Source organism: Legionella quinlivanii, from assembly GCF_003265995.1.
In the GTDB taxonomy this organism is placed as follows: domain Bacteria; phylum Pseudomonadota; class Gammaproteobacteria; order Legionellales; family Legionellaceae; genus Legionella_C; species Legionella_C quinlivanii_A.
In genome coordinates this window covers 57672-115342 of record NZ_MVJN01000010.1, presented here as the reverse complement: position 1 = coordinate 115342, position 57671 = coordinate 57672, and the positions used below count along the sequence as shown (strand labels likewise).

Genomic DNA, 57671 nt, shown 5'->3' with positions numbered 1-57671 from the left:
TGGACTTCCATAATCCACCTATCTGAGACCCTTCTGAAAGCTTTTCAAGACCACTCACAATCTTATCCGCTTCTTTTTTCATTGCCTCGGGATTGGCTAGTTGCTCACGCGTATACCCCTTAAACTTACGTCCCTCATCCACTTCCAGACCAAAATACCCGGCTAGCTGCTGCTGTTTATCTGCAACATACGCTGAAGCGGCAAACAGGCTATCAACTCTCTTCTGAATGTTTGATCTGGCCGCCTGAAGCTCCTGTGCGCTCTGACTCTGCACCTGAGCAGGGCTCACTACAGAGCTATAAGACGTTAACACCTTAGCTACTGAAGCATATTGCTCTTTTAGTTCAGGGGTCATGCTGTTTAAGGTATTCCAGGACGCCTTTAACTGCATCAGCACATCTTTTAAAACAGTGAATTTAGTAACCAGTGAATCGTCATTGTTCATTTTTTCAAAAGCCGCCAACGCTTTTTGCAAATCGTATAAATTATTTTCCAGATTTTTTATTTGCTTCACCACTTTGGGATCCGTCGGATCCTCCGCATGGGGCGGCATCTGGATTCGGTCATTGACCTGTGTGGATAAATTATTAATACGCGTAGTTCTGACATACTCACTTAGCTTGCCAATTGATGCAGATAACCCCATCTCCTGAATCGCAGCGAAATTACCCCGTAAATTATTAATTGAAGAAACCTCAGCTGGAGATAATTTATCGACAGCAGGTAATGGCTCTCTTTTTTTGTTGGAAAGATCAGTCAGAAACTGCTTACGAGCATTTAGCTCTCTGAAAAAATCAGGGTGACGTAAGTCAGCATTGATTTCTGCTAACTTTGCTTTATCTCCGGAATTAAGCGCTGCGGTTATTTTTGCATCCAGTTCATTATTAGTATGATAAATAGTAGGCTGTAGTCTTAGATATTCACTTTTTAGATAAGCCAGGTCTTTCTCGGAGACCTCTTCTGAAGAGTCGACAGCTTCTTTGATTACATCAAGCATTGTTGGCAATATTTGCTCGACCCGCTCCAGGGCATCTAATCCCATAACGCCCTGCCCACGTAGTGCTGCCGTTGTCTCGGGTGCCAATAAGGCCTTCTGATCTCTTGCAGCCAAAACCTCCTCATAGGGAACTATTTTTCCTTTGAATTTTTCTGCGAGGCTAAACTCTGCTTCATTAATAACTTCAAGCTTAAGAATTTCAGCATTTTCTTTATCATCATAATATTTCAAAATCTTTTGTCTTAATCCACCAACCAGATTCACTTCTCCGTGCCAGTACCCGCCGATATCATTCATCAAACCACTAATATCCGCTTTTTTGAGTTTCTCAACTCCTTTCCAGAATCCAGCGAACCGTCCTGCGGCGGGCGGTGCTTCTGTAGCATTAAGAGCGGATACAATTTGCTTGTCCAGCTCAATATTAAAGGTTGCAACGGCCGATTGAATCACCTGATAGGACTGCTTTAATCGCTGCTTATCCTCCAGGCTGATATCCGCCAGATTTTTTCCAGCATATTGATTAAGGAGATCAAAGAACTCTTTTGCCTGGGAAGCTTTAAACTCCAGCTCCTGTAGTTCGGTATAGGACGCGACTCTCGATTCATCTAAAGCATGAATACGGCTTTGTGCTATGAATGATTTGGCCGAGCCTACTTTAGCCACCCGGAGCACATCAGCTGCATTAGCATCAGGAAGCTTTTTAACGGCTTCTGATTGTGCTATGCGCGCTTCAATGGCATCACGCAAGATGGTTGCCTGTTCAACGATGGGATCAGAAATAGTACCCGGTTTCAAATAATTTCGACGTTCAAAATCATCAGCCATAGTAATCAGGGCCGTTAATCCTTCATTGCCCCACTTGATATAAGCCTTTATTGTTTCCTCGGAAAGATTATCTTGTTCGGCATCAAGCCGCTCTTTGATTTCTTTAAGACCTTTCAAGGCCTTTCTTGCAGGACGAAGAGCACTCAGCGTATGCTTATCACTGAGTAGCGCATCAATCAATTGGCCTATTGCCTGCTGTTTGTTTGCGGATATCTGCAAAGCCTCAGCACTTTGCTTATTATCGGGATTTATAGCCGTTGCCGCAGAATTGAGCAATCTAGGTAATTGATTCAATAATCCGCTCAGCACATTCCCCTGTAGTGTAGTCTTATCGCCTTTCTGCAGGGCGTTGACACCTTGTCCCAGCAATAGCCCGGCACCGCCTGCCAGATCCAGATGCTCATATTTTTCCTGTAAACCCAAGGCTTGCACCGCAGATGTGAGATTGTTGTATACTGGCTGAATAAGATCCATATTATCCCGCAACAATTCCCTGATCTCGGGTGCTGCTTCATTAAAGCTATCGAGAGCCTTGTACACATTGTATACATCATAAGCAATTTGTATCTGATTGCTTAAAACACTATGAACTATTCCCAATTTACTGGACGAATCAATTTTCTGCCATATTTCGGCCTTGGCCGCGTTCTCAGCATAATACAAACTATTAATCAGCTTTTTTATGGATGCAACCTGTGGAGGATCCTTGTCAAGATCAGTATAGGGAACGCCTTCCTCATTAGGCGTCAGCTTTTCACTGATTGGTGCACTCAAACTGGTTTTCAGCCGCTCGTTTAAGGCGGTTCGAGCATTCCGAATTGTCATAAATAAGGGCAGCGCAGGTGCAGTTTCAACAGCTGCTGTCACTGCAGTTTCTTTGGCAATAGGCTCCGCTGGAAGCTTTACATCTGCAAGAGCCAAAAACGATTTAACCTCTGTATTCCATAGATCTGCAACCTCCATAGAGCGCTGTAATTCCGAAAAAGCAGGTAAAGCCATCTGGTTAACACGGCTCTCTAAAAACGAAGCACGAATTTTATCTTCCGATGTCAGGGCATTTTTGTCTCTAAGGGTGCGCAGCTCATGCAAATCTTTAACCAGACTGTTCCAGGGAATAGCCCTTAGCTCGGGGGCTGCCTCCTGGTCCTGATAGTTTGCTGAATCCAGTATCTCTTTAATTTTATTGGTTAATGCAGGAAAATCAGGCGCAGGACTGCTGATAACTGCTTTGCAGGCAGCAAATAGTTCACTTATTCTTGGGGTTCTGTCAGCATCTGAGGACATGAGAAAAACACTTTAATGGTCTGAATGCTTAAATTATAGTCAAAAATGAAATGCTTATTAGTCTGCGCCCCAATCCTCTTTGAAAATAATGGAGACTTTAGCAAACAATCAGTATACTCATTCTCCTGTAATGTATTTTGGCTTCGCAGAATCAATGAGTTCCACCAGCTGAAGCCAGTATGGGCTTTGGTATGCAAAAATTGGTTGGTTATGCGTTTTTACTGGCGTTTACTTCGTCTGTTCAATCCGGTGTTGAGCAACATTTTAATGAAATCAGGCAAGATCCTAATGCCTTATATGCGTTTCTTAAAGAAATGCCCAAGGGCGGGGAACTGCATTATCATCTGGCCGGTGGCGCCTACCCTGAAACTATGGTTGAACTCGCAGCCAGGCAGGATTATTGTTTGAACCCGCAGTCATTTGGTATCAATAAAATCAGTGAAGCCTGTAACGGAATAAAAAGTAATCAAATACTGAACAATCCTGAATTATACGACAAGCTTATCCGAGCCTGGTCAATGAAGGATTTCATTGCCGGCGAAGAATCCGGACATGATCATTTCTTTGCCACCTTTTTTAAATTCACTAACCTCATCATGGACAATCACATCCCACTTCTTGCAGAAGTCATGCAGCGAGCCAGCGAGCAGCAGGAAGAATATATGGAAATCATGATGATGCCCGACTATGCCAAATCCACAGTCATTTCAGAAAAACCCAATCTGGCACAAGGCTTTGAAAAAGCGAGAAAGCTTCTTCTTGATGATCCAGCCTTTGTTCAGGAAATTTCAAATACAGTAAAAGTCAGCGACCAGTTATTGCCAGATACCAGAAAGTTCCTGGGATGTGACAGCAAACCCGAGCAGTCCGTTTGCCATCTAACGGTAAAATTTCAGTATCATATTCTTCGTGAGCAACCTCTTCAAAGCTTTTTTATGCAGGCGCTGCATGGATTTGCCGCCGCCTCCCAATCAGAAGCAATCGTCGCCATAAATATGGTACAGGCAGAAGACGGCATTATCTCCCTTAGAGATTATAAAAAACAGATGGAAGTGATCAACTTCCTGCACCAGAAATATCCGCAAGTCCACATTGCACTCCATGCCGGTGAATTAAAGGCCGAGGATGTGATGCCAAAGGAGTTGAGATTTCATATACGCGATGCCGTGTTAACAGGACATGCCGAACGAATAGGTCACGGGCTTGATATTGGGTTTGAGGATAACGCCAATGACACGCTGAATTACATGAAAACGCACCAGATCCCGGTAGAAATTAATCTCACCAGTAATGAGAAAATATTTAATATCAAGGGAAAAGAACATCCCATCCATTACTATTTAAAACAAGGGGTGCCCATTGTCTTGTCAACTGATGATGAAGGCATCCTGCGAACTGATCTGACACGTCAATATGTGAAAGCAGTCATTGAGCACGACATCGACTACCAGACACTTAAGCAGATGACCCGAAATGTACTGACTTATGCCTTTTTACCCGGCAAAAGTATCTGGGCTGATCCCGCCAGACAAACCCTGGTTACTGAATGTGCTGATTTGAACAGCGCCACCTGTAGCAGTTTTGTAAATGGAAATGAAAAAGCGAGCTTGCAGCGAAATCTTGAACTCAGAATGGCCGCTTTTGAAAAGCAATTTGAAAATTAATCATCAATCAGGAAGAACTATATGTTAAGGAAAACCGTTTGTGCCGCCAGTCTTATTCTGTGCTCTTCAATCAGCCATGCCGGATTCTACCTCGGCGCCAGTGTTGGACCTGAGGGAGCTGAATTCAGACAAAGATCCCATGTCATTCGCCCGGGTACTTTTGACGTAATCGATAAGAATCATTTTTCAGGCACTGGCGTTTTCGGCTCTATCTTCGGCGGCTACCAGTGGCGTTATCAACGCTATAGCCTGGCTGCCGAAGTGAACGGAAATCTGAGCTCGGTGGAATATGAATTAAACAATAACGAATATATTCATCAAACCTTTTTAAAAACCACCTTTACCGTAAAACGAAGTGCTGGAGTCAGTGTCCTGCCAGGCTATTTTCTCTCCGAAAATACGCTGATATTTGGCCGCGTGGGCTACAGCAACGGGCGGGTTAAAATCAGCGAATCAGATCCCACTATTCTTAGCCAAACCAAAAACCGCGGGGGCATTCGCTATGGATTAGGCTTAAAACATGCTTTATCCACTAATTGGTGGCTGATGCTGGATTACAGCCAAATTAATTATAAGGGCATTAAGAGTGCAGTGTTTGAACCTTTTGGCGGGGTGTTAAAACAAACTAAAATTACACCAAATACCGCTCAAATGGGGCTTGGTATAATTTATGATTTTGATCAGCCTAAGGCATATGTGAAGTAGTACAAAAACCTTGATGCCCATGCCGGGCATCAAGATGCTTTTTTCCTAGTTAAAAGGATCGCGTCTGATAATAGTGGAATCACGCTCTGGGCCTGTTGAAAGCATATCAACCGGTATATTCAATAATTCCTCAATTCGTTTCAGATAAGCCAGTGCGTTAGCCGGCATCTGTGACATTGACGTTAAATCAGCGGTGGATTCAGTCCATCCGGGCAATTCTTCATACACCGGTTCAAGACCTTCAAAATCCTCTGCCGATTGAGGCGGACGAGTCAGTAATTGCCCATTTTTATCACGATAGGCTACAGCAATTCGCAGGGTTTCCAAACCATCCAGGACATCCAGTTTGGTTACACATAAGCCGGTGATACTATTCAGTTCAATCGACCGACGAAGCAATACGGCATCAAACCATCCGCAACGGCGAGGGCGTCCGGTAACTGCCCCAAACTCATGCCCACGCTCTGCCAGGCGCTTTCCTATATCATCCTGGAGTTCAGTAGGGAAAGGTCCGCCACCCACACGTGTCGTGTAGGCTTTGGTGATTCCCAGAACATAGTCAAGATAGCGCGGACCGAACCCTGCGCCATTAATCACACTGCCGACGCAGGTATTGGATGAGGTCACGAAGGGATAGGTTCCATGATCGATGTCCAGATAAACCCCTTGTGCGCCTTCAAACAAGATTGAATCGCCTTGTTCACGATGGGTATGCAAGCTGGTGGTCACATCACAGACCATCTCCTTTAATTCAGCGGCCCATATTTTTGCATCGTGAAGAACAGGCTCTAACTGAACCTCAGGCTGTTGATAATAATTTTTAAGAACAAAATTATGATAATGTAATAGCTCAGTCAGTTTTCGGGCAAAGCGGTTTTCATCAAACAAGTCGCTGACTTTCAAAGCCCGGCGAGCTATTTTATCTTCGTAGGCAGGACCAATTCCACGCCCTGTCGTTCCGATAGCCTTGCTTCCCTTCAGTGTTTCACGGGCTTTATCAAGAGCCACATGATAGGGTAGAATCAAGGGACAGGCCTGGCTGATTTTCAGACGCTCACGAACATTGATTCCCTTGGCTTCCAACTCACGAATTTCCGCAAGCAGGGCTTCTGGCGAAAGAACAACTCCATTGCCGATATAGCAGCTGACATGAGGCCTGAGCATGCCGGATGGGATGAGCCGCAAAACTGTTTTTTCACCGTTAATTTTCAAGGTATGGCCAGCATTGTGACCGCCCTGATAGCGGACAACAGCCTTGACGTTCTGGGTCAGCAAATCGACAATTTTACCCTTACCTTCATCGCCCCATTGCGTACCAACTATTACAACATTCTTGCCCATAATTAAACTCTTACTCTATAAACTGGTGAATAATGGAGAGGAGAATAACTCCCGCTAACATACCGAGAAACCCTGTTATGCGAATTATTTTTCATAACAAAATATCTCAAAGAAAAAAGGGTTAAGCGAACTTAACCCTCTTCAACAAAATAAAAAATTATATCAGTTTTTCTTTGTCGTATCACCACTTTTTACTAAAGAATGTCTAAAGTAGTCAAAAAAAGAACTGCTTTGATCCAATACCAATAAATCCTGTTTACTGGTAAAACTTCCTTCATAGGCTTTCAAACTGCGGTAGAATGCAAAGAATTGAGTATTCTGACCATAGGCCTCCGCGTAAATGGTAGCTGCTTCAGCCTGGCCTTTTGCCCGAATGATCTGCCCTTCACTATGGGCTTTTGCCAGAGCCACGGTCACTTCTGCATCCGCGGCCGCCTGAATAGCTTCTGCTGCAGCCTGTCCATCGGCACGATGTCTGTTAGCAATTTTTTGCATATCAGCACGCATACGTTGATAAATGGCGTTGCTGGTGTTGGCCGGTAGTTCAATTCCCTTGATTCTGACATCGACCACATCAACACCTAAACCCTGCGCCTGCTGTTCCGCTTTTTCACGCAACACATCAACCACGTCATCTCTGCCGCCTGACACCACATCAGAAATAGTGCGTTTGCCGAATTCAGCGCGCAGCCAGGTATTCAACTGCTGCTCCAGCAAAGTTTCTGCTTTAAACTCATTCCCACCGGTAGATTTAAAATACTGAGCCAGATTGCCTATGCGCCATTTGACATAATAATCGACAATCACGTCTTTCTTTTCTTTGGTTACAATCCGCGAGGATTTAATGTCCAGGGTTTGCAGGCGTGTATCGAATAAACGCAGACTTTCAATAAACGGCGTTTTGAAATGCAAACCAGGCTCAAGCACCTTGACTTTATCTGTCTGTTTATCAATAACCAGGCGTCCCAGGCGTAAAAGAATCCCTTGCTGGCCTTGATTTACAGTGAAAACACTGGCTAGTATGACCACCAAAATGAAAAACGCCAATACGACCAGAGTTGTTCTTAAAGCATTCATCTATTAATTCCTCACTTGTCGATAAGTTTGCCTGATTATCGGGCGTGTGGTTGCATGATCGTCATACTCGCCAGCGGCAGAACTTTCCTCCAGATTGGCAGCGACTTCATCCACAGCAGGTTTTGGCAAGGAAGCGGTCACTGCGTTATGAGCCAGCTTATCCAGCGGTAAATAAAGTAAATTCCCGGATTTGCCATCTACAATAATCTTGCTGCTCTTGCTTAATACCTGTTGAATGGTATCAAGGTACATTCTTTCGGAGGTTACAAGCGGGGCCAGATTGTATTGCGGTAATAAGGCCAGAAATTCAGCGACCTCGCCTTTCGCTTTTAATACCACCTGCTTAGCAAAAGCCTGTGCTTCCTCACGAATACGCTGCGCATTACCTTCGGCGATAGGAACTACCCTTGCCTTGTATGCATAAGCCTGCTCCTTAAAGCGCTTTTCGTCTTCCTGCGCCTTAATGGCATCATCGAAGGCATCCTGTACATTCTCAGGGGCTCTGGCTGGCTGTGGCGATACGTTAACGATCACTATTCCTGTTTTATAACGATCAAGAATTTTAATCAGTGAATCCTGTACATGAGTTGCCCATGCTTCACGGCCTTCAGTGATAATTTCATTTAGTGTGGTAGTACCAACGACCTGACGCAACGCGCTGGATGTCGCCTGTTGCAGGCTTTCCTGAGGATCAACCACATTAAAGAGATAGGCTTGCAAATCACCAATGCGGTATTGAACAGCCAGTGAGACTGAAACCAGATTTTCATCCTTGGTCAGCATATGCCCTGAATAGGAATAGTCCGAAACGCGTTCAACATTTCGCACCACCTTTGATTCTATAATACGAGGTATCCAGTGCGGCCCAGGCCCTACGGTTTCTACATATTTGCCAAAACGCTGAATAACTGCCTGCTCGGCGGGATCCACAATAAAAATGCCTGAAAGCGCCCAGAGAATGAAAATAACCAGTAAAGCCAGGAATGCCAGCATACCAGCACTTTTTCCAGGTACGCTTGAACCCGGATCGCCTTCCTCACCAGAATTCCCCCCCAACAAGGTTTTTTTTAATTTATCCTGAAAGCGTTTGAGGGCTTCGTCTAAATCAGGCGGCTGATTTTGACCATTCCATTGATTTTTATCTTTATCTTTGTCTGGTTCTTTCCATCCCATTGAGTTCTCCACCCGGTACGTAAAGCTAGGATTCTAGGGCTTGCCGGAAGTTTAAGCAAGCCTCTGTACCAAACTCTGGAACAGGATTTATTCAATTTTCAAAACTGGTATGCGAAGCTTCACCCGCATACCAGTTCAACCTGTGGGTAAGAACCTAGACCATAAATCGTTCTTGCGCCTTTTCCTCTTCCTGCTGGGCAATCTCGTCGAGAAGTGCTTCCAGCTTGTTATCCAAAGCTAATGCCGATTTGTTGTGAACACTACTTTTATTGCTTTCAATGAGGTTATATATAGTACTTGTACGGGTACCTGCACCTTTATCGGATGTCGCATATAATCTCACTTCATCCCAACTGTTAAACCTGCCTTCCCCCAGATTCCAGAAGCCAGCTGCCCAGGGATTCCCGCCACAGCAAGCTTCATTGCGATTTTTATAAAATAACCGGGTAAAAACCGCCAGTTTAATTTCATCACTACTATAATGTCTTTCTTTTTTCTTGTCTGGAATCTTTCCCTCAGCCTCTTTCTTACGATATTTAAGAGTGGCTTCCAATACCAGATTTTCCATTTTTTTAGTGACTTTACCTGGATTACCCGCTAAATGAGAGAAAAAGCCGGATTCCGGGTAGAAAATTTTATGCCATGTGTTCTTGGCGTGTAATTGCAGGATAATAAATCTTGAACGCTTATAGCTATTTTCGGCATAACTTGCAATCTCACTCGCAAGCTGTTCCCGATATTGGGTGAGCAAATTTCGATGATTTTTGCTTTCCGGAACAGTTGACCCGCGGCATATCAGCATCGCGATGCCTGCAAGCAGGGATTTTATTTTATTCTTATCTTTTTCATTGCTCAGATGCTGACAAAGTACGTTGATTGGGCGATCTTGCGTATTACCTGTGGGATCACAAATTGGAGCGTTCACTTTATCTGCAAGCAATTTTTCTTTATCTGCGCTCGATTTGTCTCTATCTGCATTGGATTGCCCCTTAAGCAATACTTTCAAGGCATCAATTTTTGCGTAACGAATGGCGATAACAAAAGGAGTGATTCGGGTGGCGGGATTGTAATAAATTTCAGGGTTTGCTCCGCTTTCAATCAGCATCCTGACCCCTTCAGCCCAATCGTCCCTTACTGCTTGATGAAGAGCAGAATTCAAAACTTTGCTTTTTTGCGCAACACGGAATGCGGTCGGTTCATCCAGTCTCGGTTTTCTTAGCAATACCGCCCTAAGGCTCTCTGCATCTCTTGTCTGTACTGCCCGTGCAAGCAGAGTAAAACCATTCTCGTCTGTAGAATCGATCAGACGCATCAGCCCCACAGGCGCCTCATCGTCGTGCTCTTCAACAAGAACCCGAAAACGCGCATCTTTGGAACCCCAGATTTGTTCCTCGGCTTTTTCTTTAAGAGGTATAAAGTGGCCTAACAGAGGCGGAATCAGATCAAGCTTCTTCTGACGCAGCGCAAAATGAACTGGTTTGCCGCTAATGAAATTATCATGAGGCAATATGTAGCTTATATGAGGTATTAAATTCAGTTCATTCGCATCATGTTTTAAAATGAGATAGTTAAGGAGAGTGAAATTGCCAACGCCTGTAATTTCATACTTTTGCTGAGCCAAAAATCCCAGTTCTTCTTTTGATATTTCCCCGTCTTCTGATAACTCCAGGTTATCTCTCTGCTCCTCATCGGCATTAATGGATTTCAAATAACTCAAAAATTTCGACAATTCGCCGTCTTTCAGTACAGAATCCAGTACATTGAAATCAATCATTTTCAATAATCCTCTTTGTTATTAGAAGTCGGAGCCATTTAAAAGAGCATATTACACAGGCTGAAGTCCAAGTTCAAAAATTCTTTACTAATTAACAAAAAATTTCTCAAGTCATTACTCACAGGCACGCCGTCATCTCGAACGCAGTGAGAGATCTCGCAAATCTGAGATGGCATGACACAGTTTGATGAACACTCTCGAAATCCCTTTTTCTCTTAACCTCCTGCAATCGATCAGCGAAAGCACTTAATGATCTATTAATAAACAAATGCTATAGTATCTTATTTTTGGAAATCCTATGGCGATAGCACATCCAAATCTGCTTAAACTTGCAATGGAACTGGGCCTTTATAACAACCCCGAAGGCCTTTGTCATGGCTTTACCATCCAGTGGATAGAGGCTTGCCTTAGCAGTGATGCAGAAGAGCAGCGTTTTGAAAAATGCATCGCAGAAATTGCCGCCTCTTCTCCAGAGATCCTTGCCGCGGAAATTAAGAAAGCCAAACTCAAAGGCGATAATGCGGAGTTGCTTTCGGAAAGAGAGCAGGAACTTATTGAGATCTATCAAACCGTACGCCGGATCTGTATTTTCCATAATCCTAGTAACTTTTCAGAATTATTCAATACCGGATTTCCAGTGCTTCAACGGCATTGGGAAACAGTTTCCTCAGCCATCTCTACAGAGGCTATTCAACAGCAAGGTGGACTTAAGGACTTATACTCCGCGTCTTTTGTGTTTAAGCCTGAAGAAATCAAAAGCTATCTTACAGAACTCAATGACTTACTGGAATTCAAGGAGCGGGCTGAGAAACTGAATGCGCCTGTGGCCCTGCTTTTAAATAATGCGCATCATGCCATTGGACTGGTCTATAAGCCCAATCAGGGATGGAATTATCGTGACATTAATCAGGATCTTACGACAGATAAGGCAGTAGTCAAAGATCCGGCGTTACTGGCCGATTTTATTCATACGGCCTATAGAAATAATAGCCCCTATATTGCCTTTAATGCTCGGGTTATCCGAACCGCTTTTGCACAGGCAAACCCGGATCTACAGAAAAAACTGGAGCTATTTAAAAACTCACATGTGATTAACGAAGAAATGGCCCAACGACATGATGAGTATGCAAACCTGGCTTGGATTGCCGCAGTATCTGGCGATAAGACACTTATCAGTAAGTTGTCTGAATATTCAGCCAATCTGGATTTTCAGGGTATGCAGGGGATGACGCCTGCCTGCATGGCTGCCCAAAATGCTTATCCTGAAATCCTGAGTGAATTAATCACTATGGAAGCCGATGTCAATCTGCCTAACAATAGTGGCGAAACACCTGCATATATTGCAGCTAAACAAGGATTGACCGCCATCATCGAGGTCCTTGGACCAAAAGCGGATCTGGGTAAAACAACCAACCAAGACAATGTCTCTCCACTGTTTGCGGCTTCCCAAATGGGCTTTACCGATACTGTTGTATCATTAATCAAGCATGGGGCCAGTCCAAATCAGCGAACTGCCAATGGAGCGACCAGTTTAATAATTGCAGCCCAGAAAGGCCATCAGGAAATCGTACAGCACCTAATCGGACTGGATCATACGGATGTAAATGCTTTGGATAATGGCAAAGCAAGCGCAGTTTACGTAGCAGCACAAAATGGTCATGATCAGATTGTCAGGCTGCTGGGCGAAAAGAAAGCTAATTTAAATCAGGCAAGAGATAATGGTGATACACCGGCAATCATTGCGGTCAAAAATAAACATCCTGCCGTAATCAGAGAACTTGGAGTTCATGGAGCTGATTTAAATCAGGAAAATTCGGAGGGCCTTACGCCCTGCCTGATTGCAGTCGAACAGAGAGACAGCGCAATGATTAGAGAGCTAAGTGCTCAGAAGGCAGATTTAAACGCAACCAATAGCGGTCAGATGTTTCCGATATTTCTGGCAGCGCAAATGGGTTTTTCAGAGATGGTCGACATTCTGGCCGAAGAAAGCGCCAATTTAGACCAGATAGCCTACAATGGCGCCACTCCAGCCATGGTTGCTGCATTTGAAGGTCATACGGAAACAGTTAAAGCCCTGATTGCTCACAAAGCAAATTTTGATTTATCCACTACGGATGGAATAACCCCGCTTTTTATGGCCTGCCAACAGAATTTTCCTGAAATAGTGAAGCTTTTACTGGACATACCTGTAGACTCCACAATTGCCTTTCGTGCAACTCCGGCTCAGCTGAGACAAAGTATTGCAGATAAAGGCGTGAGCGCAATTCAAAAAATGGAAAGCTTAATTACTGCACAATCCCCGGATAGTGAAGGAAAAATAACGTTGCTCCCCAAAGATATTGGAGAGATTTTAGGGCACCAGGCGATTGTGGATCTGTTTTCTCAGTCTGCAAGACTCAAAACAGAGACGTTTTTCAGTGATTCGAACTGCTTTTTTAATCAGCCACTATCCAGAGCAGCATCACTCGAACCAGCTTTAAGCTCCCCTCAGGTTTAAATATTGGTACTACACATCGCTAAAAACAGAGTCTGCTCCTAGCTCCTAGGTTCCTAGCTTGTATACGGCTACGTCCCTCGGCTTGTCCCTGAGGGTTCCCTCATTTTTTATATAGTCAGCGGATGACTTAACATTTGCTCAAATAGCTCTATTATCGTGTCGTTCCCGCGAAGGCGGGAATCTATTTCTCAAGCTAATTCCTAACTTTGTTTGCAAGATGGATTTCCGCCTACGCGGAAACGACACTATTTAAAGTCATTTTGACCTGATAAAGTACGTATTTTTTGTCTGAGGATCCAGAAAAACTCATAGAGAAACACTGGACCCACCGGATAAGCCGCAGGGCGCAGATGGGTATTTTTCCCGTCCCGCCTTTTTATTTTTTAATAAAAATAAGATCCCAAACACCATGGCCTAAACCCTGTCCCCGTTTTTCAAATTTGGTAACCGGTCGGGTTTCAGGTCTTGGCGAATAGCCTCCCTCGCTCATTTTATTGATAAGGGCATTCTCGTTTGAAAGAACCTCCAGCATTTGCTGGGCATACTCTTCCCAATCGGTAGCACAATGAATAAATCCACCCTGCTTAATGGCAGCAGCCAGAGTCTTTATTAGTTCAGGCTGAATTAAACGCCGCTTATGATGGCGTTTTTTAGGCCAGGGATCAGGAAAAAAAATCTGCACTCCCGCGAGACTTTCAGGCGGAATCTGCTTTGTGAAAATCTCGACCGCATCATGGACGACAATACGAACATTCTCTATATTTTTTTCATGAAGATCCGCGATAAGACTTCCTACTCCTGCTCGATGCACTTCAATACCAAGAAAATTCTGTTCTGGATGTGCCTCGGCCATCGCCAGCAAAGAGGCTCCCATCCCAAAGCCAATTTCAACTACGGTTTGTGCATCCCGTTTAAACAACTCTGACCAATTCCAGAAAGTGCCAGTAAAAGGAACCTCATAATGCGCCAGTAAATTATCCAGTGCGAATTGCTGCCTGTTACTGATGCGCCCGGCTCTCAGCACATAGCTTTTAATAGTACGTTTCATAAAACCTGCGATACAATAAAAAAGGGAAGGAGTATAACAAAAAAGCGAGAGTCTCGACCAGCACCAGAAAAAAGGGTATAATCCATTATCTTTGGTCTACAAAGCACTTTTTGATTGCATAATTTGACATTTTTTGCTATAAAAGCGCTCTTGTATTATCCCCGGCTGATTTGTGGCTTAAGCCTTTAATTCAAGCCCAGCTAGATGTAAATCTACAGAACCTTTGGAGCAACAATATGTCAAGAGTATGTCAGGTAACTGGCAAGCGACCAATCACTGGTAACAATGTTTCGCATGCCAATAATAAAACCCGCAGACGTTTCCTGCCTAATATTAAACGACGTCGTTTCTGGTTTGAAGAAGAACAACGTTTTGTTACACTCAGAGTCAGCACTAAAGGTCTTCGTACTATAGACAAACTGGGTATTAAAGCAATTGTTGACAAACTTAGAGCCGAAGGCGAAAAAGTTTAACTGACTGAGGAATTTCAAAATGGCTAAAAAAACCAGGATCACATTAAAATTAGTGTCCACCGCTGGAACAGGGCATTTCTATACTACCAGAAAAAACCCAACTACTACTCCGGAAAAACTGGAGTTCAATAAATTTGATCCCGTTGCTCGTAAGCACGTACCTTACAAAGAAGCAAAAATCAAATAAAGAAAAGCCTCCACTCGAGGCTTTTTTTTCATCTCGTTTAAACTCATTAAATATTATCTGCTTGTTTTTTTACAATTAAACCATTCTAAATAAAAAGTTTTGATTCTTCCCTGATCCCCTACTGGATAATCCAAGTGAATCAGTTAAACTTACTAGTATAAAGCGGGTAAACAAAGAGGATTTGAATGAAACCATCGTTGCAGCTCAGTATTAGTCAGCAGCTGACATTGACCCCACAGTTACAACAGGCAATACGCCTGCTTCAGTTATCCACCCTGGATTTACAACAGGAAATTCAACAGGCGGTTGAATCCAATCCCATGCTTGAGGCAAGCCCCAATGAGGATAAGGAGGATTCTTCCGAAGCGAACCACCAAATCCCCGATGAATTTGCCGACTTCCAATGGTCGCAACTGTACTCCAATAGCGGAAAGCGTAGTTTGTTTGAAGATAATGATCTTAATTACGATAATCTGCATTGCACTACCACTAATCTGCAGGATCACTTACGCTGGCAGCTCGAACTGACGCCGATGAGTGATGTGGATCGCGTAATTGCCACTGCAATTATTGATGCCATTGATAACGATGGTTTTTTAACACAGAGCCTGACGGAGCTCCATACCAGCCTGGATAGCGAAAGCCATCCACTCGAAATGGATGAAATTGAAGCGGTGCGGCATCGCTTGCAGCATTTTGATCCAGTAGGCTGTGCATCAATCAATCTTTCTGAAACCCTTTCGGTACAACTTGAACAACTACCCGGTGATAATAGTGATGTCGAGCTCGCCAAGGAAATTATACGAAACAGTATCGAATTACTGGGCCAGCATAATTACCGGCAGCTAATTAAAAATTATCAGACCAGTGAAGAACAGTTAAATCGTGCCCTGCAGATTATCCAAAAGCTTAATCCCAAACCTGGCACAGTGATTCAGGAAGAAATTACCGAATATATTATTCCGGATGTTATTGTTAAAAAAATAGATGGCCGATGGCAGGTATTACTAAATCAAAGTACTCTGCCCCGTTTATCGATTAATAATCAATACGCTTCATTGATTCAAAGAGCAGATAATAGCCCCGACAATCAATTTCTGAAGAATAATCTTCAGGAAGCCCGCTGGTTTTTAAAAAGCATTCAAAGCAGGCAGGAAACCTTATTAAAAGTAGCAAATTGCATTGTGGATTATCAGATGGATTTCTTCGAACATGGTGATGAAGCGATGAAGCCATTGATCCTTAATGATGTCGCTCAGGCTCTTGATATGCATGAGTCCACTATTTCCAGAGTGACTACGCAAAAATTTATGCATACCCCGCGCGGCGTTTTTGAACTTAAGTATTTTTTTTCAAGCCATGTCGCCACTTCTACGGGGGGTGAGTGCTCATCAACGGCTATCCGTGCAGTAATAAAGAAACTCATCGCCGCAGAAAATAGAAAAAAACCGCTGAGCGACAGTAAAATTGCCGACCTTATTGCACAGCAAGGGATCCAGGTTGCCCGCCGTACCGTAGCAAAATATCGGGAGGCAATGGGGATACCCCCTTCCAATGAAAGAAAAAGTATTTCATAATGTAGTTGTAATCAAAGAAGGAGAAATATTATGGAAATTAATTTTACAGGCCATAATGTTGATGTCACCCCTGCTTTAAGAGACTTTACTAAAGGTAAATTCAATAAGCTTGAGCGTCATTTTGATAAAATAACGGCAATCCATGTAGTTTTCGATATTGAAAAGCTGGTAAAAATTGCTGAGGCTACTATTTTAGTTGCCAAAGCCGAGATTCATGCTCGAGCCGAATCTGAAGATATGTATGCCGCCATTGATGTTTTGGTCGACAAACTCAACCGCCAACTCATCAAACATAAAGAAAAAATTCAAACCCATCGCGAATGATTAACCGATTAAAAATTAAATCGGGCCTTCTGGCCCGATTTTTTTTTTGCATCTTTAAAATTTCAAACCCTTCAGAAAGAGTCAGACACTGTAGGTTGGGCCCTTGGCCCAACATTGAGTTCTAGAGTGGTGCCATTTGTTGGGCCAAGGGCCCAACCTGCAATACAGCTTAATGGCAGTGACCAAGCCCCTCTTCCAAACTTACTCCATATCTCCAGTATATTCACCGAAGCAAGCCATACTGTTCAATTTCGCACGTTTCAATAAAGCAGCCTGTGCTTTCTCAACATTCTCCGCTTTCCCTTTCCATGCCTGCAGACAGTCTTCCTGTAAAGCTCTGCCATAAGAGAAGCTCAATACCCAAGGCTGATAACCTGTGCAGTTAATCGCATTCAAATTGGCAGTGGCCTGCTCCGGACTTTGACCGCCAGAGAGGAAATTGATTGTTGGAACCGCTGCAGGAACCATGTTACGAAATACACTGATAGTGTAATCAGCAACTTCTTCAGGAGTAGAAAATGGATTATGTTTTTTGCCGCTCGTAATCATACTTGGCTTCAGAACAATGTTTTCAAGCTCCACCTGATGAATGAACAGTGAATGGAAGAGTTCGTGCAGAACCATTTCGGTCGCCTGGGCGCAATGCTCGATATCGTGATCCCCATCCATTAATACTTCAGGCTCAACAATAGGTACAATACCAGTTGCCTGACAGATAGAAGCATAACGAGCCAGCATTTCGGCACCAGCCTTAATTGCGGTTAAACTGGGGGTGCAATCGCTAATTGAATACACATTACGCCATTTAGCAAAGCGCGCACCCAATTTCTTGAAATGAGCCAGACGCTCAGCCAGACCATCAAGTCCCTGAGTGACTTTTTCATCATTGGTGTTGGGTAATGTAATCAATCCCTTATCCACTTTAATGCCAGGTACAATACCTTTAGCAGCGAATAATTCAGCAACAGACGTTCCATTCTGATCGCGGTGTTCAAATGTTTCTTCAAATAAAATCACACCATTGATGTACTGCTCCAAACCTTCTGTGTTTGCCAGCAATAAACGGTAGTCACGTCGATTCTCTTCAGTATTTTCCACATTAATGGTTTCAAAACGTTTGCCGATCGTGCCGCTGCTTTCGTCAGCAGCCAGAATACCCTTGCCATCTTGTAAAAGCTGATCCATTGTTGTTACCAACTCATCATAATTCATAGTCACTTCTTCTCCTCATTGTTTCTTATTTCAGGATTTGTTCAGCTTTGCATCAATCGGAGCTGCAATCCGGTTTTTGAGTTACCGTGAAATATACTTTTCGCGTATAACCTGTTGGGTAGCAAATCCTTTGGATTTTAACAGTTCAAAAGACTCGTCGATCATACCCGGATTTCCACATAAATAAACTATATCTTCTTCTGGATTCAGACTTAATTCGGTAAAGGCGTGCTGTACATAGCCGCTGAACTGATGCTCAATTAGAGATTCGCTGGGCTCACGGCTTAACTGCGCTCTGAAAATGACCTGCTGCGGAAACGCCTTGGCTAACTCGAGAAACTCATTTTCATAAAGTACATCGCTGCGGGTTTGTCCTCCAAACAAAATAACCAGTTTGAGATCGGGGTTCATTTCCATACGACGCTTTAATTCAGGCAGCATTGCCCGGTATGGAGTGACTCCGGTACTGGTCGCAACCAGCAAATACCGCTTCGGCGGCTCTTCCTTTAGCGTCAGTCTTCCAAAGGGACCACTAATCTGAATCACGTCCCCTGGCTGCAGATTAAATAAAAATGCGGTTCCTGGGCCATTTTCTACAAAACCTGCCGCAAACTCAATACGATTGTCACGCAATGGAACATTGGCGATACTATAGCTTCGTTTTAATTGTTTGCCATCCCGGTCGAAATGAATACTAATGAATTGACCTGGCAGGTAAGTAAAAGGGGGATTCTCCTGGAGTTCAAATATAAAATGCTTTACTTTTGAGGATAACATGAAAGCATCAGCTAGTTTGGCAGAAATAGTTTTGACTGGCATTATTGGATTACCCGATTAAAAAAAACTTAATATAGTAAAAAAACTGTATTTGCAAGAGATCTCTTTTTAAAAAAGTATATAATTAAACCATGAATAGTGCAGATTTAATTCAAATGATCGGCAATTTAAGTCGATCCCTCTTTCCTGTACAGTCCCTGATTTCCGGATTGGCCTATATATTGGGCATTTTATTTTTCATGACCGCGATTGCCAAACTGCGAAAAATTGGAGATTATCGCGCCAATTCATCCTCACAGGAAAAAATGTTTGGACCCATCGCCTATATAGTTGGCGGAGCCGCTTTGCTTTTTCTTCCCTCAGCAGTTGCATCCTTATCAAACACGGCTTTTGGGGTTGGAAATATTTTGCAATACGCTAATTATAATCCCACAAATATCTATAGCTCAATGGACTTAATCATAAGAACCGCGGGATTGATCTGGTTTGTTCGCGGCGCTGTCCTGCTAACTCATGCCAGTGAGCCGGGAGTGCAGGATGGTCCCAAAGGCCTTGCTTTTCTGGCTGGAGGTGTGTTTGCCATGAATTTTGATAATACCATTGCATTCATGGGCTGGATTGTCAATCAGTTGACCTCCCTGGCACTCACATTCCGCTATGTTTAGCAGGGCAGCCAAAAGCCTGCCTGATGTTAATCCCCTTCCTTACAGATTTTCAAATCATTTTCTTTGGCGAAATCCATAATGGCCTGGTAGACCTGCGGGCTGGTTTCTTTAAGTTTGGGATCAAGTAAAACGCATTTATAGCCTTCTGCATTAACACTGGGCTGTAATAAGGGAGAGTATCGAATTCGACGATTTTTAAAACTGGCTAAGGTACCGCTCATGCGCTCAGCCCAATCGCTGGGACGAAAGGTTTTGCCCTGCTGAGTAACCCCTTCAATTACAATTTTCTTATCATCAGAATCAGACATTTCAAACGCATAAACAAAACAGTATGCCTATTATAGCATCATATTGAAAAAACCACGACTCGCAAAACTACTCTGCCAGAAAAATGTGGAATTCTAAATCAGAGCCATTGTTCTGGCTGATTCAGTCTTTCTCACTCAAGAACATTAACGAACAAACGCTAACCACTGATTATAACAAATTTATAAGAAAAGGATAATCATGGCGAGACACTTGCCAATTATGCTAGGATAATCCAATTTTTATAGCAGGTATTAGCAGTGAACCCCAAAGAGAGTCATTCCGGGATCTATTTACTTCCCAATCTTTTTACAACAGCCAGTTTGTTTGCAGCTTTTTATTCAATTGTCGCCTCATTAAAGAACCAATATGAGACAGCCGTCATTGCTATTTTTATTGGTATGCTCGCTGATGGCCTGGATGGCCGTATTGCTCGTTTGACCAACACGCAAACCGCATTTGGCGCTCAATACGACAGTTTATCGGATATGGTTACTTTTGGAGTAGCCCCTTCATTGCTGGTTTACAGCTGGGGATTGGATAGGCTGGGTAAAATTGGCTGGTTGGTTGCTTTTGTGTACACAGCCGCAGTCGCTTTGCGATTAGCCCGTTTTAACACCCAGGTTGAGGTAGCCGATAAGCGTTATTTTCAAGGCCTGGCCTGCCCGCCCGCGGCGGCAATTGTATCTTCTTTCGTATGGCTTTGTTTTCAAAATGAGTTTAATCATCTTTCTATTGTCATTCTAACTGCTGCTATTACAGTCGTCACTGCAGTACTGATGGTCAGCAATATCCGTTATCATAGTTTTAAAGAAATTGATTTCAAAGGGAAAGTCCCTTTTTTATATCTGCTGATAACCGTCATATTATTTGTGGCAATTGCTGCCAATCCCTCAGTCGTTTTATTTATTGGGTTTGTTCTTTACGCACTATCCGGACCGCTTCAGCTTCTGATATCACTGCACAAAAAACGGCGATTTGAAAAACAGCCTCCGGCAGAATGAGTTAGCCGGCCTGGCTGTGGCTTACACCAGGCTATTGTGTTTGTGAACCAGACTAAGAGCCATTCACTCTTATTCTGGCTCTCCAAATCGATTATTGATCAACGCGACTAATGCTTTTTCCATTTCCACTTCATCAGGGCCTTCAATCACCAGCTCAAGCTCACTACCCACTCCACCCGCCAGCATCATCACGCCCATAATGCTTTTACCATTGACAGTCTTTTTGTTGAAAGTCACATCGATCTGACTCTGATAACGTGCAGCCAGGGCAACAAATTTGGCCGAGGCTCTGGCATGTAAACCGAGCTTATTAATAATTTTTACTGTGGTTTTTATCATAAACTCTCATCTGCAGTGAATCGGTTATTAATTTTTATCCGGGGATTATTTGGTGCTTCCATTAGCCGATTAAAAAGCTCTTTTTCACAAGTCAGCTCGCGGCATATTCCAGTAAATTCCGGGTCGGAAAACTGAACGATGATATCGCGCAATAATTTCAGATGACGCTCGCTTTGATTTTCAGGAACAGCTAATCCAATAATTAAATCCGTTAGCTGCCGGTCTTCAGCACAGAAATCAACCGGATGCAGCAGGCGGATGAAACAGGCTCTAGCCTGATTTAAATCCTTAACCCGCACATGGGGGATGGCGATGCCCTGGCCAATTGCGGTACTACCCATGCTTTCTCGCTTCCAGTAAGCACTGAAAAGATCTTCACGATTTAACTCAGGAAAACAGTCGCTTAATATCTGGCTAATCTTTTGTAATACGGCTGCTTTACTTTTAGAACTTGAATCAATATTGACACAATCAGGGACCATTATTTGAGCTAGGAACATGCAAGCCTCTCCAAATCCGGCATTGTTATATAAATAGAAAATCCTTCGTCTTTGCGAACGCAGTGAAGCAATCCAGATTAATCTTGAGCAAAATTAGGAACTGGATTGCTTCGCTGACGCTCGCAAAGACGGTTTTGTATGCACCTATATTCATTTATGCAACAACACCTCCAAATCCGCAGAGTCTGTATTTTACTGCTCTTGCCTACAGAGCACAATCTTTGTTTTATATCTCAAACCAGGCACAGAGAGGCAGGTGATCAGATAAGGTTCTCCAGGGTTTCCCATGGAGACAAAGGGCCTCCAGAGGTTTTAAACCCCGATAATAAATACGATCCACGCAAAGCGTGGGTTTTATAGCCGGAAACGAACGAGCGGGTTCACCCTTCAGAGTTAGAAAAGCTTCATATATCTGAAGTTCCTCAGCCAACGGTTTAGACAAATGCAATCGCCAATCGTTAAAATCACCGGCCATGATCAGGGGCTCATCCTCTGGAATAGACTCTGAGATTCGCTGCATCAACGCCCGGCATTGAAATGCCCGTTCGCGTTTGAATAAGCCTAAATGTACGCAAAGCAAATGCAGATTTTTTTGTTCATTCCCCTCGCCGATTTTAATTTGACTATGAAGAATGCTTCTGGAAGCGCGGTTTCGGCTGGATAAGTTAAGATTTTCAAAGGCCTCGAAGCTAAATTTGCTAAGGATTGCATTCCCATGATGACCCGATTGGTACACGGCATTCTTGGCATAAAGGTAATGAGGCCATTCCTTTTCAGCAATATATTCAAATTGCGGTCTGTCAGGCCACCTCTCAATTCGCTTCTCCCGGCGAATATGAAGTCCCTGCACTTCCTGTAAAAAGACAAAATCAGGACTCAAACCAGATAAGGCCATGCGCATTTGCGGTAATAAAAACCGAAGTCTTCCCGCACCAAAACCTTTGTGAATATTGTAGGTAATTATTGAAAAGGTTTTCCCAAATGTTGTCATGGAGCTCTTTGTCAGATGCCTGTATATCAAGAATAACACTATTTTCCGGTGCTAAAACAGAGTGTTCCATATATTTCAGACACAGGGTAATAAGCTTTTATTGAAAATAAATTAAGCTTACTCCACAATGGCGTCCTATATTTAGGCACAGAGAATCAATTAATGTCATCTGATTCAACCAGGAACCTGCCATGTATCATAATTTAGACCTTGGCTATGACCGCAGTATTAATGATGTCATAGCCGAATTAGAGGGAATTGACCCGGAAGAAGTGCAGCAGCTGAGTATTGATTCACTGGATTCCAGTCTGTTTTCTTATGAAGACCTGCTTACTATAAGCCAGAGAGTTCCAACATTCATTAACACTCTTGATATCACCAATTTAAATCCTGGTAAGCTTGATCTGAAAAAACTGAGTGAATTCCTCTCCTGTATGCCAAAGCACTTTTTGAAAGCGGGGTTTAATATCAGAGGATTGAAATCCCAGCCCATTGATAAGGTCTGCGGCTTATTAAGCAGCCTGGCATCCACAGCAATACATCATTTGGAATTATCGGACAATTCCACCGACGATATGAATATTACTGAAATAAATGAGGAGAGTTTTTTTGACCGCAGCCCGGAAGAAATTATCAGAATGGCTCGCACATTACCCCCTGACATTCACTCATTAGCTGTAGTCAGAGGCAATATTCATTCCGGGAACTATCGTAATCTGGCTCTTTTTTTAAAGAACTTATCTGAAACAGTGATTAGCCTTGATATAAGTGAAAACTCATTCGAGAATTTAAATATTGGCCAAATACTGCACATTTTGGCATCCATTCCAAAACCAATCATCTCACTTAAGCTTTGCAATAACAATATGGGCAGATTCTCCAGTGTAATGGCACTAATATGCGATGTATTGCCTGAAAATCTGATTAATCTGGATTTGAGTTTCAATGATTTTGCCGGAGCTTTCATCAATTTAAAACGACTTGAGCAGCTCTGTAAATTAAAATTAGCCGGTAACAACTATGAAGCATTGCATTATCGAGCGCTAAGACTTCGTTTTCAGGGTTTGCCTGCGCGGACAACACAAGTGATGTTCTGCTTTTCTCATCAGGAAAATCAAAGAAGCGCCTATATAAACCCGGCCAACTTCAGCTTTGATGATTGGAATCAATCCAGCATGAAACAATTTTTTGATGTCCAGAGCTCCTTCCCTCGCCCGGCCTTGAGTAGTCAGTTCAACTTCTTTCCCGTTGAGGTAACTGAAAATCAACCACCAGAAGGCAGTCATGAGACTGACGATGCGGTCTCATCACTACAAGACAGGACATCTACGACAAGACCGTCCTAGAAGTATTGCAGATTGAAACAGATCAGGGTAGATTGTTTTTCCTGGTATAGCTTCAGCCCGGAATTGTATTTAAGGATTGGAATGTCCTGTCGATTTGAGCTTAGCAACACAGAGCCTCGGAGTTTATTGATTGAGGTCAAAGCCGGACTCAGTGTTTTGCCGCTCGCTAAAGAGCAGAATCTAAAAACGATTATCAGTGCCCTGAGTTCAGAATTTTCTTACATCAGAAAGCTCACTCTTGCCGGCAGCGGGCTTATTCAGTTTGATTATGACGAGTATGTCAGTATATTACGCGCGCTTCCCAAAGGACTTGGCAATCTCAATATATCGGCTAATTATCTCGATCGTTTCAGCCCTGAACAACTGCTATTTCTAGGCTATGTTTTACCCACCCAATTACGCTGTATTAAGGCAGAAGGAAATAATCTTTCAGCCCAGGCACTCATTTCATTTCTGAATGGACTTGCAATTAATCTCCCTTCACTGGAACAACTGAATATTCGTAATAACCCGGCAATCGTCTGTGACCAATTTATGCTCATCAGCATCTGGCAGGCATTCCCCAAATCATTACGTCATTTGCTTATGGATAGTATCGATCTATCTCATTATACCCCCCAGCAGATTATTGAGCTTATTCCGCACTATCCGCGTGCTTTCCAAAGCCTGCATCTGGACTTTGGAGGCTGGCGTGCTGAATGGGTATTTTCACTGTTCAGACAATTGCCTGGTCATCTCAGGAAACTGGTGGTTGCCATTCCTTTTCCCCATAGTATTTCCCCTAACATGCTGGATGCCTGGAAGACATTACCCAGGCATATCAATGAAATTGAGATTTTAGATACCAGTTTTCAAAAAGAATGGGTTTACAGCTTATCTGTTTTTATTGGAAATTTGCATATAGAAAAATTAAGTCTTGCTTATAATAATCTGGGTCTTTTAGAACCACATGATGCGGTACTCTTGACTCGTTCTGTTTCTTCTTTTACAAAACAACTGGATTTGTCTTATAACCAGTTACCAGAAGGCAGCATACCCTTCTTTTTTGCCGGAGTTTCAAAGGACCTGAGAATCCTTATACTTCATGGCAATGGGTTTGAATATCTCCCCCGTGAAAAACTGATTTCCTATTTCAAGTTTCTTCCCCCTAACGATATCCGCCTGCATTTTGGCAGGATGAAAATGACTCGAGGAGAGTTTGAGACACTCAGATATAATCAGCCTTCTTTTGTAACAGCGAAGCTTGCTCCACCGGATAGCCCTATCATCGGCGATCCTGTCCACTTAAACGAGAGTATTGTTTCATTACGTCGTAACTCTCATTACCGATTTTTTACGACAACACCCAATATAGAGCGGCCGCCAGAGGAAGACGCTCTGGCAGTGACCCAATACACTTCCCAGCCCACGCTTTTAATGCCATCTCCCAAATATCCGCAATCAATTAGCTGGCTTCAAGGCAGATAAGTTTAAATGGTTTTAGTTATACTATAACAAGTCAACTGATTTAAACATTGCAGAGTGATTATGGACAACTTCTATTTAGATATTCCCGGCTTTCAGATTGCCGTTAGAACCTGGGGGGACAAAAGTCTGCCACCATTACTATGCCTGCACGGCTGGCTGGATAATGCCAACTCGTTTGAGCCCCTGGCCCCCTTTTTGAGCGAAAAATTTTATGTTATTGCCGTAGACTTGCCCGGGCATGGTTTGTCATCTCATTTACCTGATGGGTATCATTATCATTTTAGTGATGGCATTTTCACTGTGTATCAGATTATTAAACAACTGGGATATGAGAAAATCCATTTACTGGGCCATTCGATGGGAGCTTGTCTTGCGAGCCTTGTAGCCGGTGTACTTACAGAGAATGTTTTGTCGTCCGTTTTAATTGAAGGCTTAGGTCCATTATCCTCTCCAGAAGAAACATGTAGTGAACAACTTTCAAATTATATAAACCGCAGCCTTTTGGCTTCTGCCAAAGCGGCGAAACCTTATCCATCTCTTGAGCTGGCTGCACAGGCAAGAGCGCGGAATGGTCACTTACCTATTGAATATGCAAGAATTCTCTGTCAGCGCGGTGTTGATGAGCAAGCAAAAGGCTATTATTGGCGGCATGACCGCAAATTAATTCACCCCACTCCACTGCGAATGACCGAAGGGCAGGTTCTGTCCTGCCTTAAAGAAATTATTTCCCCAAGCTATCTTATCTGGGCCGATAATGGCTTTGGCTTTCCCAAAAGAGAAATGGAAAAACGAATCCAGGCAGTTAAAGGCATCCAGGTGCAGATGTTGTCAGGTGGTCATCATATTCATATGGAAAATCCGGAAATGGTTGCAAAATCCATGCAGAGTTTTTACAAATCGCTTGAATAAGCCTTGCAGGAATAAATGAATAAAGATGCCCGGTCAAAGCGACCGGGCCTAAGAAAGGCGATTAGCTACATGAGTTGTAGTTAATGGCAACAACACCTAACGATTTTTTGATGTCTTCGATTGAGTAGCCCAGGTCTTTCGCTGCGCTTATCATACCGCAACCGCCTTCATCAAAAGTTTCATAAGGAGTCCAGTAATCCATATTGGCTTTAACCATCACGTCAAAAGCTTTTTTCGGATCCCAGCCAGCCTGATTAGACAGGGTGTAATACAATCTGTTGTACACACCACTGGAGAAGTGAACATCGAGGCTGCTATCGTATTCATCAGCAGAGTCAATTGACATACCATCTTTACTGGGTACATCCATATAACGAAGAGTCTCCCAGCCGCTGTCTTCTTTCATGATTTCAGCGCCGATCATCCAACTGCTTTTGCCCACTGAATAATACTCAGCTGCCATTGCGGCCATGTCAGAGAATGATTCATTCATTCCGCCTGATTGACCATAATATTCCAGTCCGGAATGCTGTTCAGTAAATCCGTGACTGACTTCATGGCTGCCGACACCCAGGGAGACTAATGGATACATAAAGGTATCGCCGTCACCAAAGGTCATTTGCTTGCCATCCCAATAGGCATTTTCGTAACCTTGGCCATAGTGTACGCGCATTACTAACTGCATGGGCGAACCATCTCGTTTCTTCAACGCTTCTACACCATACCAGTCGTGATACATGTGTTTGATTACATAACCAGCATATAACGCATCATTGGTCGGTGAATAGGCACCATTGTCGCGATCATAGCCATCCGCTTTGTAACCAGTCCAGAAAATGTCCTCATCCCCATCATCCTTCTTACAGGAGAAACTCATGGGCTTGTTCGTTGAATAATAACTATGCTCCATATCCACTACACGGACTTCTTTATTCTCCATATAGCATTTATTGAGCAGTTTGGAGCGGGTGATTTCCAGGAGGGGTAGATCACGGCCATAGCTCACTTCACCTACTTTGCTGTTACCACCAAAGCCTTTCCCTTTAACGGCAGCACGTCCTGTCTTGATATCATTCCATTGGATAAATGGTTTTAAAGTATCAGCATCAAGAATTGCGGAGGGTCTTTCCGGAATACGATCATCATAACGAACATAAACGCTTACTTTATAAGCCCAGTGCGCTTTATTTTGTTTATCGATATACACTACCGGCGTAACTTGTTCTTCACTGACATCATTTGAATTATATTGCGCTTTGAATTGATTCAGCGCCGCGTCGCCATTTTTTATAAAATCAGCAGATGGTTTGCCTAATTCCGCTTTTAAACCGGAATACACTTTACCATTCATTGAAACCTTGCCTTTTCCAGCGACCAGGCTGCTCGCAGCATTAGTGCTATGAAGAATGGCATAACCACCGATTACATTATAACCCGCATATTGTTGCTGCATACGGACATGGTTTACATGATTTTTATCGGTGCTTTCCTGCAAATATTGCAAACTATCGTCAGAAGCCGCCACACCCTGCTGTACACCGGGTAAAGCCAGATGAAACTGTTGTTGGAGATTCTGCAAAGACGCATTTTGTAACTGCACAGGCTCAGCTGCATGGGCAGAAGAGGCAATGATCAATGACAAACCTGCTGCAAGAGGTGATAATTTGAGATTGTAGTGCATTAATACTAACTCCTTAAGCTAATACACATGAGGCAGCTCGTCCCAGAGAGCCCATGTTGTTAAAAAACACCAGACTTGACTCACAAAATTTGACAGCCTGACTTTGAAAAGTCTGGTAACAACCAACCAGTAAAAACAACTAACTGAATCGGTTTCCGAATTCCAGCTTAAAGCATCTGAGGTTGGCTTATACCAAAATCCGTGAAAGCAATTCTATCAGCTAGCAGTCAAACTACCATAGTTTTATTTAATTTTAAATTGTTAATTTTTAATCTGTTAATCGCCCATTCTTTAAAGAATACCTTATCAGGCTTTTGCACTTGGCTGCTCTTATACTGTACAATACTGCTTTCTTTTTTTTCGTGCTTGGCATGGCTACTATTATTACTGATATTGATTTGGCGGCTCATCAGCTCATCCGGGGTGATATTGTGGCCATTCCCACAGAAACCGTTTATGGCCTGGCAGGAAATGCTACAGATGAAGCGGCGATCGCTAAAATCTATCAACTGAAAAACAGACCCTTAAATCATCCGTTGATAGTGCATGTGGCATCGGACACCGATTTGCTGGAATGGGTAAATTATATTCCTCCTTATGCGCATAAGCTCATGGAGAAATTCTGGCCAGGTCCTCTGACTTTAGTTTTCTCAGCCCGTCCTGGTAAAATCAGCCCGTCAGTGACGGGAGGTCAGTCGACCGTCGCGATACGCTGTCCGGCTCATCCCATTGCCCAAACCCTTCTTAATAGCCTGAACTTTCCTTTAGTGGCTCCCTCCGCCAATCCTTTTGGAAAAATAAGCCCGACCACCGCAGAACATGTTCAGGACAGCTTCCACAATGATTCATTGCTTATTCTCGATGGCGGTCGAGCTACAGTAGGGATTGAATCCACTATTGTTGATGCGACTCATCCTGAAAGTTACCAGTTATTACGGGCGGGCATTATCAATGAAGAAACACTGGATACTTTTCTCAATGCAAAAGCCTTGTCTCTAGTCAATGAAACCCGTGTATCAGGCAGGCTAAAGCAGCACTATCAGCCCGAAAAAACCCTGTTTTATTTTGATGACCAATACAGCCTTAAGCGATTTATCCAAAGCCAATCTCAATCCGTCTATGCATTATGTTTCGAAAAGCTTAGTCTGCCAGCGGCCCATTCCAGTTATCAATTACCGGCCCATGCCAGCGAGATGGCTTATGAGCTTTATTTTCAATTACGGCGTGCTGATAAATCCGAGGCCGCAGTCATTGCCATCGAACTGCCTCCTGATACTGTAGAATGGCAGGGAATACGCGAACGGATTATCAAAGCGGGAAGACCTGGAACTTAAAAGGATAAAAGCTTGATTCTATTTAGAAGCAATCTTGTCGGTATCATGCCGATATGTTCGAGCATCTGGACAATATTAAAATCTTCAGGCAGAATCCATCAAATTTTGCAAGTTAACTAAGTCATGAAGAAAATTCTGGTATTACACGGCCCCAATTTGAATCGGCTTGGAACTCGGGAACCAGAGGTCTATGGAACATCAACCCTGGACGAAATCAATCAACGCTTACTAGATGATGCCGGCAAAGCCCAGGCTTCAATTGCCTTTTTCCAAAGCAACAGCGAGTCAGAATTGATTGATAGAATCCATCAGGCTGCTGATGAACAGGTAGACCACATAATTATCAATGCTGCGGCCTTAACCCATACCAGTATTGCTCTTCGTGATGCACTGGCGGCTGTAGCCATTCCATTTATTGAAGTACATTTGAGTAATATTCATTCACGCGAAGCGTTTCGCCACCATTCTTTTTTGTCCTCAATCGCCCAAGGTATAATTTGCGGCTTCGGTGCCAACAGTTATTACCTTGCATTGCAAGCGATTGTGAATAATTAATAATTTTTAGAGAGTAACCAATGGATATCCGCAAAATCAGAAAATTAATCGAACTACTGGAAGAAACCGGTATTTCAGAAATAGAAATCAAAGAAGGCGAAGAGTCAGTGCGCTTAAGCCGGCATTATACCATGGAAGCGCCGCAAGCCGTTCGTTATGCCCCGCCTCCTGTTGCGGCTCCTGCCAACCAGGCCAGCCCCATGCCGGCTACTGCCGAAAACAGGGAGAACATTACAGCAACGGCCAAAGGACATCGAGTTAAATCCCCGATGGTCGGCACGATGTATACCTCCCCCTCTCCTGATGCCCCCGCATTTGTTACGATAGGCCAGACTGTTAAGGCCGGCGATACGCTTTGCATCGTGGAAGCGATGAAAATGTTTAACGAAATTGAAGCAGATCGGGCAGGCAGAATTGTAGATATTCTGGTGGCTAACGGGGAGCCGGTTGAATACGACCAACCCTTGTTTGTGATTGAAGAATAAGGGAGTCCTTATGCTTAGTAAAATTGTAATTGCCAATCGCGGAGAAATTGCCCTGCGAATTCTCCGTGCCTGCAAAGAGCTGGGAATTCAAACCGTTGCAGTACACTCCGATGTGGACAAAGACCTGCTGCATGTGCGGCTGGCTGATGAAACGGTGTGCATTGGTCCTGCTCCCTCTCAAAAAAGCTATCTTAATATTCCGGCTATTATCTCGGCAGCGGAAATTACCGATGCAGTAGCTATCCATCCCGGTTATGGATTTTTATCAGAAAATGCCGATTTTGCCGATATTGTGGAGCAAAGCGGTTTCACCTTTATTGGCCCGCGCGGCGATACCATTCGCCTTATGGGTGACAAGGTTTCTGCAATTGCCGCCATGAAAAAGGCGGGTGTACCCTGTGTTCCAGGATCGGATGGTCCGCTGACTGATGATGACAAATTAAACCTGTCTCTTGCCAAACAGATTGGCTATCCCGTCATTATTAAAGCGGCAGGCGGAGGCGGCGGACGAGGGATGCGGGTTGTTCATTCTGAAGCGAACCTGTTAAACGCGATCGCTTTAACCAGCAGTGAAGCGAAAGCAGCCTTCAATAATCCGATTGTCTACATGGAAAAATTTCTTGAAAATCCTCGCCATGTGGAATTTCAGGTGCTGGGCGATGGAAAAGGCAATGCTATTCATTTAGGTGAGCGCGACTGCTCCATGCAGCGCCGTCATCAGAAAGTGATCGAAGAAGCGCCGGCTCCTGGTATTACACCAGAACTTCGCAAGGAAATAGGCGAGCGTGTCGTGAACGCCTGCCGTGAACTCAAATACCGAGGCGCTGGAACCTTTGAATTTCTGTATCAGGACGGCTGCTTTTATTTTATCGAAATGAATACCCGTATACAGGTAGAACATCCGGTCACCGAGATGATCACCGGTATCGATTTAATTAAAGAACAAATCAAAATCGCCAGCGATTTGCCATTCACTCTTAAACAAGAAGACATTAAGCTGAAAGGCCATGCGGTTGAATGCCGTATTAATGCCGAAGATCCAAGAAACTTCATGCCCTGCCCCGGAACGATTCGTCTGTTGCATCAGCCTGGAGGGCCTGGAATTCGCTTTGATTCGCATATCTACAGCAGCTATACCGTTCCTCCCAATTATGATTCCATGATTGGAAAACTCATCAGTTATGGGGAAACCCGTGCTGAAGCCTTCGCGAGAATGCGAAATGCGCTAGACGAAATAATTATTGACGGTATTAAGACTAATATTGAATTACACCAGCGTATTCTGCGTGATAAATCCTTTATGCAGGGTGGAACCAATATTCACTACCTGGAAAAAATGTTGAAGGAATAAGGCTGTGTGGTATCAAATACAAATTGAAAATTGTCAGCATGAACAGATTGAACTACTCAATGACTATTTGGAAAATGCTGGCGCCTTATCCATTACGCTCACTGACAAAAATGATGATCCGGTATTGGAACCGGCGCCAGGCACCACTCCTCTCTGGCCCGATGTAGTCATTAATGCCTTATTTTCGGACGAGAACGAGGCGCTGCAGACATTGAACAATCTGCAATCCGATTTCCCAATGCTCAATTCTCACATGGAGTCACTCCCGGATCAGGATTGGGAACGAAGCTGGATGGACGATTTTAAACCCCAGCAGTTTGGCAAACGCTTATGGATTTGCCCTTCCTGGCATACTCCACCTGAACCAGAAGCGGTGAATCTCATTCTGGATCCAGGTCTTGCCTTTGGAACTGGCAATCACGCGACCACCAGTCTTTGCCTGCATTGGTTGGGAAATAACGATGTCAGCGGTAAAACCATAATCGACTATGGTTGCGGCTCCGGGATCCTCGCTCTGGCAGCGCTTAAACTGGGAGCAGATAAAGCCTACGCCGTCGATATCGATCCGCAAGCCCTGCAAGCGACCGAAAATAATGCAATCAGCAATCATCTACTTAATGAACACTTGCAAATCAGTTTACCAGACGCCCTGAATGAACCTGTTGACCTGATGATTGCCAATATCCTTCTTTCTCCTTTACTCCAGTTAAAAGAGGTGTTTCACAAGCTTTTAAACCCACAAGGCAGATTACTGGTATCCGGCATTTTGAATGAGCAGGTTGAAGGTTTGGTTAAAGAATACGAGAATCACTTTGCTTTGCAGCAAACCTACAATCATGAGGGATGGAGTTTGCTGGAATTTATCCGCAATGAATAATTTATTGAAATCGCCACTATTTCCCGAAATAAATGCTACAGGAGTATTTTATGGCTGAACAACACTGGCAAACTTTTTCTCCAAAACGTGCATTGCTTAGTGTCTCCGACAAACAGGGTATCGTTAGTTTGGCTAAACTGCTGAGTGAATATGGCGTTGAACTGGTAGCCACTGGCAATACTGCTGTAATACTTCGTGAACAAGGCTTAGCAGTCACTGATGTCAGTGACTGCACTGGCTTTCCTGAAATTATGAATGGGCGCGTCAAAACATTACATCCCGCTATTCATGCAGGCATCCTGGCCAGAGGGGAACAAGATTCTCCTGTATTGCAGCAGCAGGGAATCAAAGCCTTTGATCTGGTTATTGTTAATCTTTATCCTTTTGAGCAAACTATCAGCAATCCGGAGTGTAATTTTGACAGTGCGATAGAAAATATAGATATCGGCGGCCCGTCAATGATACGAGGCGCTGCAAAAAATCATGCGCATGTCTCGGTTATCGTGAGTCCGACTGATTACGATAAACTCTCTGAATATATTAAGGCTGGGAAGAAACCAGCCCACTGGAATTTTGAGTTGGCGAAGAAAGCCTTTGCCCATACAGCCGCCTATGATGCATCCATTGCCAATTATTTTGGAACGCTGAATGAAAATAAAATTCCAAGCGGCTTCCCTGATACCCTGACCTGCCAGTTTACAAAACATTTTAATTTACGCTATGGGGAAAATCCTCATCAGCAAGCTGCGTTCTACCTGGAAAAAAAAGCATCCCCTCATTCATTGGCACGGGCTGAAATCATTCAGGGGAAGGAGTTATCTTATAATAATCTGCTGGATGCCGATGCCGGTTTTGATACCATCAAATCATTTACCAGAGAACAGCCTGTCTGTGTCATTGTCAAACATGGGAACCCCTGCGGCATTGCGCAGGGCAAAACCCAGTTACAAGCTTATATTAAAGCCTATGAATGCGATCCGGTTTCTGCTTATGGCGGTATTCTGGCATTTAACGGCTGTCTGGATGCAGAAACAGCCCAAAATATTCTTTCCCGGCAATTCGCAGAAGTCATTATTGTGCCGGCGATTAGCGCAGAAGCCAAAATTATTCTGGCAGGCAAACCGAATATTCGCGTGTTGGTCACTGGCGGCATAGCACCTTCCGAGCGTTTTGAACTGGATTCACGCCGTGTGGAAGGCGGCTTATTAATTCAGGAACACGACAGCTTCCCCATCGCATCCGAGCAATTCAAAATTGTTACCCGACACGCCCCCTCTGAGCAGCAGAAAGAAGATCTGCTATTCGCCTGGGCGGCAGTAAAACATGTGAAATCCAACGCCATAGTTCTTGCCAAACACCATGCAACAATTGGTATTGGTGCAGGTCAAACCAGCAGGGTAATGAGTACCAGAATAGCAATCTGGCAAGCCAAAGAACGCCAGCTGGACTGCCAGCAGGCAGTTATGGCATCTGATGCCTTTATCCCCTTTGCAGACAGCGTGGAGATGGCCATTGAGGCAGGCATTACCGCGGTTATTCAGCCTGGCGGTTCAATCCGAGACAACGAGGTTATAGAGGTAGCCAATGCTGCAGGCATCAGCATGATATTTACTGGTTTTCGCCATTTCAGGCATTAAGATAATTAAGAAGTTAGAAGAGTTTCTGATTAACCGTCTTTGCGAGCCCTGGCGAAGCAATCCAGATCGATGTTTCCTTAAAGCTAGATGTAGATTGCTTCACTTTGTTCGCAAAGACGGCTGTATGAGATGTGACTAGAGTCAGCTACTTACAGCCGGTTACTTGTTATTCCTTAATCAATCCCAATTCTTTAACCGCCGCTTTCTCTTGACGCAATTCTTCAAGAGTCGCCTGGAATTTAGCTTGTCCGTAGTCGTTTAAAGGTAAATTCTCAACCACCGACAATTTGCCATTCTGTACACGGCAAGGGTATGAGAAAATTAAGCCTTTATCGACGCCATACTCGCCATTTGAACGAAGACACATAGAAAAGGATTCATGAGACACGGTATCGGTAACCAGATGATTAACACCCTGGATAATCGCATTGGCCGCAGACGCAGCAGAAGACGCCCCTCTGGCTTTGATGACTGCAGCACCGCGCTGTTGAACCGTTGAAACGAAGGTTTCTTTTAGCCAGCTCTCATCATTAATGACTTTTGCAGCTGACTCCCCTTTAATTTTTGCATTATAAAAATCAGGATATTGAGTCGCAGAATGGTTACCCCAAATAGTCATTTGCGTAACATCCGTTACCGGCACACCCGCTTTTTTAGCCAACTGGGTGCGGGCGCGTAATTCATCCAGCATCGTCATCGCATAGAAACGATCACCAGGAACATCTGGCGCACTGTGCATGGCAATCAGGCAGTTAGTGTTGCAAGGATTTCCGACCACAAAAACGCGGACATCATCTGCGGCATGATCATTAATCGCCTGGCCTTGTTTAGTGAAAATACCGCCATTAATCTGCAATAAATCAGAGCGTTCCATGCCTTGTTTACGCGGAACCGCTCCCACGAGAACAGCCCAGTTAACGCCATTCATCCCATCTTTTAAATCAGCAGTACAATGAATTCTTTTCAGTAATGGAAAAGCACAGTCATCCAATTCCATCGCCACACCTTCCAGAGAAGGCAATGCCTGCTCAAGCTCCAGTAAATTCAGTTCCACTTCGGTTTCCGGACCAAACATTTGACCTGAAGCAATACGAAACAGTAAGGCATAGCCAATCTGACCAGCAGCTCCAGTCACTGCAACTCTAACACGATTACTCATTATTTTTTTCCTTCTCTAACCATTGTTTGACTAAAAAAAGCGCCGCAATGCTGCGGGCTTCAGAAAAATCGGGGCGTAATAAAAGCTCATTACTTGCATATAATGGCCATTCAATAACCTCCGGCGGTTCAGGCTCATCTCCAGATAATGACGCCGGATACAAGTCTCTGGCCAATACGACATCCAAACGCGCCCCAAAATAACCCGGAGCCAAGGTCAGAGAGTGTATCCAATCCAGACGCCTGGCTCCAAACCCTGCTTCCTCGCGCAACTCCCGATCAGCGGCCTGCAAAGCTGATTCTCCCTTTTCAATCAGCCCTTTGGGAAATGCCACTTCATAGGCATCAGTCCCTGCAGCATATTCTCTGACCAGCAGAAAAGATTCGGAAGGTGTCAAGGCAACTATTAATACGGCCCCATGCCCATGATGACGAATTCGCTCGTATACTCGCCGGGAACCATTGCTAAATTCTAATTGCATTTGCTCAATAGTAAACAAATTGGATTTTGCAATCACGGTTTTTTGCTTACAAACAGGTTTTTCACGCATTGTTAAACTATCCCATCTTGTTTTAGGCTCTGTGAACCTGGCGTGGAGAGGGTAAATTTTAATCACTCCACTTTCTTTGCTGCCAAACAGCCCCTTGTGGTATTATTACACTTCCACATAAGTCAGTCTAATCCGAGTCAATGATTCCAACATCACTGTATATTCATGTTCCCTGGTGTATTCGTAAGTGCCCTTATTGCGATTTTAATTCACATAAAAGCCCTCAGGAGTTGCCAGAGCAACAATACATCCAGGCATTACTAAATGATCTCAAACAGGATCTCATTGATTTTCCTCAACGGCAAATTATTTCCATTTTTATTGGCGGAGGCACGCCCAGTTTATTATCAGCCAGTGCCTATACCTGCCTTCTGGAAGAAATTGGCAAACTGCTGCCTCTGTCTAAAGACATTGAAATCACCATGGAAGCGAATCCCGGCACGGTAGAACAGCAGCGCTTCCGAGGATATCGAGAGGCTGGAATCAATCGCCTTTCGCTCGGCATTCAAAGCTTCAATCCAGAGCACTTAAAAAAACTTGGCCGTATACACGATGATAAACAAGCCCATTTTGCCATCGAAACCGCCCGCCGGGCCGGCTTTGACAATATCAACCTTGATTTAATGCACGGATTGCCTGGTCAAACTATAGAACAGGGCCTTGCTGATCTGCAACAGGCACTCCAGTATGAACCCGAGCATTTATCCTGGTATCAGCTGACTCTTGAACCCAATACTGTCTTTTATAAGCAACGCCCAGTCCTTCCTGAGGACGATGAGATCGCTCTCATGGAGGAAGAAGGCTTTGCCCTGCTGCAGCAATCGGCTTATCAACGCTATGAAATTTCTGCTTTTAGTAAAAAAAACAGGGCATCCCGGCATAATCTTAACTATTGGTTATTTGGAGACTATTTCGGTATTGGCGCAGGAGCACATGGTAAAATAACCCAGGACCTCGCTACACCAGAGATCATTCGCACTAATAAATACCGCCAGCCCACTGACTATCTTAATAAAGACAAGCCTTTTTGCGCCGGTAAAGAATCAATTGATGCCGATTCCCTGCTTTTTGAATTTTTCCTGAACACCACCCGCCTGGAGCAAGCTATTCCCTTGGAACTGTTTACAGAAAGGACCGGATTGCCTAAAAACCTCTTGCTTGACAAGTTAAAAAAAGCCTCTGAACTGAAACTGATCACCCTTCAGGATGATCACTGGCAGGTAAGCCCTTTAGGAAGACAATTCACCAACAATCTGCAGGAGCTTTTTTTGCCCTGAGACTCTTATAACTCTTTATCAGGAATAGATTATAGCTAACCCTTCACAAGCTTCGCAGTTTAACTGATAATGACTATTTAAATTGCCACTGCTCAGGAGAGGTCATGTTAAGCTTTTTGCTGTTTGTTTTTGTGGTTGTACTGGGTTATTTATCCGGATCTGTCTGTTCGGCCGTTATCGTCAGCCGCATATTCTCCCTCCCCGATCCAAGAACAGAAGGCTCGCAAAATCCTGGCGCCACCAATGTGCTTCGGCTGGCCGGAAAAAAATACGCAGTGATTGTTCTGTTATGCGATGTGCTGAAAGGTCTGGTCCCCGTTCTCATTGCAAAAATTTTGCATGCAGGGCCTGCAGCAATCAGCTTTACCTGTCTTGCAGCGGTACTGGGCCATATGTACCCCATTTTCTTTGATTTCAAAGGGGGAAAAGGTGTAGCTACAGCCATTGGGGCTTTTCTTGGCCTGCATTTTGTAATGGGAGTTGTGGTCATCGCCACCTGGCTTTTGGTCGCTAATTTCACTCGCTATTCATCTCTGGCCTCAATAATCGCAATATTGCTTGCTCCTCTTTATGCCTTATTAAGCCTCGGCAATCTGGATACTTTTCCACCGCTCTTTTTTATTGCCCTGTTTGTTTTGTATAAACACCGCGACAATATTACCCGACTCATTGACGGTGAAGAGCCGAAGCTTCACTTCGGGCGATCGAACTTAAAAAATATGACCGAGGAAATCCTCACTGAAACCGCTGAATTTACTTCACACGAAGCTGCAGAAGAAGCAGCAAACCAGGCTCCGATGCGTGATAATGTAACGGAACTTCAGCCTAAAAAACCTGTAAAAAAACGAAAACCAAAGCCCACTCCCCCCTGAGATGAAGGGATTTCCGGTTGCTAGAGCCGGAAATCCTTTGTAGCAGACTACAAAGGCCAACGCGCTTTCACATCAATAGCAGCATCATTATCCTGACGGCCGGCCAGTAAATGTAAACATCCGGTATAGGCAATCATCGCCCCGTTATCAGTGCAAAACTCTAAGGGTGGGAAAAAAACACGCCCACCCAATTGAGCGGTCATGCTCTCTAAACTCTGTCGAAGCTTAAGATTTGCACCAACTCCACCTGCCACAACCAGCGTATTAGCCTGTGTAGATGCCATTGCCCGCTTGCATTTAATGAGCAGCGTATCGACAATTGCCTGTTGAAAGGCATAGGCAATAGCTGATTTGCTTTCTTCGCTTTTATCACTGTGATTCCAGGCGTTTAAAGCATGCGTTTTTAGCCCGCTGAAACTGAAGTTCAAACCCGGTCTGTCCGTCATTGGCCGTGGAAATGGCGGGAAATTGTTCCGTAAATGAGCGGGACATGCGTCCGCCAATTTTGCCAGCTGTGCCCCGCCAGGATAAGGAATACCCATTAGCTTGGCTGTCTTATCGAAGGCTTCGCCCACCGCATCATCGACACTCTCCCCGAGCAGCCGATACTCATTCAATTCATTGATTTCAATTAGCTGGGTATGCCCACCTGAGACAAGCAAGGCAAGAAAAGGAAAGTTCAATTCTTTTGCCTGCATTTTGGCCACTAATATATGCGCTTCAAGATGATGTACAGCCAAAGCCGGAATCTGCAAAGCAAAGGCCAGGGTTTTAGCAAAACAGGCACCCACTAACAAGGCCCCGATGAGGCCCGGGCCGGCAGTGTAGGCTATTGCATCAATGGCAGATTTCTCCACACCGCTTTTACACAATACCTCATCAAGCAAGGGAACCAGATGATTAATATGATCCCGCGATGCCAGCTCGGGAACAACTCCACCATATTGTTGATGTAAAGCGATTTGTGAATAAAGCGCGTGAGCCAATAAACCTTTATCAGAGTCATAAAGCGCCACGCCTGTCTCATCACAGGACGATTCGATACCTAAAACCAGCATTAAAAAACCTCAAAAAACAGTTGCCGCTACGCGAAACCCAGGGAAAGAAATTGCAATATTAACAAACTTACTTCAAACTGGCATAGAAATTGATTACAATTATTAAACTAAAGTCAATCAATAAACTTGACCTTAAGCGGATCTGGCACTAGAATTGCCAACCTATTGTGTTTAATTATATCAGAGGACTATTTAATGCCCACCGTTCGTGTGAAAGAAGGTGAAAACCCCGAATACGCACTTCGCCGTTTCAAGCGCTCCTGTGAAAAAGCAGGTATCCTGACCGAATTACGCCGTCGTGAATTTTATGAAAAACCTACTGCTGAACGCAAAAGAAAGCAAGCTGCTGCAGTGAAACGTCACCTTAAAAAAATCTCACGCGATACAACTACCCGTCGTGCTATCAAACATCGTCGTAAAAAAACATCATGAGTATTAAAGATCGCATTAGTAATGACCTGAAAGACGCCATGCGTGCCAGGGACAAGCAACAGCTTGAGACCCTGCGGCTCATTACTGCTGCAATCAAACAGGTCGAAGTAGATGAGCGCATCGATGTGGATGATGCACGTTTGTTAGTTATTCTGGATAAACTCGCCAAACAGCGTAAAGAATCCATTAGTCAATTTACCTCTGCTGGAAGAACCGACCTGGTTGCCCAGGAAGAATATGAGCTTGGCATCATCGGCAAATATTTGCCAGAGCCTCTTTCTGACGAAGAAGTTATGACCTTGGTCACGCAAGCAATTGCTGAACTTGGCGCTGAAAAAATGAGTGATATGGGCAAAGTAATGGCGCATTTAAAACCCATGCTGCAAGGCCGTGCCGATATGTCTCAAGTCAGTGCTATCATCAAGGCCAAACTCAGCTAATTTTCCGGGAAATATACCCAACATGTCTGGCTTAATTCCACGGCCATTTATTGATGAGCTCCTGAGCAGAACTGATCTGGTCGAGCTCATCGAACATTATGTTCCCTTAAAAAAGCGCGGCAACAGCTATATCGCCTGCTGTCCATTTCACAATGAAAAAACCCCCTCTTTTAATGTCGTAGCAAAAAAACAGTTTTTTCATTGCTTTGGATGTGGAACCAGCGGAAATGCCATCAGCTTTATGATGTCTTATCTGAATCAAAGCTTTACCGATGCAGTCGAAACACTTGCCGTTCGATTAGGAATGACTGTTCCAAAAGAGCTTGCGTCACGCGAGGTCAAACAAGGGCCTAATCTTTACCAGTTACTTGCCAGGGTTACACGGCATTATCAGGCTTTATTAAAAACGGCTTCCGCCGCTGAAGCGGTTAGCTACCTGCGTCAGCGTGGATTGACGGGTGAAATCGCTAAACAATTTCAATTAGGATATGCGCCTGGGGACTGGAATGTTCTTGAAAAAAACTTTTTTGCGGATAAAAAAGGATTAATTGATACCGGAATGCTGATTAAAAAAGACAATGGAAAAACCTATGATCGCTATAGAAACCGCATTATGTTTCCCATTCATGATCGCCAGGGAAAAATTGTCGGCTTCGGCGGAAGAGCAATAAGCCCTGATCAGCAGCCTAAATATTTGAACTCCCCAGAAACGGTACTGTTTCAAAAAAATCGCGAACTGTATGGACTGTATCAGGTTTTACAACAGCCTCGTCAGGATCAGATCATTGTTGTAGAAGGCTATCTCGATGTGATTGCCTTGGCTCAGTATGGCATCAATAATGCAGTGGCCGCCCTGGGAACTGCGACCAGTTCCTACCATGTTCAGATGCTCAGCAAATTTTGTAAACAGCTCATTTTTTGCTTTGACGGCGATAAGGCGGGGCGTCAGGCTGCCTGGAGAGCACTGGAAAACTCACTACCCCATTTGAATACCGGTATGGATGTCCGCTTTGTTTTTTTACCTGAAGGACAGGATCCCGACAGTTTTGTACGCGAGGCAGGCCGCGATAAATTTCTTGAAATTATGCAATCGGCAGTCTCCCTGAATGATTATTTTATTTCAAATCTTTCTGAAAACCTGGATTTGCATAGTATCGCCGGAAAAACACAGTTTATTAACCTGTCCAAACCCTATCTGGCCAATATGCCGGAAGGTACTTATAAGCAACTGTTAATTAATGAGCTTTCACAGATAACCCGTCTTGAAAACCACCGCATTGAGCTAGTGATTACAGAACAGAATAACCCCACCCAACCGGTAAAACCCAAAAAAGGGATCAGCCGCTCTCCCATTCGCCTGGCGATTGCATTGCTAATCCAAAATCCCGAGATCTATTCAGGGGCTCAGCAACAGATTAATCTGCAGCTGCTTGGTGGTAAGGAACAAGAAATTTTGAAACAATTGATTGAGCAAATTGCTGCAAATCCTCAGATAAATACCGCGTCCTTGATCGAACAATGGCGAGAAACCTCCTTTTTTGAATCACTAAACAAGCTGGCTGCCTGGGATCATCAGGTTCCAGAAGAAGCCTTGACCAAAGAGTTCCTTGATATTATTATTTTTTTACAAAAACAGAATAGCGGCAATAAAATTAATGAATTTCTTGAAAAATCCCGAAAAGAAGGCTTAACTCTTTCAGAGCAAATGCAATTGCAAAACTTGTTAAAGCAACGCCATCAAAACAGGCGTGATAAAAATTAACACATTTTTGCTGGCATGTTTTTGACGTGAGGGTTATAATCAAAAACATTTTTGTAGATTCCCCTTCATTATCTGACTAAGTGCCTATGAACATAAATGACCAAGAACAACAACGCTCACAGATCACTAAAGTCATTAGCCTAGGTAAAGATCAAAATTACCTGACTTATGCACAAATAAATGATCTGCTTCCCAATATTGTTGATACCGAACATTTTGACGTCATCATCAGTATGCTGGAGAGCATGAATATTAAAGTTTTCGAGCTCCCGCCGAGCGACGATGAACTAGCTCTTCTTGGTACAACTGAAGAAGCACCGGAGGATGTGGAAGAAGCCGCAGCCGTATTGGCCTCCGTCGACAAGGAAACTGGCCGTACTACCGATCCGGTTCGCATGTACATGCGCGAAATGGGTACAGTCGAACTGCTGACTCGTGAGGGTGAAATCCGCATCGCCAAGCGTATTGAAGAAGGGATATACCAGGTCCTGCGTTCATTGGCGCACTATCCGGAAACGGCACAATTAGTACTTGAAGACTACGACCGCGTTCAGCTTGAAGAAATGCGCCTGAGTGAAATCATCAGTGGTTTCGCCGACAGCGAAGAAGAAGCGCCGCCCTCAAGTATTGGCTCCATGCTGGATGAAGGTCAGCAAGACGAACTACTGGTTGAAGAAGTTAATCTTGATGATGAAGATGAAGACGGTGAAGGCGGAGGCGGTCTTGAAGCAGATGACGGTCCTAATCCTGAAATAGCCAAAGTCTATTTTGACGATCTGCGTGAGAAATACGATTTCGCCATGACGGCTTTACGCGAAAAAGGACGCAGCAACAAATTGACTGTGGAAAAGCTTGACTCCATGGCAGAGTCCTTCCTGAAGCTGAAGCTGACTTCCCGTCAGGTCGACAAATTAACCCGCCATTTCCGACTGCTGAGAAATCACATTCGTGAATTTGAAAGAAGCATCATGCGTTTGTGTATTGAAAAAGCAAGAATACCGCGCAAGTTGTTTATTGAGACATTCCCAGGTCAGGAAACTGACTTAAACTGGTTACCAGATTTAATCAAGATTCATGGCAGAAAGCTCGATATGGCTCGTCTTGAAGAGTACAACGACGAAATCAAGCGCCTGCAGAGCCGACTGGCTGCCTTTGAAGAAGAGTTTGGTTTAACCATTAGTGAAATCAAAGACATTAACAAGAAAATGTCCATCGGAGAGGCCAAAGCCCGCCGTGCTAAAAAGGAAATGGTGGAAGCGAACCTGCGTCTGGTAATTTCAATTGCCAAGAAATATACCAACCGCGGCTTGCAATTCCTCGACTTAATTCAGGAAGGTAATATTGGTTTGATGAAGGCTGTTGATAAATTTGAATACCGTCGCGGTTACAAGTTTTCAACCTATGCCACCTGGTGGATTCGACAGGCAATTACCCGTTCGATTGCAGATCAGGCAAGAACCATCCGTATCCCGGTTCACATGATTGAGACTATCAATAAACTGAATCGAATTTCACGGCAAATCCTGCAGGAAACCGGCAGAGAGGCAACGCCTGAAGAGTTGGCAGCTAAAATGGATCTAAGCGAAGATAAAATTCGCAAAGTTCTCAAAATAGCCAAAGAGCCGATATCAATGGAAACCCCGGTAGGTGATGACGACGATTCGCATTTAGGCGACTTCATCGAAGACGTGAATATCGAATCACCGATTGCAAGAGCAACCGCTGAAGGCCTACGAGAAGCGACCCTGGAAATATTGGAAACACTAACCCCCAGAGAAGCCAAGGTCCTGCGCATGCGCTTCGGCATCGAAATGAACACCGACCACACCCTCGAAGAGGTCGGCAAACAATTCGACGTCACCCGCGAGCGTATCCGCCAGATCGAAGCCAAAGCTCTACGCAAACTCCGCCACCCTTCCCGCTCAGAAAAATTGAGAAGCTTCCTGGAAGGCGACGACGATTAAACCCGGGAGCCTCCGGGCTCCTGAAAAAGTTTAAAAAAAAGTGGTGTTACTCAAAATTTAAGATTACAATAACACCTTCTCTCCGGGCCTATAGCTCAGTTGGTCAGAGCAGCGGACTCATAATCCGTTGGTCCTAGGTTCAAGTCCTAGTGGGCCCACCAATTTAGACCTTTAAAATCAATAACTTACGTTGATTACCTGTTTTAACACAAAAGCCCTTGCGTGACTTTTGCGTGACCTAGATCACGCACTTACAAACTTACGTGATTTTCCCTTAGAGTATTTTGACTGGCAGGTCTACTCTTTGGGTTTCGCAATAATGTTAATATCACCCCGCTTTTACGATTCTCGCAAACCTTATTCGCAGCTTGATATAAACTTTGCAGCTCAGCAGAAGAATAGTGAGTTGTAATCCTACCTGAACGATGCCCAAGTAAATCTTGCCTGTCTTCAAAACTTATCCCTGCAGCTCTCAATCGTCTACCAAAGGTATGCTTTAAATCATGCACTCTTACTTCAGGCAATTTCGCCTTTTCTCTAGCCTGTCGCCAACCAGTCGATAACATACGACTTAATGGTCGACCTTTAAAACTAAAGACATGAGTAGGATGTTTACCTCTCTCCCCTTCTATCACTTCCCGAACCGTTTCATTACAAACAATCAGCCGTTCCTCTCCGTTTTTGACCAGTTCTCCTGGCACAATAAAAACGATGATATGTGGCAATTCTGGAATTTGTATTTCCCAATCCCAGCGAAGTTCACATATTTCGCGATCCCGACACCCCGTATTTACGGCAAACAAAGCCATAGTTTTCAGATGTTCCGGTAACTGCTGAAACAGCTTGTGCTGTTCATCCCAACTTAATGGATAAGGTTTTCTTAAATCTGGCTCAGGTAAAAGTTTTATCTTTGGCGCTGAGTTTAACCAGGTTAAACCGAATTCATCCATCCATTCACTAGCCGCTAAATTTAATATACGCCGAACAATCATCAAACCATGATTGATAGTTCTCGTGCTTACTTCATCCTTTCTTCGACCTTCAATAAAGGATTGCAAGCTACCGATATGAATTGCTTCAATAGGCAAATCCCCGATGTACTTAACCACTTCTCGCAAACGACCAGCATCATCACTAATACTGCGTTTGTGTTGGTTTTCCATCAGAAATTTAGTAGCGGCTTCTTTGAATGTTCTTTTGGGGCGAACACCGTAGACTGTTGCAAGTCTTATCTCTTCGAGACGCCTTGCGAGATACTTTTCCGCCTCTTCGAGGTTGTCAGTACCAGTGCTTTCGCAAAGTCGTCGTCCGAAGACCTTTTTGTCAATACACCAGACGCTGCCACGTTTTTGCAGCCCTGGCGTTCTTTTTCGTCCCATAACTCCAAACTCCTACGTTCAACTGCCGCGGGACGACCACTACACTGTATATAATCGTCTACCCAGGCATCTAAATCAAGTCGATCAAAAGCAATACCTTGAGTCCCCATTGGAATCTCAACTAGATTTGGCCTTACATCTTTATTAAATCGATGACGATCCATACCTACATAGGTTGGAGCGTCTCTTAAGCGAATTAATCGGGGGATTAGGTGAATATTGCTCATGATTTCTCAACTCCTGTAACTCATAAACCAAAATGCTCGTTTCGAGCATTTATTAGAGCATATCGAGTACATTACTGCAAATATTTTTTTAGGCTATACCTATAAGAATTTTATTTGTACAATGGCTATCAGAATTTAATATAAGGTGACATCAAAATGAGTTTAATGGAAAAACTTGAATATGCTGTAGGGAATGAGTATTTGATCAGCCACAAAGATTTATTGTTAGATACAAATCAAAACAAACAGAGCCAGGCTAATTCCAATAAAATAGTTTCAATACAAAAACAGTACCAGCCTGATAGCAATAAAATAGTGAGCATAAAACAATTTAATGCATAAGCTTATAGTAGTAGGGTCGGGAATTAAATCGATTTCTCATCTGACCGAAGAAACTAAACGAGTTATTCAAAACGCTGATAAGGTACTCTACCTTCTCAATGAAGATAACCTAAAACAATGGATTCAACGAGAAGCGAAAAATTCAGAATCGTTGGATTCTATCTACTTTAGCAGTGAAAAACGGATTGAAGCTTATCAAGCATTAACAAATTATATTATTGAAGAATATAAGAAGGTTTCAATTTTATGTGTTGTTTTTTACGGGCATCCTACCGTTTTTGCGGACTCAGCACTTAATGCCGTAAGACAAATTAAGATAGATGGTGGTGACGCCATCATTCTACCAGCAGTATCTGCCCAAGACTGCTTGTTTAGTGATCTTGAAATTGATCCAGGTGATCAGGGATGTTTTTCAATTGAAGCTACTGAGCTGGTATTATTTGAACGTTTCATTGATGTACATGCGCATTTAATACTTTGGCAAGTAGCAAACTTTGGTAGAGCTGATGGGAAAAAAGCTAACAACCTATCAATTTTAAAAGATTATCTAAGTGGTTATTATCAAGCGAATTACTCTATATGTCTTTATGAAGCTCCTTCCCTGCCTACTTGTTCCCCTCGAATTGAATGGATTCAACTTTGTAATCTTGAGTTATCAGTTATTTCTTCAATAACAACAGTATACATCCCACCAATCGAAAAAAAGACTATTAGCAACAAATACCTGAAGCTGCTCGATCTGACAATGGACGATTTAACACTAAGTTGATAAATACTCTGCTCGTTTTAATCTATACAACACGTGTCTGATAAGCGGGCTCCCTAACGGTACCTTTGGGTTGTCAAAATCATCTTCTAAATTAGTATGCAAGCCAATCTTTTGCATTACTCGAATAGACGGTTTGTTTAATTCGGATGTAAACGAGACTACTTCATTCAAATCTAATTTCCTAAAAGCATAATCAAGTACAGCTTTGGCAGCCTCTGTTGCATAGCCTTGGTTCCAGTGTTTTGAGGATAACCGCCAGCCAATTTCAACCGCAGGAGTAAAATGAGCTTGAAATGTTGCAGTAAATAAACCTACAAAACCAATCATTTCACCAGTATTTTTAATTTCAGCAGCATATAGGGAAAAGTTTTTTTCTTCTTGATGAGAAATGATTTTATCTATGAATGCAATGGTTTCTTCCCGCGTGGGTATGGCTGGGAAAAACTGCATTACTTTTGAGTCCTGGTTAACGGCAATTAATGATTCCACATCCTTTTCTTGAAAAGTCCGTAGAAATAATCGTTTTGTTTCTAATATTCTCATCTATATAACCTTATTGTTTTCTTAATCTAACGCAACCTCTAAATAACTTAGCATCGCTGGCAAATTGCGTTTTATCGCTGCAATAAGAAAAAGCAAATCTGTTATCTGTTCCCTCTAGTTCTTCAGAACTATTAATGCTTTTATTACTAGAGGATTTATAGTGGTAAAAAGAAAACTCCGTTTGTTTGCTTACATGATAAAGAAGGCTTCCAAAAGCAGAACTGTTATCCGTAGTAAACTCCGACTGATAAGCCAACAGCACATTTTTTAGCATTTCCAGCTCACTATAAGCACTGTTGCTTTGATTGGTTTTGAATGTATTAATCTTTGCAAAGGGGCATTGTAAAGGATAGTAAACACTATCAGCCTGACCATTCAAGGCTGATGGCACCATGACTGTCGCTGTGTATTCTAAGTCATAACATTCATTATAAATTTTCTGAATCGTTTTAACTGGAAAATATTGCTCATCAATTGCAGGCTTTACACCAATACCAGATCCCATGCAAATATTAAAAATGTATTTTGCTGTATCCATGATAAATGGTGTAGGTCTGAAACGATTAATACTCTTGGCACTGAGGAATAAATCGTTACAAGAAGCATCGTAAGTATTTTGCGTCAGCTTTTTCCTTAACGACTCTGAGAAGTAAAGTTTCAGCTTCAGCCATTTATCATTATGTTTAACTTCATTAATAAACTGCTCGGAAAAATAAAGAATCTCGCTATACCAGTTATCGATAGTATTTTTATCCTTCAATATTTCTTTAAATACAAGATAATGCTCATAAGGAGATTTAGGTGCAGGAACAGAAACATTAAAATATTTCTGAATTCTTGAATGCTTCCTTTTACAACCTATATTCGGTAATAAAAAGGATGAAAGCGCTCCAGATGAGACAGAGAGCACATTGTTATCTACAGTCTGATCTTCATCAAAAATAACCTGCATATTAAAAATTGCACCAGGTCCCTGAACACAGTCTGGAAAGATGCGCTCATCTTCACCAAAATAATGCCACTCGCAAAACTTATCCAATATTAAGCCTAAGGGTAAACTATTTTTTCCATAGCCAAGATGATTGAATAACTCATTATCTGTGTGCTTGCTGTCAATTTTTTCCATTTGACCACTACTGGTTGGCAGATAAGCATGATTTTTAATACCGAAATGCTCACCAAATTTATAACGAGCCAGGTAAAATGGTATTTCTTTACCAGGCGTAATATCTTCAATGACACGATATATTGATTCGTTGACTTGCTTTACTTGATGCTTGACTTCATTCCATGAAACTCTAGTAATTTTGTTCATTCCTAAACACCCATACAGCAATTAAATTTCAATTATCATCCTCTAAAAATCAGGATAATTGCAGAAAGGGATTAAGTTTATCCATTTTTAATGGTAGAGTCACCTCTCAAAATAGTTTTAGGGAAAAAATATGCTGTTATCAGAAAAAATGCCAAAAGGAATCATGCCACTGTATTTAATACAGGCTTTTTCAACCTTTTCTTATGCAATTCTATATTCCTCATTATCATTGTTCCTCACTAAACAATTAGGATTGTCCAATACCCTTTCAAACAGCATTGTCGGCTTATTTCTCGCATTTAACTATGTTCTACATTTACTCGGCGGAGTGGTGGGTGGACGATATCTAAGTAACAGAACCTTATTTTTGATTACCACAGCCATACAAACGATCGGTATTTTACTTTTGGCACTCTCATTGCTTTATCTTGGACTGAGTTTATTTCTAGTAGGATGTGGCTTAAACACCACCGCATACAACAGTATATTGACACAACGCTTTGCGCCGGATGATAACCGCAGAGATAAAGCCTTTTTCTTGAGTTATTCTTACATGAATGTAGGCTTTTGCGCGGGCTACGTCATCAGCGGCTTCTTTGATTATTCCAATCAATATCAATCTTTACTCTATGCCAGCATAATTCCAAACGTAATTACGCTTTTGCTCATGTGGGGTTACTGGACAAACTTAAATGATCGCGACACTCCATTGCTCAATGTTAAAAGCAAAGCTTCACTAAACTTCAAAAAAGCTATTGGCTGGGGAATTATCTTATCTCTTATTCCGTTCACCCTGCTTTGTTTTCATAAAGCTCAGTTCAGTAATGGAGTTGTAGTAGGCCTAAGCGTTATTATGTTTTTTGTCATTTTATATCTTAGTTACCAACAAAAATCGACTTTGGATAAGCAAAAGATAATGACTTTTCTAATACTGACAATAACATCAATCTTATTCTGGATGATCTACTTCACAGGCCCAATGGGCATAACCCTATTTATTAAAAACAATGTTGATAAACATTTATTCCATTATGAAATGGCGACCCAATGGCTTTTGAATATTAATGCCATGGTGATCATTATCGGTGCTCCGTTGTTATCGATTGTGCTCACACGACTGCAAGCAAAAGGATACAATGTATCAATAACCAAACAATTTGTTTGGGCATTCCTGATATTAGCGGGTTCTTTCTTCTGTCTATCCGGCGGCATCCTCTCGGCTAATAAACATGGATATGTCAGTGTTTATTGGGTAATGCTCCATTTCACCTCGCAAGCGATTGCAGAGTTATTAATAGGACCAGTCGGTTACGCCATGATTGGTAAAATTTCCCCTCCACATTTACAAGGTGTGCTTATGGGCACCTGGATGATGGTATCAGGGGTATCAGCATCTTTATCACATTACTTTTCCAATGCTATGACCCAAGGTGAGTCCATAAATCCTTTGCTATCCAATGGTGATTATCTGCATGTATTTAATCAGCTGGGTATGTGGGCAATATTAGGTGCTGTTTTCCTTTACTTAATCGCAAAAAGAATCAGACCTGTTATCGAGCAAACAACAGATTCAGAACTCTCCGAGATTGTAACAGCTACTTAAGAGAAAAGCCCAGGTAGGTAATAAATTGATCAAAATTGCATTTTACCTCTGATCTTTTCCATGTAAAAAAACTAATTTTATCGATATCACGGCTATGGTTTACTGTTTTTTGACTGGACTATGCCGTATTAATATGAAAGCGAGGATGTTTTACATGGAATGTTTTATCGAGGTTGCAGAACCTGTTATTGATGTTAAGTTTCAATTAAAAAAAGATACTCAGAAATATTTAATTGATTATATTCTGTCCTACAGCAAATTAGACTGTAAAGAGCTGGCTCAAATACTTGAAGCCAGTCCCTTGATGCTTAGCCAAGTATTGGCAGGAAAGGAATTCTTAGGACCTTCAAAAGCACATAACCTATTTCATTATTTCACCATGCTAATTAGTCATTAACGCTTTTTAATTCCTTTCATAACCGAACTGTTCTATGGATTTTGATACTTCAAAGAACAGCTACACCCATCAAATAAATCAAAATTAGCACACTCTGGCTATTATCATGCTTTAAAATTGATTGATCAAAATAAATTCATTAATATAAACCGGTTTTAAACCTCTTTAGCCTAATGTAATCTAATTTTCATTGGCTATACTTGTTTTATATTGCAAAAATAATCATAAGAGAAAAGCAATGAATGATAGGTGGTTATCGGTTGATGAAATTGGCGAGTACCTCGGTGTAAAAAGAGATACTGTCTACAAATGGATTAATGAAAGAGGCATGCCTGCCAGTAAGATCGGTCGCCTCTGGAAATTCAAAATTAATGAGGTTGATAGTTGGATTAAGAAAGGATCAAAGCAAGAATCTGATATATGTTAAAGTTAGAAGATATTAAAAAAGACGCCCAGATTCGCGGCATCAAAGCAGAAGAGATTGTGCGCGTAGTACAGGTAGAGCCAATCGGTGATGCAGCTATCACAGTCTATTATAAAGACAGCCAGGGCAATATCGGTGAACAAATGCTGTTTCGTTCGGATGAGGCTCGCCTTGAACTAGCCACTATTGGCCGGCCATGGGCATTTGACGCCCCGGGAGCGGAATTCAAGCTTGGATTGGAAGCTTACCGAATTAGCCAAGCAGCCTTGTTTGACCCTATGATGGCAGTACATACATCAAACGTGGAGCCACTGCCACATCAGATATCTGCCGTTTACGAGGCCATGCTTCCCAAACAACCGTTGCGTTTTGTGCTGGCAGATGATCCAGGTTCCGGTAAAACCATTATGGCAGGCCTGTTAATTCGTGAGCTCATCATGCGTGGCGATGCCAAGCGTATACTCATAGTTTCACCTGGCTCTCTAACCGAGCAGTGGCAAGATGAATTATTAGAAAAGTTTGGCGTCACCTTTGATATTTTCAGCCGGGAAAAACAAGAGCAATGCGCTTCAGGCAATTACTTTGATGAAGCCGACCAACTTATCTGTCGTTTGGATCAATTGTCTCGAAACGAAGAATTCCAAGAAAAGCTTAAAAACACTGAATGGGACATAATCATTGTTGATGAGGCACATAAACTATCGGCCAGTTATTTCGGATCAAAGATCAACAAGACCAAACGATTTCAACTAGGTGAAATGCTCGGCTCAATTACCCGCCATTTCTTGTTGATGACAGCAACTCCGCATAATGGTAAAGAAGAAGATTTCCAAACATGGCTCTCATTACTGGATGGCGACCGCTTCTATGGCAAATTTCGAGAAGGTGCTCACAAGGTTGACGTATCAGACATGATGCGTCGCATGGTTAAAGAAGAATTGCTTAAGTTTGATGGTACACCACTTTTCCCAGAGCGTAGAGCTTATACCGCCAACTATGAACTCTCTCCTATGGAGGCGTCACTTTACGAACAGGTCACCACCTATGTTCGTGAAGAGATGAACCGCGCCGACAACCTCGACAGTAAAAAGAAAAATAATGTCGGTTTTGCATTAACAATGTTGCAACGAAGGCTCGCGTCCAGCCCAGAAGCAATCTACCAATCGCTGAAACGTCGCCGTAAACGTTTGGAAGATCGCCTGGAAGAAACCAAGCTAATGGCCCGAGGGCAGACAGTTAAAAAGGATAGTGTTGCCGAAACATTAGGTGAATACAACCTTAAAAAACAAATTGATTTACCTGATAATTTCGATGAAATAGATGAAGATTTAAGTGCAGAAGAATATGAGATTCTTTCAGAGCAAGTGGTCGACCAAGCTTCTGCATCAGAAACAATCCCTGAACTAGAAGCCGAAATACTTATTCTGAAAGATCTTGAGGACCAAGCGCTCAAAGTCGTCCAATCAGGTAACGATAAAAAGTGGGAAGAACTCTCTTACCTTTTACAAGACAAACCAGAAATGCTCACAACCAGTGGTGCTCGTCGCAAACTGATAATCTTTACCGAACATAAAGACACTCTGAATTACCTGGCCAATCGTGTTGGCGACATGCTCGGTAACGAAAACGCTGTTCGCACCATTTATGGTGGCACCAACCGAGATGAACGTCGCAAAGTGCAGGAAGAATTCCGCCATGACCCCGAAGTAATTGTACTCATCGCCACCGATGCTGCGGGCGAAGGTGTTAACCTACAAAACGCCAATCTCATGGTCAATTACGACCTACCTTGGAACCCCAATCGCCTTGAACAGCGCTTTGGTCGTATCCACCGTATTGGTCAAACCGAAGTTTGCCACCTCTGGAACATTGTCGCTTCTGAAACTCGCGAAGGCGAGGTATTCAAAAAACTCTTTGACAAAATAGAAATCGAAAAAGAGGCATTGGGAGGAAAAGTTTTCGACGTGCTTGGTGAGGCCTTTGACAATGTCTCATTAAAAGATCTACTTGTTGATGCCATTCGATACGGCGAAGCACCAGAAACTAGAGCCAAGATGAATGAAGTGATCGATTCTGCGCTTGATTCTGAACACCTAAAAGAAATCCTTCGTCGTAACGCTTTGGTTGAGCAGCATATGGGACTCGAAGAGCTCTATGCAGTAAAAGAAGAAATGGAAAAAGCAGAGGCGCGTAAACTCCAGCCATACTTTATCCGCGCCTTTTTCACCGAAGCATTTCAAACCTTGGGTGGAGAAATGCGTAATCGTGAGCCTGGCCGCTTTGAAATACGCCATGTTCCAGCTGCCATCCGTGAACGTGATCGTATCATTGGGGAAACAAGAACACCCGTGTTACGCAAGTACGAGCGCATCTGCTTTGAAAAGCACCATGTTCGCCAGCAAGGCAAACCCATGGCTGACATAATACACCCATTGCACCCATTGATGCATTCTGCAACCGATTTGGTATTAGAAGCTCATCGTTCCAAACTCAAACAAGGTGCCGTACTGGTTGATCCAAATGACGATGGTCTAACCCCCAAAGTGCTCTTTATGTTGGATCACACAGTAAGAGAAAGCGGTAACTCAACCAATATCGCGTCTCGGCGTTTAGAGTTCATAGAAATTGATGAAAGAGGTAATGCTATTAATGCAGGCTGGGCACCCCACTTAGATCTAAAGCCTATCGAAGATTACGACCATAATCTGGTTAGCGATATTCTGAATGCTCGATGGTTAAACAACAAGCTAGAAGCATTGGCACTAAACCACGCTTCACTAAAGTTAGTACCAGAACATTACACTGAAGTTAAAGAGCGTCGCGAACGCCAGGCCAATAAAACCCTCGCAGCAGTAAATGAGCGACTAGTAAAAGAAATCAACTATTGGTCTGACCGTTATATTAAACTTCAAGACGATGTAAATGCCGGCAAACAGCCACGCATGCAACCTGAAATGGCGCGTCGCCGAGTAGATGAACTCACCGCTCGATTAGAACAGCGAAAAGCCGAACTGGAAGCATTGAAAAATGTGGTATCCAGCACCCCAGTGGTAATGGGGGGAGCATTAGTCATTCCTAAGGGCTTGTTGGCCCATCGCAAAGGCGAAACACAATTTCGTGTCGATGCTGAAGTCCGTTCTCGAATAGAGAGTATCGCAATGAATGTAGTGATTGATACAGAGCGTAGCTTTGGCTTTGAGGTCAAAGATGTAGGGACCGAAAAATGTGGTTGGGATGTTACCTCGCGCCCTCCCACAAATGCAGATGGTTCAATAAGGCCAGATCGGCATATTGAAGTGAAAGGACGGGCCAAAGGCCAAAACACCATCACGGTAAGCCGTAACGAAATCATTTACGGCCTAAACCAAGCAGACAAATTTATGCTTGCCATAGTCATTGTCGATGGAGAAAAATTCGAAGGACCGTTTTATGTAAAAACGCCTTTTACCGTCGAGCCAGATTTTTGCGTAGCAAGTATTAACTATGACCTCAGTGATCTACTGTCTAAAGCAGTTGCGCCTGAGCAAACAATTTAAGAAGCCAATATGACAAAAGTTATTAGTCTCAAGAAACTCATCGAAGTGGCACTGCCATTAGATGATATTAACATCGCCGCAGCACGTGAAAAATCCATACGCCACGGTCATCCAAGCACGTTACATTTGTGGTGGGCGCGTCGCCCTCTTGCAGCAGCACGAGCCATAATTTTTGCACAGATGGTGAATGATCCATCCGAAACAGTTTCGGGTGATAAGCGCCTTCGTGAAACCAAACTCAAAATTCAAGACGAACGAGAAAAACTATTCAATATTATTCGCGAGTTAGTTAAATGGGAAAACACAAATAACGAAGAGGTGTTAAATAAAGCTCGCGAAGCCATCATAGAAAGCTGGCGTTGTACATGTGAACTGAATAAAAATCACCCGCAGGCTGATGAATTGTTTAACCCAGAAAAACTGCCTGCGTTTCATGATCCCTTTGCTGGTGGAGGTGCAATTCCGTTAGAAGCACAACGCCTGGGCCTAGTAAGTTACGCCAGTGATTTAAATCCCGTAGCGGTGATGATTAACAAGGCGATGATCGAAATCCCCCCTAAGTTTACTGGGCAGGAACCCGTTGGCCCAATTCCTAGCTGTGAGAAGCAGAAAAATCTTGTGGAAGATTGGTCTGGAGCAAAAGGCTTAGCTGAAGATGTTCGCCGTTATGGTCATTGGATGCGTGAAGAGGCCTTTAAACGTATTGGACATCTATACCCTAAAGTGACTATTACGCAGGAAATGGTTGAAGAGAGAGAGGATTTAAAGCCCTATGTGGGCGAAGAGCTTACCGTAATAGCTTGGCTTTGGGCTAGAACTGTAAAAAGCCCTAGCCCTGCATTCACGCATTTATTTACTCCACTAGTTTCTTCATTTGTAGTATCGGAAAAGAAAAACAAAGAGGCATACGTAGACATCGCTGTGAATGAAGAGAGTTTTATTTTTTCCGCAAGGATAGGTCGAGTTTCTGATTGGGCAAAAAAGAAGGAAGGTACAAAGCTCTCTAGAAATTCATTTAGGTGCATTTATAGTAATATGCCCGTCGATTTGTCCTATGTGAAGGAGCAAGCTAAGTCTGGGCAGCTTTCACAGAGTCTAATGTGTATTGTGGTTGAAGGACGCGGCGAAAGATTGTTTCTCAGCCCAACGATGGAGCAGGAAAAAGCTGCATTAAACATAGAGCGAGATTGGGAGCCAAATCTGCCTTTACCAGCGAAACTAACTGGTGGAACATGTCACTCCTACGGCTTTGAAACTTGGGGGAGCATTTTTACTAACCGTCAACTTAGGGCTTTAAACACCTTCGTGTCTGTATTAGAAGATCTGCCAACTGGCAAATTGGAACGCGACCGAGCCAAAGCCATAAGAACATATTTATCTTTTCTTTTGAGCCAGATTGCAAATCATGGTGCATCAATTTGTGGTTGGAATGCGCCTAATACTCAGATGCGTAGTGTATTCGCACGCCAAGCGATTCCCATGGTATGGGATTTTGCTGAAGTTAATGTTTTTTCAAAATCGACGGGTAGTTTTAAAAACTTATTTGAAAGACTATGTAAAGGGTTTGAAGCATTAGGCAATAAGGTGGATGGATATGCTTGCCAAGCCGATGCTGTATCCCAAAATATATCTAACTACAAGGTCATATCAACAGACCCACCATATTATGACAATATTGCTTATGCGGATTTGTCTGATTTCTTTTATGGATTTCAACGGAAAGCTCTTTCGGGCTTATACCCAGATATTTATGGTACCCTTGCAGTTCCCAAAAATAGTGAACTCACAGCTCTGAAATATAGGCATGGTTCAAAAGAAGCTGCGAATGATTTTTTTGAACAGGGCATGTCGAAGGCAATAAAGAACCTTGCTGATCTTGGCAATCCAGTATTTCCAGTTACTATTTACTATGCGTTCAAGCAATCCGATACGTTGGAAAATGGTACTGTGTCATCAGGTTGGGAAACATTCCTTTCCGCTGTAATAAACGCAGGGTTTGAAATAACTGGAACATGGCCTGTTAGAACTGAAAAAGAAGGCCGCTCAGTAGGAAACGGCGCAAATGCCTTGGCTTCCTCTGTTGTTCTAGTTTGTACTAAACGACCTCACGATGCTGAAATCATTTCACGTAGGGACTTTCAACGCGAACTCCGTGAGAAAATGCCCAACTCTCTTGAAGCTATGATAGGCGGTAGCACAGGAGCGTCACCAATCGCACCGGTTGACTTGGCTCAGGCGGCCATCGGCCCAGGCATGGCCATATTCTCTAAGTATGAATCCGTATTAAATCAAGACGGTAGTAAGATGAGTGTACATGACGCACTTATCTTGATCAACCGTGCAATTACCGATTACTTAAACCCCGACAGTGGTAACTTTGATAACGATACACTTTTCTGTGATAACTGGTTTAGCCAATACGGCTGGGGACAAGGCCAATTTGGTGAAGCTGATACCCTTGCCCGCGCCAAAGGCACTTCAGTGGATGGGATAAATGCCGCCGGAGTGATTGAATCGGGCAGCGGTAAAGTGCGTTTATTAAAATGGGGCGAATATCCCAAAGACTGGGATCCCAAAACCGATACGCGTACCCCTGTATGGGAAGCTTGTCATCAGATGATTAGGGTACTCAACCAGCAAGGCGAAGCTGAAGCCGGTGCTTTACTTGCCCGAATGCCAGAGCGCGGCGAACACATTCGCCAATTGGCTTATCACTTATACACGCTATGTGAACGAAAAAAGTGGGCTGAAGAAGCCCGAGTCTATAACGAATTGATTGGTTCCTGGCATGCTATTATGGCCGCTTCACACGAAGTTGGCCATCGCGGTACCCAGCTAGGGCTTGAATTGGGTTTTTAGGGGAAAAGAAGAATGAGTTTAAAACCATGGCGTGAAATTGCCCGCCCTCACAAAGACGTATTAGAAGGCACTTTTAAACAGTCGGAGTTTGCGGCAGATATTTCTCAAGTGGCTTCTGGTACCGCTACCGAAGAATACCAAGATGCCGAGAAATTCTTCTCTCGCACCTTTATTACCGAAGGTATGTGTTTATTATTGATTTCGGTGGCCCAGCGCCTAGTCGGCCAAGGTGGCGACCCGGTCATTCAGCTACAAACTGCCTTTGGTGGTGGTAAAACTCATACCATGTTAGCAGTTTTACACTTGGCGTCCCGCAAAGTGAGCACCGATAAACTGCAAGGCATTCCACCACTATTAGATAAAGCAAGTGTTCACGATTTG

Annotated in this window: 51 protein-coding genes and 1 tRNA gene (2 of these 52 cut by a window edge); 33 read left to right on the top strand and 19 right to left on the bottom strand. The window is 43.3% G+C overall.

Annotated features, from left to right (window positions below; all coding sequences use genetic code 11):
- A protein-coding gene (locus B1207_RS13215; RefSeq protein ID WP_112220406.1) for a hypothetical protein crosses the window boundary here: on the bottom strand, positions 1-3106 show its 5' portion. 1277 nt of this gene lie to the left of the window's left edge; only the first 3106 of its 4383 coding nucleotides appear in the window; the start codon lies at positions 3104-3106; its stop codon lies beyond the left edge, outside the window.
- A gap of 191 nt (positions 3107-3297) precedes the next feature.
- Between B1207_RS13215 and B1207_RS13210 the strand changes: the two genes are divergently transcribed.
- Together B1207_RS13210 and B1207_RS13205 are read left to right on the top strand one after the other, a co-directional pair.
- Entirely contained in the window at positions 3298-4770 is a 1473-nt protein-coding gene (locus B1207_RS13210) for an adenosine deaminase family protein (protein WP_253255869.1), read from the top strand.
- A gap of 21 nt (positions 4771-4791) precedes the next feature.
- Positions 4792-5475, top strand: coding sequence for an outer membrane protein (locus tag B1207_RS13205; RefSeq protein ID WP_112220404.1), 684 nt, complete (start codon positions 4792-4794; stop codon positions 5473-5475).
- 45 nt (positions 5476-5520) lie between these two features.
- On the opposite strand, the gene B1207_RS13200 is transcribed toward B1207_RS13205, so the two are convergent.
- From B1207_RS13200 to B1207_RS13185, 4 genes are all read right to left on the bottom strand, one after another.
- Positions 5521-6816 carry an adenylosuccinate synthase gene (locus B1207_RS13200; RefSeq protein WP_112220403.1) on the bottom strand — a complete coding sequence of 432 codons (1296 nt, stop codon included), beginning with the start codon at positions 6814-6816 and terminating at the stop codon, positions 5521-5523.
- Between the two features lie 162 nt (positions 6817-6978).
- A complete protein-coding gene (gene hflC, locus B1207_RS13195; protein ID WP_112220402.1) occupies positions 6979-7893 on the bottom strand; it encodes a protease modulator HflC in 915 nt (304 codons plus the stop codon).
- A gap of 3 nt (positions 7894-7896) precedes the next feature.
- Positions 7897-9066 carry an FtsH protease activity modulator HflK gene (gene hflK, locus B1207_RS13190; protein WP_112220401.1) on the bottom strand — a complete coding sequence of 390 codons (1170 nt, stop codon included), beginning with the start codon at positions 9064-9066 and terminating at the stop codon, positions 7897-7899.
- A 154-nt stretch (positions 9067-9220) separates the two neighbouring features.
- Positions 9221-10840, bottom strand: coding sequence for an ankyrin repeat domain-containing protein (locus B1207_RS13185; protein ID WP_112220400.1), 1620 nt, complete (start codon positions 10838-10840; stop codon positions 9221-9223).
- A gap of 298 nt (positions 10841-11138) precedes the next feature.
- On the opposite strand from B1207_RS13185, the gene B1207_RS13180 reads away from it, so the two are divergent.
- Positions 11139-13337: an ankyrin repeat domain-containing protein gene (locus B1207_RS13180; protein WP_112220399.1), complete on the top strand. Its 2199-nt coding sequence runs from the start codon at positions 11139-11141 to the stop codon at positions 13335-13337.
- A 376-nt stretch (positions 13338-13713) separates the two neighbouring features.
- Here B1207_RS13180 and trmB read toward each other — a convergent pair whose 3' ends face one another.
- A complete protein-coding gene (gene trmB, locus B1207_RS13175) occupies positions 13714-14385 on the bottom strand; it encodes a tRNA (guanosine(46)-N7)-methyltransferase TrmB (RefSeq protein WP_112220398.1) in 672 nt (223 codons plus the stop codon).
- Positions 14386-14621: 236 nt separating this feature from the next.
- On the opposite strand from trmB, the gene rpmB reads away from it, so the two are divergent.
- The 4 genes from rpmB to hpf all read left to right on the top strand — a co-directional run bounded on the left by rpmB (position 14622) and on the right by hpf (position 16946).
- Entirely contained in the window at positions 14622-14858 is a 237-nt protein-coding gene (rpmB, locus tag B1207_RS13170; protein ID WP_058508407.1) for a 50S ribosomal protein L28, read from the top strand.
- A 19-nt stretch (positions 14859-14877) separates the two neighbouring features.
- Complete coding sequence (rpmG, locus tag B1207_RS13165; protein WP_058508408.1) at positions 14878-15045, top strand: 50S ribosomal protein L33; 168 nt, start codon at positions 14878-14880, stop codon at positions 15043-15045.
- Between the two features lie 185 nt (positions 15046-15230).
- Entirely contained in the window at positions 15231-16622 is a 1392-nt protein-coding gene (locus tag B1207_RS13160; RefSeq protein ID WP_112220397.1) for an RNA polymerase factor sigma-54, read from the top strand.
- A 30-nt stretch (positions 16623-16652) separates the two neighbouring features.
- Positions 16653-16946 (top strand): ribosome hibernation-promoting factor, HPF/YfiA family, encoded by a 294-nt coding sequence (gene hpf, locus B1207_RS13155; protein WP_058508410.1) that lies wholly within the window; start codon positions 16653-16655, stop codon positions 16944-16946.
- 201 nt (positions 16947-17147) lie between these two features.
- Here the strand turns inward: hpf and B1207_RS13150 are convergent, their stop codons facing one another.
- Together B1207_RS13150 and B1207_RS13145 are read right to left on the bottom strand one after the other, a co-directional pair.
- Complete coding sequence (locus B1207_RS13150; protein ID WP_112220396.1) at positions 17148-18158, bottom strand: class I fructose-bisphosphate aldolase; 1011 nt, start codon at positions 18156-18158, stop codon at positions 17148-17150.
- An 81-nt stretch (positions 18159-18239) separates the two neighbouring features.
- Positions 18240-18977 carry a ferredoxin--NADP reductase gene (locus B1207_RS13145; protein ID WP_112220395.1) on the bottom strand — a complete coding sequence of 246 codons (738 nt, stop codon included), beginning with the start codon at positions 18975-18977 and terminating at the stop codon, positions 18240-18242.
- Between the two features lie 89 nt (positions 18978-19066).
- Between B1207_RS13145 and B1207_RS13140 the strand changes: the two genes are divergently transcribed.
- On the top strand, positions 19067-19600 hold the full coding sequence (locus tag B1207_RS13140) for a type IV secretion protein IcmC (protein ID WP_112220394.1): 534 nt from the start codon (positions 19067-19069) through the stop codon (positions 19598-19600).
- Positions 19601-19626: 26 nt separating this feature from the next.
- Here the strand turns inward: B1207_RS13140 and B1207_RS13135 are convergent, their stop codons facing one another.
- Positions 19627-19908 carry a DUF3579 domain-containing protein gene (locus B1207_RS13135; protein WP_058508414.1) on the bottom strand — a complete coding sequence of 94 codons (282 nt, stop codon included), beginning with the start codon at positions 19906-19908 and terminating at the stop codon, positions 19627-19629.
- 258 nt (positions 19909-20166) lie between these two features.
- Between B1207_RS13135 and pssA the strand changes: the two genes are divergently transcribed.
- Positions 20167-20910, top strand: a complete 744-nt coding sequence (pssA, locus tag B1207_RS13130; protein ID WP_112220393.1) for a CDP-diacylglycerol--serine O-phosphatidyltransferase — start codon at positions 20167-20169, stop codon at positions 20908-20910.
- Positions 20911-20979: 69 nt separating this feature from the next.
- Here the strand turns inward: pssA and B1207_RS13125 are convergent, their stop codons facing one another.
- The 3 genes from B1207_RS13125 to B1207_RS13115 all read right to left on the bottom strand — a co-directional run bounded on the left by B1207_RS13125 (position 20980) and on the right by B1207_RS13115 (position 22740).
- Positions 20980-21249 (bottom strand): HPr family phosphocarrier protein, encoded by a 270-nt coding sequence (locus B1207_RS13125; RefSeq protein WP_058508416.1) that lies wholly within the window; start codon positions 21247-21249, stop codon positions 20980-20982.
- The gene (locus B1207_RS13120) at positions 21246-21749 is read right to left on the bottom strand and encodes a PTS sugar transporter subunit IIA (RefSeq protein ID WP_112220392.1); all 504 of its coding nucleotides are present in this window, start codon (positions 21747-21749) and stop codon (positions 21246-21248) included. Before B1207_RS13120 ends, B1207_RS13125 begins: the two co-directional genes overlap by 4 nt.
- Positions 21750-21975: 226 nt before the next feature.
- On the bottom strand, positions 21976-22740 hold the full coding sequence (locus B1207_RS13115) for an endonuclease/exonuclease/phosphatase family protein (RefSeq protein ID WP_112220391.1): 765 nt from the start codon (positions 22738-22740) through the stop codon (positions 21976-21978).
- 191 nt (positions 22741-22931) lie between these two features.
- Between B1207_RS13115 and B1207_RS13110 the strand changes: the two genes are divergently transcribed.
- From B1207_RS13110 to B1207_RS13100, 3 genes are all read left to right on the top strand, one after another.
- Positions 22932-24086 carry a hypothetical protein gene (locus tag B1207_RS13110; protein ID WP_112220390.1) on the top strand — a complete coding sequence of 385 codons (1155 nt, stop codon included), beginning with the start codon at positions 22932-22934 and terminating at the stop codon, positions 24084-24086.
- A gap of 81 nt (positions 24087-24167) precedes the next feature.
- Complete coding sequence (locus B1207_RS13105; protein ID WP_112220389.1) at positions 24168-25553, top strand: hypothetical protein; 1386 nt, start codon at positions 24168-24170, stop codon at positions 25551-25553.
- A gap of 60 nt (positions 25554-25613) precedes the next feature.
- Positions 25614-26462, top strand: coding sequence for an alpha/beta fold hydrolase (locus B1207_RS13100; RefSeq protein WP_112220388.1), 849 nt, complete (start codon positions 25614-25616; stop codon positions 26460-26462).
- 61 nt (positions 26463-26523) lie between these two features.
- Here B1207_RS13100 and proA read toward each other — a convergent pair whose 3' ends face one another.
- Positions 26524-28143: a zinc metalloprotease ProA gene (gene proA / locus B1207_RS13095; RefSeq protein ID WP_112220387.1), complete on the bottom strand. Its 1620-nt coding sequence runs from the start codon at positions 28141-28143 to the stop codon at positions 26524-26526.
- Positions 28144-28514: 371 nt separating this feature from the next.
- On the opposite strand from proA, the gene B1207_RS13090 reads away from it, so the two are divergent.
- The 6 genes from B1207_RS13090 (at position 28515) to purH (ending at position 34382) form a co-directional block, all read left to right on the top strand.
- Positions 28515-29477 carry an L-threonylcarbamoyladenylate synthase gene (locus B1207_RS13090; RefSeq protein WP_112220436.1) on the top strand — a complete coding sequence of 321 codons (963 nt, stop codon included), beginning with the start codon at positions 28515-28517 and terminating at the stop codon, positions 29475-29477.
- A gap of 123 nt (positions 29478-29600) precedes the next feature.
- The gene (gene aroQ / locus B1207_RS13085) at positions 29601-30032 is read left to right on the top strand and encodes a type II 3-dehydroquinate dehydratase (RefSeq protein WP_112220386.1); all 432 of its coding nucleotides are present in this window, start codon (positions 29601-29603) and stop codon (positions 30030-30032) included.
- A gap of 20 nt (positions 30033-30052) precedes the next feature.
- Positions 30053-30517 (top strand): acetyl-CoA carboxylase biotin carboxyl carrier protein, encoded by a 465-nt coding sequence (gene accB, locus B1207_RS13080; protein WP_112220385.1) that lies wholly within the window; start codon positions 30053-30055, stop codon positions 30515-30517.
- A 10-nt stretch (positions 30518-30527) separates the two neighbouring features.
- On the top strand, positions 30528-31868 hold the full coding sequence (gene accC / locus B1207_RS13075) for an acetyl-CoA carboxylase biotin carboxylase subunit (RefSeq protein ID WP_112220384.1): 1341 nt from the start codon (positions 30528-30530) through the stop codon (positions 31866-31868).
- A gap of 4 nt (positions 31869-31872) precedes the next feature.
- Positions 31873-32745 (top strand): 50S ribosomal protein L11 methyltransferase, encoded by an 873-nt coding sequence (prmA, locus tag B1207_RS13070; RefSeq protein ID WP_112220383.1) that lies wholly within the window; start codon positions 31873-31875, stop codon positions 32743-32745.
- Between the two features lie 50 nt (positions 32746-32795).
- On the top strand, positions 32796-34382 hold the full coding sequence (gene purH, locus B1207_RS13065; protein ID WP_112220382.1) for a bifunctional phosphoribosylaminoimidazolecarboxamide formyltransferase/IMP cyclohydrolase: 1587 nt from the start codon (positions 32796-32798) through the stop codon (positions 34380-34382).
- A 166-nt stretch (positions 34383-34548) separates the two neighbouring features.
- Here the strand turns inward: purH and B1207_RS13060 are convergent, their stop codons facing one another.
- Together B1207_RS13060 and nudE are read right to left on the bottom strand one after the other, a co-directional pair.
- On the bottom strand, positions 34549-35541 hold the full coding sequence (locus B1207_RS13060; RefSeq protein ID WP_216362469.1) for a malate dehydrogenase: 993 nt from the start codon (positions 35539-35541) through the stop codon (positions 34549-34551).
- Positions 35534-36091: an ADP compounds hydrolase NudE gene (nudE, locus tag B1207_RS13055; protein WP_112220380.1), complete on the bottom strand. Its 558-nt coding sequence runs from the start codon at positions 36089-36091 to the stop codon at positions 35534-35536. Before nudE ends, B1207_RS13060 begins: the two co-directional genes overlap by 8 nt.
- A 140-nt stretch (positions 36092-36231) precedes the next feature.
- Between nudE and hemW the strand changes: the two genes are divergently transcribed.
- Positions 36232-37368 (top strand): radical SAM family heme chaperone HemW, encoded by a 1137-nt coding sequence (gene hemW / locus B1207_RS13050; RefSeq protein WP_112220379.1) that lies wholly within the window; start codon positions 36232-36234, stop codon positions 37366-37368.
- Between the two features lie 104 nt (positions 37369-37472).
- A complete protein-coding gene (gene plsY, locus B1207_RS13045) occupies positions 37473-38240 on the top strand; it encodes a glycerol-3-phosphate 1-O-acyltransferase PlsY (RefSeq protein ID WP_112220378.1) in 768 nt (255 codons plus the stop codon).
- Between the two features lie 47 nt (positions 38241-38287).
- Here the strand turns inward: plsY and tsaD are convergent, their stop codons facing one another.
- The gene (gene tsaD / locus B1207_RS13040) at positions 38288-39298 is read right to left on the bottom strand and encodes a tRNA (adenosine(37)-N6)-threonylcarbamoyltransferase complex transferase subunit TsaD (protein ID WP_112220377.1); all 1011 of its coding nucleotides are present in this window, start codon (positions 39296-39298) and stop codon (positions 38288-38290) included.
- Between the two features lie 195 nt (positions 39299-39493).
- On the opposite strand from tsaD, the gene rpsU reads away from it, so the two are divergent.
- The 5 genes from rpsU to B1207_RS13015 all read left to right on the top strand — a co-directional run bounded on the left by rpsU (position 39494) and on the right by B1207_RS13015 (position 44057).
- Positions 39494-39730, top strand: coding sequence for a 30S ribosomal protein S21 (rpsU, locus tag B1207_RS13035; protein WP_058508433.1), 237 nt, complete (start codon positions 39494-39496; stop codon positions 39728-39730).
- Positions 39727-40170 (top strand): GatB/YqeY domain-containing protein, encoded by a 444-nt coding sequence (locus B1207_RS13030; protein WP_058508434.1) that lies wholly within the window; start codon positions 39727-39729, stop codon positions 40168-40170. The genes rpsU and B1207_RS13030 overlap by 4 nt, the downstream gene beginning before the upstream one ends.
- A 22-nt stretch (positions 40171-40192) precedes the next feature.
- Positions 40193-41932, top strand: a complete 1740-nt coding sequence (gene dnaG, locus B1207_RS13025; protein WP_112220376.1) for a DNA primase — start codon at positions 40193-40195, stop codon at positions 41930-41932.
- A gap of 86 nt (positions 41933-42018) precedes the next feature.
- Entirely contained in the window at positions 42019-43896 is a 1878-nt protein-coding gene (gene rpoD / locus B1207_RS13020; RefSeq protein ID WP_058508436.1) for an RNA polymerase sigma factor RpoD, read from the top strand.
- An 84-nt stretch (positions 43897-43980) separates the two neighbouring features.
- Positions 43981-44057, top strand: a tRNA-Ile gene (locus B1207_RS13015).
- 90 nt (positions 44058-44147) lie between these two features.
- Here B1207_RS13015 and B1207_RS13010 read toward each other — a convergent pair.
- Positions 44148-45275 carry a tyrosine-type recombinase/integrase gene (locus tag B1207_RS13010; RefSeq protein ID WP_253255868.1) on the bottom strand — a complete coding sequence of 376 codons (1128 nt, stop codon included), beginning with the start codon at positions 45273-45275 and terminating at the stop codon, positions 44148-44150.
- 383 nt (positions 45276-45658) lie between these two features.
- Between B1207_RS13010 and B1207_RS13000 the strand changes: the two genes are divergently transcribed.
- Both B1207_RS13000 and B1207_RS12995 read left to right on the top strand, forming a co-directional pair.
- Positions 45659-45844: a hypothetical protein gene (locus B1207_RS13000; protein ID WP_112220373.1), complete on the top strand. Its 186-nt coding sequence runs from the start codon at positions 45659-45661 to the stop codon at positions 45842-45844.
- On the top strand, positions 45837-46613 hold the full coding sequence (locus tag B1207_RS12995) for an SAM-dependent methyltransferase (protein ID WP_112220372.1): 777 nt from the start codon (positions 45837-45839) through the stop codon (positions 46611-46613). Before B1207_RS13000 ends, B1207_RS12995 begins: the two co-directional genes overlap by 8 nt.
- On the opposite strand, the gene B1207_RS12990 is transcribed toward B1207_RS12995, so the two are convergent.
- Together B1207_RS12990 and B1207_RS12985 are read right to left on the bottom strand one after the other, a co-directional pair.
- Positions 46605-47156, bottom strand: coding sequence for a GNAT family N-acetyltransferase (locus B1207_RS12990; protein WP_112220371.1), 552 nt, complete (start codon positions 47154-47156; stop codon positions 46605-46607). The genes B1207_RS12995 and B1207_RS12990 overlap by 9 nt on opposite strands.
- 10 nt (positions 47157-47166) lie before the next feature.
- Complete coding sequence (locus B1207_RS12985) at positions 47167-48471, bottom strand: hypothetical protein (protein ID WP_112220370.1); 1305 nt, start codon at positions 48469-48471, stop codon at positions 47167-47169.
- A gap of 130 nt (positions 48472-48601) precedes the next feature.
- Between B1207_RS12985 and B1207_RS12980 the strand changes: the two genes are divergently transcribed.
- The 6 genes from B1207_RS12980 to B1207_RS12955 form a co-directional block, all read left to right on the top strand.
- The gene (locus B1207_RS12980) at positions 48602-50074 is read left to right on the top strand and encodes a peptide MFS transporter (RefSeq protein WP_112220369.1); all 1473 of its coding nucleotides are present in this window, start codon (positions 48602-48604) and stop codon (positions 50072-50074) included.
- 154 nt (positions 50075-50228) lie between these two features.
- Positions 50229-50471: a hypothetical protein gene (locus B1207_RS12975; RefSeq protein ID WP_112220368.1), complete on the top strand. Its 243-nt coding sequence runs from the start codon at positions 50229-50231 to the stop codon at positions 50469-50471.
- 238 nt (positions 50472-50709) lie between these two features.
- Entirely contained in the window at positions 50710-50898 is a 189-nt protein-coding gene (locus tag B1207_RS12970) for a helix-turn-helix domain-containing protein (protein WP_058450414.1), read from the top strand.
- Positions 50892-54431: a helicase-related protein gene (locus B1207_RS12965; RefSeq protein WP_112220367.1), complete on the top strand. Its 3540-nt coding sequence runs from the start codon at positions 50892-50894 to the stop codon at positions 54429-54431. Before B1207_RS12970 ends, B1207_RS12965 begins: the two co-directional genes overlap by 7 nt.
- A 9-nt stretch (positions 54432-54440) precedes the next feature.
- Positions 54441-57290 carry a DUF1156 domain-containing protein gene (locus B1207_RS12960; RefSeq protein ID WP_112220366.1) on the top strand — a complete coding sequence of 950 codons (2850 nt, stop codon included), beginning with the start codon at positions 54441-54443 and terminating at the stop codon, positions 57288-57290.
- 12 nt (positions 57291-57302) lie between these two features.
- Positions 57303-57671: the beginning of an ATP-binding protein gene (locus B1207_RS12955; RefSeq protein ID WP_112220365.1), read on the top strand. Its footprint extends 2478 nt past the window's final position; the window shows 369 of its 2847 coding nt (coding positions 1-369); its start codon is at positions 57303-57305; its stop codon lies beyond the right edge, outside the window.

Coding starts and splice junctions, on each gene's coding strand:
- rpoD (WP_058508436.1), top strand. CDS start 42,019: ATGAACATAAATGACCAAGAACAACAACGCTCACAGATCACTAAAGTC.
- dnaG (WP_112220376.1), top strand. CDS start 40,193: ATGTCTGGCTTAATTCCACGGCCATTTATTGATGAGCTCCTGAGCAGA.
- B1207_RS13105 (WP_112220389.1), top strand. CDS start 24,168: ATGTCCTGTCGATTTGAGCTTAGCAACACAGAGCCTCGGAGTTTATTG.
- B1207_RS13160 (WP_112220397.1), top strand. CDS start 15,231: ATGAAACCATCGTTGCAGCTCAGTATTAGTCAGCAGCTGACATTGACC.
- rpsU (WP_058508433.1), top strand. CDS start 39,494: ATGCCCACCGTTCGTGTGAAAGAAGGTGAAAACCCCGAATACGCACTT.
- B1207_RS13210 (WP_253255869.1), top strand. CDS start 3,298: ATGCAAAAATTGGTTGGTTATGCGTTTTTACTGGCGTTTACTTCGTCT.
- accB (WP_112220385.1), top strand. CDS start 30,053: ATGGATATCCGCAAAATCAGAAAATTAATCGAACTACTGGAAGAAACC.
- B1207_RS13185 (WP_112220400.1), bottom strand. CDS start 10,840: ATGATTGATTTCAATGTACTGGATTCTGTACTGAAAGACGGCGAATTG.
- B1207_RS12985 (WP_112220370.1), bottom strand. CDS start 48,471: ATGAACAAAATTACTAGAGTTTCATGGAATGAAGTCAAGCATCAAGTA.
- B1207_RS13100 (WP_112220388.1), top strand. CDS start 25,614: ATGGACAACTTCTATTTAGATATTCCCGGCTTTCAGATTGCCGTTAGA.
- B1207_RS13150 (WP_112220396.1), bottom strand. CDS start 18,158: ATGAATTATGATGAGTTGGTAACAACAATGGATCAGCTTTTACAAGAT.
- rpmG (WP_058508408.1), top strand. CDS start 14,878: ATGGCTAAAAAAACCAGGATCACATTAAAATTAGTGTCCACCGCTGGA.
- B1207_RS12995 (WP_112220372.1), top strand. CDS start 45,837: ATGCATAAGCTTATAGTAGTAGGGTCGGGAATTAAATCGATTTCTCAT.
- B1207_RS13125 (WP_058508416.1), bottom strand. CDS start 21,249: ATGATAAAAACCACAGTAAAAATTATTAATAAGCTCGGTTTACATGCC.
- plsY (WP_112220378.1), top strand. CDS start 37,473: ATGTTAAGCTTTTTGCTGTTTGTTTTTGTGGTTGTACTGGGTTATTTA.
- nudE (WP_112220380.1), bottom strand. CDS start 36,091: ATGCGTGAAAAACCTGTTTGTAAGCAAAAAACCGTGATTGCAAAATCC.
- proA (WP_112220387.1), bottom strand. CDS start 28,143: ATGCACTACAATCTCAAATTATCACCTCTTGCAGCAGGTTTGTCATTG.
- B1207_RS13090 (WP_112220436.1), top strand. CDS start 28,515: ATGGCTACTATTATTACTGATATTGATTTGGCGGCTCATCAGCTCATC.
- B1207_RS13010 (WP_253255868.1), bottom strand. CDS start 45,275: ATGGGACGAAAAAGAACGCCAGGGCTGCAAAAACGTGGCAGCGTCTGG.
- B1207_RS13120 (WP_112220392.1), bottom strand. CDS start 21,749: ATGTTCCTAGCTCAAATAATGGTCCCTGATTGTGTCAATATTGATTCA.
- B1207_RS12975 (WP_112220368.1), top strand. CDS start 50,229: ATGGAATGTTTTATCGAGGTTGCAGAACCTGTTATTGATGTTAAGTTT.
- B1207_RS13110 (WP_112220390.1), top strand. CDS start 22,932: ATGTATCATAATTTAGACCTTGGCTATGACCGCAGTATTAATGATGTC.
- B1207_RS13180 (WP_112220399.1), top strand. CDS start 11,139: ATGGCGATAGCACATCCAAATCTGCTTAAACTTGCAATGGAACTGGGC.
- B1207_RS12980 (WP_112220369.1), top strand. CDS start 48,602: ATGCTGTTATCAGAAAAAATGCCAAAAGGAATCATGCCACTGTATTTA.
- B1207_RS12960 (WP_112220366.1), top strand. CDS start 54,441: ATGACAAAAGTTATTAGTCTCAAGAAACTCATCGAAGTGGCACTGCCA.
- B1207_RS13135 (WP_058508414.1), bottom strand. CDS start 19,908: ATGTCTGATTCTGATGATAAGAAAATTGTAATTGAAGGGGTTACTCAG.
- B1207_RS13140 (WP_112220394.1), top strand. CDS start 19,067: ATGAATAGTGCAGATTTAATTCAAATGATCGGCAATTTAAGTCGATCC.
- hpf (WP_058508410.1), top strand. CDS start 16,653: ATGGAAATTAATTTTACAGGCCATAATGTTGATGTCACCCCTGCTTTA.
- B1207_RS13030 (WP_058508434.1), top strand. CDS start 39,727: ATGAGTATTAAAGATCGCATTAGTAATGACCTGAAAGACGCCATGCGT.
- B1207_RS13145 (WP_112220395.1), bottom strand. CDS start 18,977: ATGCCAGTCAAAACTATTTCTGCCAAACTAGCTGATGCTTTCATGTTA.
- aroQ (WP_112220386.1), top strand. CDS start 29,601: ATGAAGAAAATTCTGGTATTACACGGCCCCAATTTGAATCGGCTTGGA.
- rpmB (WP_058508407.1), top strand. CDS start 14,622: ATGTCAAGAGTATGTCAGGTAACTGGCAAGCGACCAATCACTGGTAAC.
- hflK (WP_112220401.1), bottom strand. CDS start 9,066: ATGGGATGGAAAGAACCAGACAAAGATAAAGATAAAAATCAATGGAAT.
- hemW (WP_112220379.1), top strand. CDS start 36,232: ATGATTCCAACATCACTGTATATTCATGTTCCCTGGTGTATTCGTAAG.
- B1207_RS13205 (WP_112220404.1), top strand. CDS start 4,792: ATGTTAAGGAAAACCGTTTGTGCCGCCAGTCTTATTCTGTGCTCTTCA.
- hflC (WP_112220402.1), bottom strand. CDS start 7,893: ATGAATGCTTTAAGAACAACTCTGGTCGTATTGGCGTTTTTCATTTTG.
- B1207_RS13200 (WP_112220403.1), bottom strand. CDS start 6,816: ATGGGCAAGAATGTTGTAATAGTTGGTACGCAATGGGGCGATGAAGGT.
- trmB (WP_112220398.1), bottom strand. CDS start 14,385: ATGAAACGTACTATTAAAAGCTATGTGCTGAGAGCCGGGCGCATCAGT.
- B1207_RS13115 (WP_112220391.1), bottom strand. CDS start 22,740: ATGACAACATTTGGGAAAACCTTTTCAATAATTACCTACAATATTCAC.
- B1207_RS12990 (WP_112220371.1), bottom strand. CDS start 47,156: ATGAGAATATTAGAAACAAAACGATTATTTCTACGGACTTTTCAAGAA.
- accC (WP_112220384.1), top strand. CDS start 30,528: ATGCTTAGTAAAATTGTAATTGCCAATCGCGGAGAAATTGCCCTGCGA.
- B1207_RS12970 (WP_058450414.1), top strand. CDS start 50,710: ATGAATGATAGGTGGTTATCGGTTGATGAAATTGGCGAGTACCTCGGT.
- B1207_RS13000 (WP_112220373.1), top strand. CDS start 45,659: ATGAGTTTAATGGAAAAACTTGAATATGCTGTAGGGAATGAGTATTTG.
- tsaD (WP_112220377.1), bottom strand. CDS start 39,298: ATGCTGGTTTTAGGTATCGAATCGTCCTGTGATGAGACAGGCGTGGCG.
- B1207_RS13060 (WP_216362469.1), bottom strand. CDS start 35,541: ATGAGTAATCGTGTTAGAGTTGCAGTGACTGGAGCTGCTGGTCAGATT.
- purH (WP_112220382.1), top strand. CDS start 32,796: ATGGCTGAACAACACTGGCAAACTTTTTCTCCAAAACGTGCATTGCTT.
- B1207_RS12965 (WP_112220367.1), top strand. CDS start 50,892: ATGTTAAAGTTAGAAGATATTAAAAAAGACGCCCAGATTCGCGGCATC.